Source organism: Ilyomonas limi, assembly GCF_005233845.1.
Classification (GTDB): domain Bacteria; phylum Bacteroidota; class Bacteroidia; order Chitinophagales; family Chitinophagaceae; genus Ilyomonas; species Ilyomonas limi.
On record NZ_SZQL01000014.1, the window covers coordinates 115,344 to 173,014 of the forward strand.

The following is a 57,671-nucleotide window of genomic DNA, read 5'->3' on the forward strand; positions in this document are numbered from 1 at the left end:
TCATTTTATCGGCAGCCGTATCGTTACTCAATGCTTTAAACACGCCTACTGTTTTGATATTCATGCTGTGCAAAGCCGGCACTAAAGCATGTTGCAGGTAATCATCAATCAGGTTTTCCTGCGCTGTGTCTTTAAAATGATATACTGTGATTTGGTAATAATCCCGCTGCTTAGATGATTGGGCGTGTACCGCGCTGTACAATAATGCGCATAATAGGAGTAGGAGCAACTTGCCTTTCATAATAATAGTGTTTTTTTAGAATATGACTATACCGGACAGGTGTAAACAAGCAATATTTTTTCGTTTGCAAGATAGGTATTGCAATTCAAAAATGCTTTACTTTACGGTTTGCAACCAGATGCTGCCATGAAGTCTTTACTGCTTATTTTACTATGTGTTATCATCAGCCTGCATTTTGCATATGCACAAAGCAACGCTTGGTTTAAAGGCATGTGGTATGGCGAAAGAACTTTCCTCAACTCGCGCATTGCTAAAAAAGCCTTGGTACGTATGGAGGTAGATAAAATAAAAGATAGCTCCTTTACGGGGCGGCTTATTTATATGTACCCGAGCGATACAGCTGCAAGACTGATAAGGAGAGTGGGCGGGGTGCTGCGTGGTAAGTACATAATTATCAATAAAAGTGAAGAAATATACCGGAACGACCCGCGCTCACGGAGCTTTTGGAGCGATTGTTCGCACTGTCCCGGTTCCTCCTCTTTTTACATTACAGGGGGCAATCTGGTATTACAAATCACAACTTCTGCCTGCGGCGATACCTGCAATGGTGTAACTGTTTTCTATAGAAAAATGCAGGACTACAATGCCAGTATGCAGGCAACTCTGGTTAAAGCATTTGGCACCAATAAAGCACCGGCAGCAGTCGTTTCGTATGTGGCGGCAAACACCAATACGAAGGAAAGTTTAGTAGCTGCCAGAGATTCCATAAAATATTTTCCAACACTGCTGAATGATAGCATGGGTATCCATTTCGACCCTAACAAGTACCAGCCGCTCAGTGCAATTTCTATGGATGCGGCACCTGCCACGAAGCAGGATGCTGCATTGAATAAAATGGCAAAAAAGAACGTGCCTGCACCAAAGAAAACAGTCGTAAAAGATAGTGCTGTAAACAAAAAGGGTAATACCAATGCTGTAACTGTTTCGGATGCTAAACCGCCTGCCACAAAGAAAGATACACTTGCTGCACTGCCTACGCTGGTAAAAGACACCATGCCAGCCGCTATTGCACAACGCAAAACCAATCTTATAAATACTTACGAGGTAAACTCGCCACACATAGCGGTGCAATTGTATGATGATGGGCAGATTGATGGCGATGCGGTATCGGTGTATTATAACGGCAAGATAATTATCAGCAATCAAACACTCACACACAAAGCAATTACGTTTAATATTGATGCTGCTGCCGCCAGCCGTCATCACGAGTTTATTTTGATTTCGGAAAGTGAAGGTTTTTTACCGCCCAATACTGCATTGATGCGCATTAAAGCAGGCATCCAGCAGTTTGAACTAAATGTTAGCTCCAGCAGTGCCAGCAATGCTAAAATTGCAATTAATTATGTAGGAGAATAAAGAGATAATATTATAGTTATACCCGCTTTACAAGTTTGTTTGCTACTGCATGTATCAGCTTTTCTTTGGTGGTGCGGCTTACCGGCAAGTGCTGGTTATGAATAAAGACCTTATTTTTACTAATCGCATCAATCTTGTTGAGTGCTACAATATATGATTTGTGTATGCGCATAAAAAGTGATACTGGCAATTGCTTTTCCATATTAGAGATGGTCATGTAACTCACTATTTTTCTATCTGCCAGGTGAATGGCAATGTAATTTTGCAAGGCTTCTATAAACAAAATATCGCTGTAACGTATTTTCTCAATCTGGTAATTCACTTTTAAAAAGAAGAAGTCTTTTTCACTATCAATAATAGTAGTGCGGTTGCCTTTTTCATTCAGAAAATCTCTTGCTTTTGTAACTGCTTTTACAAAACGCACAAACGAAATAGGCTTTACTAAATAATCAATCACATCCAGCTCATAGCCTTGCAGCGCATATTGCGGGTAGGCAGTGGTAAATATTACAGCCGGTGGCTCACTAAGCGATTTTAAAAAGTCAATGCCGGATAGTACCGGCATTGCTATGTCCAGCAACATAAGATCAGCTTGTTTATTATTTAATATTGGAAAAGCCTGTGCCGCATTATCACAAATAGCTGTCAGTTCCAGAAAGGGTACTTCTTTAATGTATTCTTCCAACCCTTTTTGTGCCAGCGGTTCATCGTCAACAACTATACATTTTATGTTCATGATGTTTGCAGTTTTAAATGAACAGCATAAAAATCAGGTTCATTCTCAATTTGTAAATCATACCTGTTTTCGTACAAGAGCTTCAACCTGCGTTGTACATTCTTTAATCCTATACCATCACCATCATGTGCCACGTAATTGTTGCTTTTTGTATTAATAACATGAAATAACATATACCCATTTTGCTGGTGCAGTTGCACTTGTATGGTGTTGTCTTTATCGGCGTAATTGGATACATGCTTAAAAGCATTTTCTACAAAAGCAATGAGCAGTAGAGGTGCTATAGAAAAATGCTGCACATCGGCACCTGTTTCAAATTGAATATTATAGTTTTTCTTCCTGCGCAAACGCTGCAGATCAATGTAACTTTTTAAGTATTCAATTTCTTTTTCAATAGCTATCTCTTGTTCATTGCATTCATACAATTGATAACGCAACAACTCAGAAAATTTTTGCAGTGATTCCCGCGCTTCCATGTTTTTTTTATCAATCTGAAAATAAATAGTATTAATAGAATTAAACAAGAAGTGCGGGTTGATTTGTGCTTTCAGATATTGCAGTTCTGTTTCTAATTGCTCTACCTGTATTTTTTGCAATAGCTGTTGTTGCTTATACCAGTTTTTGCTTAATGCTAATGCTAATGTGAATGATAAATAAAACAATGCAATGGAAAAATTATAGAAGGTATTATAAAAAAGAGACTGCTTTTGCAAGTCGCCCAGAACATATCCATACAGCCATGTATCATATATGTTTTGAAATATGGTATAAAACAGCAAACAACTTACAACCGATAACGCATACAATGCGTATTTGCCTCTTTTGAAATATTGTGGAAAGCAATAGTACACATTGCTGTAGCAAATAAGCATCAGCAAACCATTACGAACAACAATATTTAGACAGTATTGAAACAAGCCTGCTGTGCTTATCAGGTGGGCTGTTACTGATGCATAAAAGCTAATGGTAACACACCAGAATACCAGATGGTCCAGCTTGTATTTCCAGAAGAAGCGCATAATTAAATGTAGTAAACAAAACACTTTAACATTTGGTGTTTTATACCAAATGCAGGTTTTGCATGATGAAATGTAAAGCCCTATAAAGTTAGCAAAGAGGCTAATGCAAAACATCAAGTAGTAAGTGCAGTTCGTCAAACGGATTATGTATTGCTTGCAGCCTGTTTTTACTTTGTTATCGCAATTATTTATTCACCATAAAATAGTAAGTTATGAAATACCTATCTGTAAAAAAATCGCTTATCAAGGCTTGCCTGTTTGTTTTTATTGCCTGTACGGCATTCATGAGTTCGGCTAAAGCCGGACTGGATTATTACAAGATTTTTTTGGGCAAAAAACTTATTTATGAGCGGTATATCAATAAGCCTTTGAGCCTGGAAAGCCTGCCCATCAGTGCCGCAGATGCTAATGAAACGTTGACCATTTATTATTATCAATGCCAGGCACCTAATAAAACCGGTAGTAACAGAAGTATTGTTTTAAAAGATGATAAAGGTAATATGGTAAAACAATGGAGTTTTGCAAACGTGCAAAGCAACAGTGCCGGTATGGCAATACCTGTAAAAGAATTGTTGCAGTTACAAAAAGCAAATAAGAGCCACGCACTTGCTTTGTACTATACCGCCGAAGGACGTACCGGAGGTGAAAAGCTGGCATCTATACAGGCTGCTCCAAAAGATGTTTCCTACCTTGATAAGCAGGTTGATGAATATAATTCGCAGATGGTCTGGCACTTCTTTACATTGCTATTCAGAAATCTTGCAGTTGTTTAGTTGGGTTATAAGCTCAAATTCAAAAGCCCGGAAGTTCTTCCGGGCTTTTGAATTTGAGAAAAGCAAGTGATAGTAAAGAAGTCAGCCATACTTTCTTTATTAACCCAGTCCAATCTATTAAATAAAAACCTGCTTTAAACGTGCAGTTAATAAACCGTACTGCTGATAATTATTATTGTATTGGTTTATCGAAATTCTTAGCTATCTGTACAGTTTCGTTGTTTAAAAGTTTAAAACAGCTTTATAGTTAAATTAAGAAAAGCCATTATTTATTTAAATATAAAATTATTTCTGTCAGAAAGTTTTCATTTACATCTTCATCTCTGTGCTGCTTAAAATAGGCATCTGCTTTATCTTTATCGGCATCATCCAAAGCGGCTATTATAGCCTTTCGTTTTAAACTAACTTGCTTATAGGCCTTACCACCAGGTATTATTATATAATACTGGTTATCCTCTTTATATTCATCGTACATATTACCCGACTGGGAAATGCCATCATTGCGAAAATTAGCCTTTATAAAAGTGGTGCCCACCAGCTTATACAAGCTGTATTTATCCGTGCTTTTAATAAGTGACAGGTACACCTTTGTTGGGTCAATTACTGGTACATGCTCAAAGCTGTATGTTTTATTATAGTAAACCAATACAAACGATTGCAAATTATCAGGAGCAATGGTGAGTATGTCCACTTTATTTTGTGTTGCCAGCAAGTTACCATTGGTCTTATCAAAGTTGTAGGCAAATGAGTCGCTATTAACGGTACTGCCCTGTGCGGTTGTAACCCTGCCTTTTACCCACGTGTCGAACAAAAAGCGTTTACCCTGCGTATTTTCCAAATTATTAAAACCGTTTACTGCACCATTGCCGTTGTTATTACCCACATTTTTTAGAGCGCTTTTAGATATAAACTGGCTAAAGTTTCCAAAGGCAGAACTCATTGAAGGAGGTGCAGATAACTGTGCATTGACTGCAATACACAGTACAGCTAAAAGCAAAGCAACAGCGCATATTCTTTTAACTGCTATTATCATTACTTTTATTTATTTTTCTTTACAGGCAAATTTCTGCCGGCAAATACTTTGCAATTAACGCTTCGTAATAAGGCTTTAACTCGCTTACCACCGGCGGCTTCGGACTTTTTGAGTATAAATCATACGGATTAAACTTATTCACCCATTCAAACATTTCACGGTCGTGGTCATCCATCAAATGCTCGTAGGCATGCTCGCGGTGTTGCGAATAAAAAGAGTGATAGCGTATCATGTACAGCGCCGGCTCGGGCAGGTAGTCTTTCACAATGTGGTACAAATATTCATCGTGCCCCCAACTCATGTGCACGTTTTTTAGTCCGCAGCCATGCTCATATACGCCATATTTAGTGTTGTAGCGTTCATCGTACGTGTCGGGGTTTGCAGCAAAATATTCAGGATACACAATTTTGTCGGAGTGTGCGCAACCCACCGGAAATGTATCGCCTACCACTGCCCATTGTGGCTCGCCAAAGAGGCACAATACTTTACCCATATCATGTATGAAACCGGTGAGTATAAACCAGTCGGGATGCCCGTCTGCCCGTATGGCTTCTGCTGTTTGCAGCAGGTGCTGTAGCTGGTCAAGCTCAATATCGGGGTCACTGTCATCCACCAGTGTGTTCAAAAACTCCATTGCTTCCCACACTTTTAATTTTTTGCGGTTAAACTGCAAAAACTCTTTCTTTTTTTCCAGCACAAAATCGTATGTCTGGTATTTATGATTCAGCCGGTAAAATTCCCGCACAGTATCTCTTTCCGGATTGTCGTAGTTGCGGTACGCTTCCTTTGTTTTAGCCGGGTAGGTGTGCTCAGGATAACGTGTAAGCACATCTTCTTCCCATTGCTCAATGCTTTGTAATGGATTGATTTGCTCTTGTGTAAAAGGCATAGCAGCGCTCATAATTCATTATTTTTTGGAGTTGTAAATATACTTTTTTAAAAGTAGCAATTTTCTTAAAATTCAGTTTTCTATAGCTGTAGCTAATAGGAATGCCGTAAAATACACTTTTCTTCTGTATTCCGCATTTACCAACATTCTACTTTGTACTTTAAATAGTAAACCCTAAACGTGTAAATTGTACTCACTCTTCAATGTTTTTTTAAACAGTCTTTAATTTCTATTTAGGCATTTTTCTAAGCTATGCGGTTATCTTGCAGTCTCATCCAATATGGCAACTAAACTCTTTTTGGTAATAGTGGTAGTGGTAGGCAGCATGCTTGCTGGTTGCCAGGGACGTGTAACTACTAGCCCGGAGCAGAATGTTTTTTACAACATCACGCATCAGGCAGAGACTTTTGGCTTTACCGAAGAAACATTTAATCAACTGCAGGCTATTTTCAGCCAACATACATCACACGATTTTAAGAGTACTTTTTACTATTATAACTATGGCTGCGGGTATTATCACACCAAAAAACTAGATGAGCAAACTGCCCTGAAGTATGCCGATAGCATGTTGCTGCTGGTGCAAGACAAAGCAAATACGAAAACCGATCAGGCGGAGATAGCTATAGCCAACTTATCGGAAGGTGATATATTGTTTGCCCTGAAACGGTACAACGAAGCCTGGGATTATTATTACAATGGCAAGCTGGCTGCTGAAAAAAGCGGCGACCAATATACGCTAAGCGAGTACAGTTACAGACTGGGCATGGCAACGTACAAAAAAGAACAGTACGATGCCGCCGCGAGGTATTTTGTAGATGCCTTTGAGCAGGCAGGACACCGCAACAACAGCTTCTCCGATTTTTATCGCCGGCAGGAAGTATTGGACAATGCTGCACTAAGCTATCTGCATAGCGGCAAAGCAGATAGTGCTATATGGTACTGTAATAAAGGGCTGCGTTATATAGCAGATAATGAAGGTAAACATACAGCCGATAAAAAAGAGTTGATACAAGCTGCTTATGGCGTGCTGTATGGTACTATGGGGCGTGCTTACCTGCAATTGCACGATACTACAGGAGCAGGGGTGCTGCAACAAAGCATCGCCATTAACGGGCTGCCCGGCCGGGAGAACGGAGATGCGCTGCAATTGCAAGCATGCCTGGCGCAGTATTATTTAGATACCACTTTCTCTCTGCAATTACCCCGGGGCCATAAGATGCTGATGGCTATACAGCGAGGACTGGATACCCTGCACAGCGCAGATGTGGCTATCCGGTGGAATGAGCTGATGAGCCGTTATTATGCTTTGCAGGGCAACAAAGCGGAAGCTTATACTTATCTCACCCGTTACAATACGCTGCATGATGAGCAGATAGCTGCCAATAAGGCCCTTGCGGAAACCAATATTAATAGTCGCCTTAAAATGATGCAGGACCGCTATGAAATGAGCTTGCTGAAAGCCAATAATCAACTCAAAACTATTTACCTGCAGATTGCTATTTTACTGTGTGTGCTCACTGGCGCTATCCTTTTTTTGATAGTGCGCAACTGGAAAAAGGAGAAAGAAAATAGCCATACCCTTGCTGCACTCAACAAGCAAATACAGCAGCAAACGATGCAATTGGAAGTTACCGTAAAACAGCTTGACCAGCAGATAAAAGCAAAAGACTATATACTGCGTGTAATAGCGCACGACCTGCGCAATCCTATATCTGCCATCAGTACGCTTACACGCATAGTAAGCGAAGAGTATGAAAATGAGGAAGATAATAAAGAGTTTTTAGAAATGGCGCAATCTGCCTGCAAAGATTCGCTGGCAATGATAGACAGCATTATGCAGCTATCGCAGCAGAACCAGCCAGATACGCTTAAATGGTGCGTATTCGATATAAACAAAAGTGTATTGGATTGTGTGGAATTACTGCGCTGTAAAGCTGAAGAAAAACGGCAGGAAATTGTGCTGCATACTGCCAAAACACCGCAATATACACTTGGCGATGCCGACAAGATAAACCGTGTGGTGAATAACCTGGTGATGAATGCCATTAAGTTCAGCTTTCCAAACAGCACCATTGATGTGTATATAAAAGACAAAAAAGATAAGGTGGAAATCGAAGTGAGAGATCAGGGTATTGGCATACCAGCCGATATGCAGGCTAAAGTATTTGATGTGTTTACCGAAGCTAAACGCAAAGGCACATCCAAAGAAGCTACCTTTGGTTTGGGCTTATCTATTTGCAAACAATTGGTAGAAGCACACGATGGTAAGATATGGCTCGAAAGTAAGGAAGGTTTGGGGTCCGCTTTTTATGTGCAACTGCATAAGCATTCATTATCGCCATCGCAATCCGAGCCGGAACTTAAAGCAGAAGCAGTATAAGGATTGAAGAGATAAGGAACAAGTGACAAGTTTAGTGTCTAAAGTTGGCGTTATGATAGTGTGCCATTTTTGATGTTAGCAGTAAAACTATTTAAGAAAACACCTTACGGTGTTTTTCTTTTTTTGGGTATAAGCAGCAGATAATAATGCCATTCAAATTGAGTTGTGCGGATTAATAAGATTACGCAGCTAATTTACCTCCACTGATTAACCGAACTATCTACGTTGAAATAGTTTAATTAGGCTTGGTTGCCTCGTACCCACCAACTGGTAGAATTTTTAACCTTTTATGCGGGTACATGAGTTAAACCGCAAAGGAGCTAAGGCATAAAGTAGTACAAAGAAGGTCTTAAACTTCCGCCTTAAAGCAATTAGATTATCATCTTCTTCAATCTGATTAATCATCTAAATCCCACAAAATCCCGTTTCAGACAACCTGCCTTGCTTTTATTTCCAGATAACGGTTGATAGTATTAGCGGTGAGTTTTTGCGGTGCGGTAAGCAATGCCATAATGCCGTGCTTTTGCAGTTCTTTTACCATTTGCTTTTTTTCTAAGGCAAACTTATTAGCAATGGCTTTGTTATATACCTCCTCCAGCGTTACAGCGGGTTGTTGCTGTAGTTCAAATAATTCTGTATTCTCAAAAAATACAACCAATAAAGCATGATGTCCAGCTAACTGTTTTAAAAAGGGGAGCTGCCTTTCCAAACCATACATGCTTTCAAAATTGGTGAACAATATCAGCAAACTTCGCTGTTTGATGCGATATCGAACCGTTGTGTACAATGCTTCAAAATCAGCATCGGTAAAGCTTGTTTGCTGGCGGTACAAGGTTTCTAAGAGTAAAGAAATTTGCGTACTTTTTTTATCTGCCGGCACATATTGGTCTATATGTTTACTAAAAGTGAGCAAGCCTGCTTTGTCTTGTTTAAGCAATACAATATTGCTCAATACCAGCGTGGCATTAATGGCATAGTCCAACAATGTCATGCCTTCAAAAGGCATTTTCATTGTACGCCCTTTATCAATGAGGCAAACAATCTGCTGGCTACGCTCATCCATAAATGTGTTCATCATCAGACTGTTTTTACGTGCCGTAGCCTGCCAGTTGATATTGCGGTAATCATCGCCCGCCACATAATCTCTTATCTGTTCAAACTCCAGGCTCTGGCCTATTTTACGCAACGGTCTCGAACCGCCTTCCTGCAATTGGTTGGTTACAGCCAATAACTGATAGCGCCGCATTTGCATAAAAGAAGGATATACGGCTACTGTTTGGGGTGCACCTGTCTTAATATGCCGCACAAGCATACCCAGCGGACTGTACACTAAAAGGTTGATGATGCCAAACCCGTATTCGCCACGTTCCAGTGGTTTTAAAGTGTACTCAATTAACACTGTATTATTGCCATCAATTGTAAGTGTACGCTGCCAGTTGCGCTCCTGAAACTGCACCGGCAACTCATCAATTACTATAAGCCGCAACTTATAATTGCGGTGATTGGTAATGTGCAACGCTACTTTATTTTCATCTCCGTTGCTAAAGCGCTCGCTGCATTGCCGTGTAGCTGTTAGTGTTTTTTTACCGGCAAATGATATAATAAAATCTATAACAACCAACATTGCTAAACATAGTGCAGCGATGTATCCTATTTCTACCAGCGGTGGAAAAAAGTAGGCAACACAAAACAGCGCAATAATGCAGGCTGCAGTGATATAAAACAGCCTGCTGAAGTAAAAAGAAATGCTATAAAGTAGTTGTTTAAGCATAATTTATTAAACTACAAGAGACAAGATTCAAGAGAAATATAAGAAAGGTAGCAGCTCATTTCCTCACAGATGAATTTGGAGGTTATATTTTTATCTCGTGCCTTTAACCTTGTCTCCTGCTCCTTTACCTTGGTATTTCAATACTATGTACAATTCTTTGTATCACTTCATCTTCTTTGGTGCCTTCCATTTCTTTTTCGGGCGTGAGAATGATGCGGTGGCGAAGCACTGGTGCTGCTACGTTTATGATATCATCCGGTATTACAAAATCGCGCCCGCTCATGGCCGCAAAGGCTTTTGCTGCATTCAATATAGCTAAAGAAGCACGCGGCGAAGCGCCTAAATACACCGATTTATCTGTACGTGTGGCTACCGTTATTTTAGCAATAAATTGCAATAGTTTTTCCTCTACCACAATTTGCTTAATCAACTGCCTTAGCCTTAATATCTCCTCACCACTCAACACCGGGTTAATAGCATCCAGCACGTTGTTATTCTCCAACTGATGAAAGCGCTGCAATATCATTACCTCTTCCATCTCACTTGGATAAGGCACCGTAATCTTAAATAAAAACCTGTCCAACTGTGCTTCGGGCAGGCGATAGGTGCCTTCCTGCTCAATGGGATTTTGCGTGGCAATCACCATAAATGGCGGTGCCATGCGGTGCGTAATGCCATCCATCGTTACCTGCCGTTCTTCCATTACTTCAAACAAAGCGGCTTGTGTTTTGGCAGGTGAGCGGTTGATTTCATCTATCAACACAAAATTGCTGAAGATAGGTCCGCGCTTAAATTCAAAGGAGCTGGTGCCGGGGTTAAAAATATTTGTACCCAGCACATCGCTTGGCATCAGATCGGGTGTAAACTGTATGCGGCTAAAACCTATTTGCAGGCTGCGCGCTACCAATCTTGCAGTTAATGTTTTAGCTACACCCGGCACGCCTTCTATCAGTACATGGCCATCTGCCAGCAAAGCGGCAAGTATCAGGCGCACCATTTCGTCCTGACCTACAATAATCTTTTTTATTTCTTTTTGCAACGCGAACACTGCGGTACTCAGTTCACTCAAGTCAAGGCGCTGCTCAAATAATTGTTCTTCCATATTCATGCTTTACTATAAAAATTTTCTAACTGCTGGTGGTATTGCAACAGTTGCTGCTCACTAAGGCGGTCGCTAAGTTTGATATGTATAAGCATATCCATCAGCTTGTTTAATTCCTCTGCCGGTATTCCCGTTTTTAAAGATAACTGTTGTACAAAAGCAGTGTTTAATTCATTGGTAGGTAGTTTGTATTTATTTCTTACATAATCCAAAAAAAAGTGCGTCAGTTTTTCAGCTAAATTTTTATGATCCCCTTTTTCATAATACAGCTTTCCGATGGTTGTTACAAACTTCAGCGAATCGTTTGCAGGACGGTTATACTCCGGTATTAACCGCTGCCGGCGCTTTATTTCAGTAAGAAAATACAGTGCAAGCAATATTATCAGCATCCAAAAAGCATCATAAAAATTCTTATGACTCAATAACACCGACAGCAAACCCTTGTAGTCTTTATTATCCCTGTTTTTTTGTTTATACAGCAAAAAATATTCATCCCACACAATCCTTTTTGTATTGGCAGGAAAAAGGCTCATCAGCTTTTCGTAATACTGATGATTGTTGTTGTATAACACAAAAAAGTTGGTAAATGTAATAGGTGCCGTATGCAAAAAGATAGATCCCTTTTGTGTATTGATAGCAAGCAGGTTGGGCATTTTATCATCTCCATTATAGCCCAGCGGGTAGGTAAATAAACTATCGTATTTTGTAAAGCGATTGTTGTACGATACGCCGGGATATACAAACTGTAAAGGCACCGTATAAGTGCGGCTGTCCAGTGTTACGGCAAACGAGTCGTACATATTAATAACGCCGTAATCATTCTTTACGGTAAAGGGATTGAACACCTCTTCCTGCTGTATTTTAAAGAAAAGCCGTGCTGTTTTGTTCATTTGCAAACAACTGATAAATACCGCATTGCCTTTTTGGGCAAATGCAGTAAGCTTATCCAGTTCACTTTCTGTAGGATTGAAATAACTATTCACAATCAACAATACCTGGCCGGAAGAATCTAATGAAAGATTTTGCCACAACTCAGGCGCATAATGGTTTATTTCAATGGCAGCCTTAGGAAATTGCTGCTGCAATAAATGGTACGCTGCATACGTGCCATAAGGTATTTTATCTTTCGGGTTAAAAGTAATACGACCATCAAACTTGTGCGGCTCTTTATGCAGCAACAACAAAGTGGAAAGCGCTATCAACAATATTGCACCTGCTATGTATGGAATCCATTTCTTCATCGGTGCAGTATTTTGTTTTGAATAGTATGGAAGTCGTTTTGGATAGTATAAAAAGCTGGCTCCGACACGGTAAAGCCACCGTACCATGCATATTCATAATGCCGTGTAATGGCAAAAAAATCTTTGTAAAACATCGTGTGCGATAGCTGTTGCAGATAATCCATATTGGTATAATCTGCCTGGAAGGTGATGATGTTTTTTTCACTTAACAGCTTTAATGTTTGCAGGTATAAAATGCGCACTGCAAGGCGATAATTCTTTTCGGAGTATGCTTTTTGCAACAGCTCCTGGTAAGGTATTTTAAACAAATCAACCACTTCGCTATCCACTGCTGAACTGGCGTTGTTATTGCTGTTGCGCGAAAAAATATTTATTTTATTGACTAATAAAAAATAGATAACTGCAAATAAGAAAATGGCTATAATAATACCCCACATAAACGTGCCTATCCATGATGGTACTTCGGAAAACTGAAAAGCTTCTATAGTTGCCTTATTATTCTTCGAGAGACTGTCTTTTTGAGCTTTATCGAATTTTACTACTTCGGGTGAAGACTTAAATTTTTCTATACTTTTTACATACCAAAAATCATCTTCTTCCTTCAAATTATTGACTTCTTTATCTGCGCGTACGCGGCTTTGTATTTTGCTTTGGCTATAAGGCTGGTTTATTTCTTCTTTCCAGTTGAAAAAATTTTGAGAGGTATCGTATATGTGCGCTTCACTTTGCGATGAAGTAACAGTATCTGTAATGGTCGTGTCACTGTAGGCGGAGCTGCCTTCCTGTGCATTGCCGTGCAATATACCTGCAAGCAGTAATATTAATACCTGTACCCATCTGCTTAGCCATGCGATGTGCGTCTGATTTTTCATTCGCTTACTTTCCTTCATATCTATCTGCTGTAAGCTTCTTTTGTTTTTGTCGTAAACGAATAGGATAAATAATAAAATAGCCAATTACAAAAGCCAGCGAACAGCCTATGATCAACAGTTTTAATGCTGCCGGCATTTCAGTATGCCGTGTAATGAAGCCTTCAAAAAAAGCTGCTAAAAACAGCATGGGGAAGTTAGACATAGCAATTATCAGCCCTTCTTTTGCACCTTTTTTCAGCGCATCCATTCTTTTGATAGTGCCGGGAAACAACCAGCTTTTTGCTAATACTAACCCCGATGCAGCCGAAACGACAAACGTAGATAACTCCAGTGTACCATGAATGAGTATCGTAAGCAAACTGCTACCGGTTAAGTTGTGACTATAAAAAAGATATTCAAACGCACCTACGCCAATAGAGTTTGTCATCAATCCATATACTGTGGGAATACCGAGCAAAATGCCGCCGGCAAATTCTTTAAGCGATACATACATGTTATTGATGAAAATGTAGGCAAAGCTTAAAACTTCGTTGCCATAACCATATACCCCAAAGGGGTGTCCCTGCTGGATATTTCTTTCTGTCATATCCACATACGCATCGCCAAATACTTGCCGCACAAAGGTTTGGTCGCCGGCGGCAGAGAAAAAGCCAATGGCAACAAATAGTACAAAGAGGCAGAAGCAAATGAATAATACACGGTGATGCTTACCCATAGTAAGAGGTAACGTGTATTTAAAAAAATAGCGTGCACGGCTGCTGCTTTCGCGCTGGTTTTCGTAAATACCAAGGTACTTTTTAGAAGCTTCGGTATTGAGGTATTGGGTAATGCTGCTGTGCGGATAAAATGTTTTGCTGTAGCCCAGATCTTCTACCAGTTGAATAAAGTCTTCCGCTGTATCATCGGGATGCCTTGCGCCGTTGGCAGCTATCTCCTGCCAGCGTTCTTTATTGCGTTTTATAAATAAAGCCTCTCTCAAAACCTGCGCTTTTTAAAAACGGAAATTATTAATTACTTTACAAACAAACTATAATTGTTTGATTAATGGATAAAATAAAGATTCCAACCTCTTTTAATATAGAACTGGAGTTTGAACTGGCGGATGTCATGCGGCGTTTTTTTGGCTGGTTCATAGATTTTGCTATCCAGATTGCATACCTGATGATTGTGTCGCAACTGTTGGAAACATATTTGGCAAGCAATAGTAGTGCAGATAATAGCTTGCCCTTTATGTACAATCTTACTTCGGTTGAATTGTTGTTGTATGTGCCGGTTTTGCTGTATCACTTAATGAGCGAACTGCTGATGAATGGACAAAGTATTGGTAAAAAAATAGCGGGTACCAGAGTCATTAGCGAAAGCGGCAGCCGTCCTTCGGTATACCAGTTTTTATTGCGCTGGCTTATACGTCCATTTGATGTTTTTTTCTTTTTGCTGCCGGCATTAATTGCTATGCTGGTGAGCAAAAAAACACAACGGCTGGGCGATCTGGCAGCCGGCACACTCGTTATTAAAACCCGCGTTAGCAGCAGCATCAGCAATACTGTTTTCTTTGAGCTGGAAGAAAGCTATCAGCCACGCTACATCAATGTATTAAAGCTGAGCGACAGAGATATGAACATTATTAAAACCATCCTAGACACCAGCAGAAAGCAAAGCAACTATTCGCTTGCCGAGCGCACGAGCGATAAAATCCGCACGGCTTTAAACATTACTGAATACCAGCATCCGGTAGAGTTTTTAGAAACGATTTTAAAGGATTATAATTATTTGTCTATTCAGCGTTCCTGACGTTTCTTACAGATAATGATGTTTCCTGGCATTTAAGGCTGATGAGACTGATGGAGGACGTAAATTGATCGCTTTATTATGTTGCAGATTGAGGTCTGAAAACGCTTCTTCGTCTTTATGTACTTTCTTATCATCTCGCATAATTACACAAAAGCCTGGCAGCTGGAGCCACTTTATAAGAATGTCTGATCCATTTTTATTATCATGGTACACTACAACCCTGCCATCCAACGAAGAAAGTCAGCACCTACACTTATTGTTTTGTTAGCCTGGGCATTTAGTTCGTTATTGGCAAATACAATAGTTTGCTTTTGTGTTGAGCTTACAGGATGGTTGTCCTGTACGGCAGGAATCCATTTACGGCTTTTTTCTACAATTGCCAAAGCCCGCTGGTCTAAATCTATAAAGCCCGATTTTTTAGAGATGAAAGCATTTGTAACAGCGCCGGTTGTATCAACAGTAAAGGTTATTTCCACACCACCCTCCATTAATCCCTTTAAATAACCGGGAGGTAGGTGCCAGCTTGTTTTTCTTCTTACATACTTTTGCCAGCCTGTTGTGCTATCAGGATACATAGCCGGGCGCCATACTATGTAATTATTTATCTTGTTTCCTTCTTCGGTATATCCACCTTGTTCCGCAATGTGTATACCATCGGCAAATAAGATATAATCTTTCACCTGCCCGTTTGCATAAAATATGTATTTAGCCTTTAGCTGTCCATCTATATAAAAGCAGGAATCTGTTAGCTTTTCACTATCCCTGTAATACTTTATTACACCATCCGGTACCTGCGTTTTTTCATCTGAGTAATAGCCATCCATGTATAAATTCCCGCTGCTATTTACAAATACCTGCTTATGCCATTTATTATCATTTTTTGTTGTTTTACTCACATAAAATGCATTGATCTCTGATGTTACTTTTTTATTTGTATCAAAGTATGTATAAACAGTATCTTTTTGCGCAAAGGAAGAAAATGTATATAATAATGTGAACGGTAAAATGAATAATAGTCGCATGTGAGAGGATTGTGGCAGCAGTTGGTTTTTGAATAAAACCAGATAAATCAGAGATTAATTAAAATGTTTTGCAAATATACTATTCATAAAGATACATATTATATATTTTAATGTGTGTTTAATTAAGAAGTAACTGCTATATTCTTTTGCTAAACTTTACGTCTATTTTTCAACTTTGAAGATGCTTAATACATTATTCTATAATTCAAATGCCCACTTTAGCTCACTCCAAAATAAAAAGAACGGCTATAATAGCCGTTCTTTTTACAAGAAAGTTTTATAATGAGTATTAAAACTTAACGCTTTTGCCGCTCGCAGTCGGGCATCTGTAAGAAGTAATATTGAACGATACCCCTACCTGTGCCAGTACATACGCATCCTTTTGCTGGCTGTTGCCACGCTGGCGGCCCTTAATGCCAATCCGGGTGCCAGTTTCGTAACTTCGGTCAGACAACAAATAAGCGGGATTCACCTGCCCATCGGGGCCGATCACAGACGGCGGAACAGCAGGATCGGAGCTTGGGTAAACAAAAGGCTCCTCACCAACAAAAGTGGTGCTTACATCATCGAGGTAATCGGTGGTTGTAAAGCGGTAACCTACTTCTGCAAATATGTTGGTGCCTTCGGTGAGTGCATATTTCAAACCCACAGATAACGGAAAGCAGCCGGCTATAGTACCATATTGCTTACGGTCGGGATACAAAGAACTGCCTTGTCCCTCGGTGCCCAGTGGGCGGAGATAATATTTGTTGCCACCGAGATAAGCATACGGATCGTAAGAGAAAATACCGATGCCCAACGACACATACGGCGTAAAGTTGTAGCCATCTACACCTGGCATAAAATGGAAAAAGTTGAACTGTCCGCTTGCAGAAAACTCCCAAATATTACTGTTGAAGCTCAGGTTGCGGCGGTGCTGCGTTTCATTTTTACTATAAATATCCGAGTAGCCAAGCCGGGCATAATTGGCTGCAATTTTCAATCCTATATAATTATTAAACTGTTTGATATAGAAAGCACCGGCAGAAAATTTAGGTCGGTTTAAAGAAGCGCGCGTATTCAAATCGCCAAAATAATGACCAGCACCAATGGCCAATCCAAACTCGCCCTGGCGTACATTGCTCTCGTATAGCTGCGCTTTGGAGGCGAAGGCTGATAAACATATAATACCGGCTAATAAAATACTCTTATACATAAGCTGCAAAGTAAACAATTGTTTATTTAACGTGTGTATCGCTTTTTTCGTGTGTGCAGGCTGCATTAATTTCTTTTATCCAGCCCCCAGGTAAGCTTGGAACGGAGCGTTGATAAAAAGCTGTTTTCGTTTAAGCGAATGAGACTTACGGTAAAACGCTCCTTTTTTACGGCTAATTGAATATTTTTTTCAACAATTTCCTTACGCGCATCCAGCGTACAGATAAATTGCTCGCTGCGTCCTTCAATTTCAAAAGACACAATATTGCTGTCGGGTACAATAATAGGACGGATATTGAGGTTGTGCGGCGCTACCGGCGTGATACAAAAAGAACTGGAATCGGGAAAAACGATTGGTCCGTTGCAACTCATGCTGTAGCCGGTAGAGCCGGTAGGCGTAGATACCACCAGTCCATCAGCCCAATAAGAATTCAGAAACTCGCCATTGAGATAGGTATGCACTTTTATCATGGGCGAAGTATCCCGCTTATGAATACCAAACTCATTCAATGCAAAAGGTGCATCGCCAAAAAGCGGCAGGTCGGAATCTAAATGAATGAGTATACGTTTATCGGCTACATACGTGCCATTCACCAAAGCATCTACAGCAATGCTCAGTTCTTCTTTACCAATGCTTGCCAAAAAACCAAGCCTGCCAAAGTTGATACCGAGGATCGGTATGTTTTTATCGCCAATCAGCGTTACTGCATCGAGTATGGTACCATCGCCACCGAGGCTGATAAGGCAATCAGTTGTTTCGTCCAGTGAGGATTTATCGTTGAAAACCGTGATATTTTGAATGGCTGACATGGCATCCCAGTATTTCTCGGCCAGTGTTCCCGACACCGCTATGGACGCCTTGTATTTATGCAATTCGTTAATTAATGCCAGCAATGGAATTTGCTGCCTGTCGTCCAGGCCACGACTATAAATAGCAACCTTCATGTAGTAATTTTAATATCAGATATAAGGCTAAAGCATACAATAAAACAAATCTTTGTAAGCTTTTATGAATAGCCTCCATCTTTAAATATCAAAGATACTCTTATATTTAAAAATTTTGAAGGTGTGAAGAAAGATGATTGCTTTTTAAACCACGAAGGCTTAAAGAACATCAACCTGCCGACCGGCAGCCAGGAAGTCATCAGGTATTTGAAGGATTTTCTTTGTGCTGCTTCGTAAAATAGTTTATGTAATATTATGGTTGAAATCTATACAAAAAGTTCCGGGACTTTGCAATGCCCGGAACTTTTATACCTATTCTTTGCCTCTTTAGCACCTTCGTGGTAAATCCCTCTACAAACTAATATTCACACTCACCGTTCCATAAGTGCCTGCCATTGGGAAATAGTAATTTTCGGTAACTAAATGATTATCGTAATAGTAACCAAACGTGTAGCCATTAGCCTCATATTGTTTGTTGAAAATATTGTTGAGCTGCCCTGCAATACTCCATTCTTTAAACAAGACATTTTTAAAAGTATAAATAGCTCTTACATCTTCTGTAAAATAGCTGTGCAGGCTTTTAGCATCGCTTTGCGTGTTATCTAAATATTGCTTGCTTACATACTTGCTAAGCAAGTCAATTTCTACATTTTTTACCGGGAAAATTGCAATACTGCCATTCGCAACCACATTTGGCGCAAAAGCAATATCGGTATTATAATGTATGATCGTTTGCTGTCCTTTCCAATCGAAATTGCCATCGTAATCATCTAAATACTCCGTAAACGATTTTATTTTATTCCGGCTGAAAGTAGCGCCCCCACTAATGTTTAGCCAGCTTGCTGCTTTTAAACCTGCCTGCAACTCAATGCCTGCACGGTAACTATTAGGCACATTCGTTCTGGTATATGCACCTACATTATTGATTTGCCCGGTAAGTACCAGTTGGTTTTTATACTGCATGTAATATAACGTTGCACTCCAGTTGTAATTCTTTTTTTGGTTGGATATGCCTGCTTCAAAATCATTCAATGTTTCATGCTTTGGCTGGTCGGTTTCGCCTGCTTCAAAATCGTCGCGGTTAGGTTCCTTATTGGCTAATGCATAACTTATATACGCATTCCAGCCATGTTTTGTATAACTGATACCAGCTTTTGGGTTAATAAAGTTGAAAGTTCGCTTGATGAATAAGGATGGATTAGATTCGAAGCCCCGCATGTCATGCATTACATGGCGGTATTGCATATCGCCAAATACACTCAATGCATTGGTAAAAGTATGCAGCCATTTGGCATATACATTTACATCTGTTTTGTATGCCGGCATGTTGTAGTATTGGTAGTCCTTGGGGATACCTGCATTTGCCCAAATCACATTGCCGTAATGCTTGCCATCGTACTTTGTCCAGCTTCCGCCAAACGTAATTTCATCGGTTGGTTTTTTGTATTGTAAAGAAAAGGTTTGTCCATAAAAATAATTATCCAGCCAACGTTGCCTTACGAGATCTGTTACTGAAATCGTATCATTGCCCACAACATAATTATTCAAACCATAATCCGCATAGCTTTGTCCATATTTATACTCCTCATAATAACCTCTCCCGCGCGATAAAAAGGAAGCAACATTCAGTGATAAATAATCATTCAGCGATTGATTGAAAAATAATTGGTAATGATCCTGCTGGTAATTATCAGTTTGATTAGGATATGTATATAAATTGTAGCTTCTTTTGTTGCTGTTGAACAAATTGATAGAGTCTTCCGGCGTAAAATAATAAGTGCCAATATTGTTGTAGTAATAATTTTCCAAATCCTGTTTTGTGCCAAATAACTTAGCCTGCGGCACTCCATTCCAAGCCTGATAGGTTTTTTCTTTACCGGTAAAAATATTAAAGCGCAGCGAAGTTTTTTTATCAATATAAGCAGCAGAAAAATAGAGTGATTGCAGGTTGCTTTTTGCCCTGTCAATAAAACCATCGCTGCTAATGCGGCTCAGCCTTGCATCTATAGTAAAATGATCATTCAACAAACCACTGCCTACCCGTATCGTGTTTTTCCAGGTATTAAAAGAGCCGAAGCTGTTGTTTGCTTCAGCATAGGCACTATCATGTAATTCGTTGGTGCTTAAGTTGATAGTAGCACCAAAAGCGCCTGCGCCGTTGGTAGAAGTGCCTACGCCACGCTGCACCTGTACAGAGCCGACCGATGAAGCAAAATCGGGCAGATCTACAAAGTAACTTCCGCCGCTCTCCGCATCGTTGTACGGAATGCCATTGAGCGTTACATTAATACGCGTACCATCAGTGCCGCGTATGCGTATGCCGGTGTAGCCCACGCCATTGCCTGCATCAGCATTAACCACTACAGAGGGTGTTTGATTCAGAATAAAAGGTAAATCCTGACCGATATTATTTTTCTTTATTGCAGCTTCTGTAAGATTGGTTTTGGTAAACGGTGCTTTATCCGACGCTCTGGTAGAGCGTACTTCCAGTGGTTCTAAATGGTAAGCAACATCCTGCAAAGTAAAATTCAAGGCTATATCTTCGTTGCCAATAGTAATATTTTGTAACGCCGTTTGCTTGTTAATGTAAGTTGCTTTTACAACAGCAATCGTATTCTCCGGAATATCACTGAAAGTGAAAATACCAGTTGCATCGCTGGTAGTACTCAACTGTTTTCCATTGTTTATAAATGTGATGGTAGCACCTTGTAGCGGCGCGTTGTCACTGTTTTGCACCGTACCTTTCACGGTTACTTGCGCGTGTACAACAACAGCTAAGAAGATGGCTGCTGTTGTTCCCAAAAATTTTTTCATTCGTTTTGTTTTAAACGGTTTTAAAAATGTTTTGAGAACAGGAAATTTTTGCTAATGGAGAAGCGCAGGTATAAAAGATAAGTGCACCTTCCCTTCGCAGGCATTACCCTGTTCAGGTTCTACGGGTGTATTCTCAGCTTTTTGTGCGAGTAGCACAATCAGCACCCCGGGATAAGAAGCTTTAATTAAATGATCAAAGCATTGTTTTATATTGAAAGCTTTACTGAATTTGTCCGGCTTTCTTTTTAAAACAGTCGGCAAAGTTAAGTACGGAAAATGAAAAATTGTGTAACGTTTTATAGATTGCTACGTTATATTGCTAAAAATAAAAGAACTGTATGAAATATATTTTAGGAATAGTGTTGATGATGAGTGCGTTAATTACCAAAGCACAAAACCTGGTGTACGATGCCAATGCAGAAGTGCGCAAAGTAGATGCGTTTAAAGGCGTGAGTGCAGGTGGTGGCATTACCGTGTATTTGTCGCAAGGCACCGAGCAGGCGGTAGCCGTAAGCGCCGAAGACCCAAAGTATGTAAGTAAAATAAAAACAGAGGTAAAGAATGGCGTATTGCGGATTTATGTAGATGCCGGTATGTGGAATAACTGGAACTGGGGCAATAAAAAAATAAAAGCGTATGTAACCGTTACTCAATTGAACAGCCTTGAATTTTCAGGTGGCTCTATAGGTAAAGCAGTGGACCCGATCAATGTAAATGACCTGAACGCTGAATGCCACGGCGGCAGCATTATCACGGGTGAATTTAAAGGCAATAATCTAAACCTTGATCTGAGTGGTGGCAGCATTGCCAACCTGCAAGGTGCTTTTACCAGTGCTTCTGTAGATGCGAGCGGTGGTGCTATTTTAAACGGTTTTGATGCAACGGTAGAAACCTGCATTGCCGATGCTTCCGGCGGGTCTATTATAAATGTGAGTGTAAATAAAGAACTGAGTGCCGATGCAAGCGGTGGCAGTATTGTGAATTATAAAGGGAGCGGTATTATTAAAAGAGTAGATACCAGCGGCGGCAGTACCATCAGGAAAAAAGATTAAAATAAGTTTTGAGTATTGGCTGCACAGTTGTATATTTGCAACCCAAATCGCGAAGTAGAGCAGCGGTAGCTCGTCGGGCTCATAACCCGAAGGTCGGTGGTTCGAACCCATCCTTCGCAACAAAATAAAAAGCCTCACAGATGTGAGGCTTTTTATTTTAGATACACTGTGTATATTCTTCATTCTCCTAAATACAATAAAATTTTCATAGGCTTCCCTCCAATTTTATAAAAGTTTTTAGCTCATAGAATTAGGTGCTAAAAGTTGGACTATAAAATTTATCCCCTGAACATTGTTGCAAACAGAAATACCTTAAACTAAAGTAAAATCCATGGAGAGAAAAAGAGTTGAACATAGAAAGCAACAGAGAGGAGATTCGCACGCATTTCTTACAATGGTAACCTGCCCGGATAGTATCTGCCAGAGGCGCTCGGTAGTTTAAACTCGCCTCTCGCAATGATAAAAAGGTTAATGTTTTAAAAATCAATTATTTAGCTGCTGCAAGATAAATAAAGCAGCAGCTAATGTATAGTTTTGCTTATTCTCCATTCAAATGCTATATAGTCCCTTTTATAAGCAACTGATTTCTCATTTTGCAACTATTTTCCCAATAATAGATTTCAAGGCTAACTATGTGGTTGTATAACTGATTCATTTTCAATTAATATCAATATTGGCATTAGATTAGGAAATATACTGGCACGTTAATGATTGGCAAACAGTATTAGTACATATGAATTCAATATCGAATAACTAAATATTAGCTTATACAGTATCTGCCATTTTTAGTAAACATTATCCATTAAACAGAATAATTGTAAGAAAAGCCAATTCTATTTTTAAAATCAATATCATGAAGAAGTATTATGCAGCACTCCTGTTTGGATCTGCCATTACCCTTATTGTTTCCTGCAAAAAAGAATCAGGAAGTCCTGAGATTAATCAGCCGGAGACAGAAAAAATTGCTCCCAATAGTTTCAATTTTTCTACCTCCAAAGAAGTAGCTATTGATATAAAACTGCTTACAAACGATAACCAGCCAATATCAGGTGTATTGGTAAACGTGTATTCATCACCTGCAGGTAAAGATGATAAATCATTGCTGTCTGTATTAAGTGGCCGCGATGGTTCGGTGAAAGCTACTGTTAGCATTCCTGCTTACCTGAATACTTTGTACATAGATCCCTCTTATATCGGTTTAATACACAATGCCAAAGCTGTAATTAATGGCAGCAGCATTGTAGGTGTTATTGGCGGCAATAGTGGCTTTGGCGGCGATATTGTAACTAACGATAGCCAGGAGCCATTAACTGCAAGCAATATTACAGCAGGCAGAAGCATAACTGGCAGAGGTGCTACTTCTACCAAATATGATTATATTCCTTACGATGTAAATGGGCGCCCTACCAATCTGGTAAGTCCATCGGATATTATATCATCAACCTTGCTTTCTTACATTAATACTTCGCTGCCGGAAGCAAAGCCAGTACCCACCTACCATCCTGATTATCTAAATGCAGGTGCAGTGAATGACATCAATATTGTAAAGAAAGCAGATGTGTGGGTTACATTTGTAAGTGAAGGTGCAGGCTATTACAACACTTTAGGCTATTATACTTATCCTACCAATGATCCTCCTGCTACCCAGGCAGATATAGACTCTATTCATATCATTCTGCCGAATGCATCTCTTTCCGGCTCAGGTGGTGCTATGCGTTCAGGTGATAAGGTATATTTAGGTCGTTTTAACCCCGGCATATCAGTTGGCTTTGTATTGCTGCAGGATGCCTGGAATGCAAATAACAGGAAAATAAATACCAATGCAGTTAAATTTTTTACACATGATAATTTGAATACAACAGAAACAAATTCATCAATGACAAGACATGCCGTATTGTTGTACGATGACGTAAACAAATTATTTCTTACCGGCTTTGAGGACCAAACACGTACTGGTGATGGCAGTGATAACGACTTCAATGATCTGATTTTTTATACCACTTCCAACCCCGTAGAAGCTATCTCAACAGAAAATGTAAATTCTATTGATAAGCCGAACGACAAGGATGGAGATGGTGTAACAGATCTGAATGACAAATTCCCTACTGATCCTGCCCGTGCTTATATTCAGTACTACCCTGCGGAAAGCATTTGGGGCACTCTTTCCTTCGAAGACCTTTGGCCTTCCACCGGTGACTACGACTTGAATGATATGGTAGTAGGCTATCGCTATAAATACATCAAAAACGCACAAAACAATACGGTTGAGATGTATGGTGATTATGCTGTACGTGCTATTGGAGCTACCTTTATCAATGGCTTTGGCGTGCAGCTACCTGTTGCATCCAGCAAAGTAAAGACATTAACCGGGCAAAAACTGATAGCTAATTACATCTCCAGCAATGCCAATGGTACCGAAGCAGGACAAACCAATGCAGTAATCATTCCTTTTGATGATACCCGTGCACTGTATCCTTCCGGAGGTTTTTTAAATGTGGCTACAGGGGCGTTATACGCCAGTGCAGATACTGCACATGTATATATCGGCTTTACTTCGCCATTAACAAGCACCGAGCTATCTGCAGGTATGTACAATCCTTTCCTTATCAGTAACCAGCGTCGTGGCTATGAAGTGCACTTAGCCGGTTGCAAACCTACCGACAAAGCTGACAAAACTTTGTTTGGTACTGGTCAGGACAATTCCAGTGTATCAAATAACAGGTATTATTTAAGTGCGCAAAACTGGCCCTGGGCTTTAAGTTTTGTTGAGGATTTTGATTATCCTACCGAAACGGACAACATTTCTAAAGCTTATTTAAACTTTCTTACCTGGGCGCAAAGTGGTGGCACGCAGTATGCAGATTGGTACGCAAATATATCTGGCTACCGCAATAGCAACTACATCTACCATAAATAATAAACAGATTGATACAACATATAAAGAGCTGCTCACTACCGGGCAGCTCTTTATTATTTATTACCGTTTAAGCAAGAAAGCAGTTTTTAAGCCAATTTAGTTTCACTCTCAAAATAGAAGAACCAAATTGTTCAAGGTGGATATTGGTCTTATCCGCCTTTGTCTTAATGAAGTTAGAATAGTGTAAATAAAAAGCCCACAGTGGAAACTGCAGGCGTTGCTAACCTATGAAAAACACCAAGTTTATATCAGCATTTGTTTGATCTCTCCGTATTGGGAGTCAATTAAAAAGAGCATGTGTGAAATCGTGCTCTTACACTTAATATCATACTTGGCTGCCAACATTAATACCATTGAATAAACAACTGAAAGCCAATGACTTAATCGCCTGTATAGTCATATATTTATCCAGGTTTGGGAAAGTTGTTTCAAATAAGGATGGAATATGGCGTAGGCGAAATTGTTATCGTGGGTATGTACAATAAAGCTGTGGATAAGGAGATACAAGAGTAAGTATGCATGAATCTTTTTAGTACATGTAAGATTCGTTTGCTTTCTATCTTCAACAGCAGCGAGAAAACAGATTTCCTTGTGCCCTCAAAAAGTAGTAAAAATAAAGTCAGGTTTTATGAGGTCCATTCGCGCATTTACCCTCTGAAAACTCAAATACTGCTGCTATAAGCATGTGCCAACTCCATATATGCTGCCTGGCAATGGGTACAACAAAGATTTTGACACAATCATATTGCGGAACTGATTGTCTGTAAAAATTCAGAATCCAAATATTTATAGGAATTTTTAAAAGAATTTTTAATTGTATGTAACCTTTAAAATACTCACTCACTCTTTTGTTGAATGCTGGTGAAACTATCTGAATAAAAAGCGTTCATCAAGACTGACCTAAATAATCTTTCAATATTAAATACTTTTTTATGCGCTATCAAAAACAAACGATGGTCATACTATCATTATCGTTACTGCTTGTCATAGCACTTATACAATGTACCAAAACGTTACCTGTAGATGAAAATGATGGCGGGCGATTAGATGCAAATGATGCAAAACGATTACCTGATTACTCATTGGTTAACCAGGGAAAAGAAATTTTCCGTTTTGATGCTTTTGGTGATGAAGATTATTGGAGCGGGGAGCTGCACATTGATAAAGCCATAGCAGGTGCCGCTAACGGCGGCTTTGGTACGGGTGTTAGCCCTAATGCGGCTCTGGCTGTTGGGTTGAAAGTAGATGTAGATGCATTACCTCCTGAAGTACTTGCAGGCATACAATCAGGAACAGTTGACCTTGATGATCCGGCTACAACCATTACGCTGTTAAAGCTAAATTCAGTAGTTGGGGTAAAAGGCAACTTTAATGCTGATGGCGGATTAAAATCTATTGGTATTACCTGCGCTTCCTGCCATTCAACCGTTGATAATTCCTTTGCGCCCGGCATTGGCAAGCGGCTGGATGGATGGCCTAACAGAGACCTGAATGTAGGTGCCATTATTTCGCTTACGGATAATGCACAGCCTATTGCCAACATGCTGCATGTAGACGAGCCTACACTAAGACTTGTATTGAGCTTGTGGGGCCCCGGTAGGTTTCCCGCCATTCTTTTTATGGATGGAAAGGCATTTCGTCCGGACGGAAAAATTGCAGCCAACCTTATCCCTGCTGCTTTTGGTTTAAAAGATGTGCATCTTACAACTTATACGGGATGGGGTGATATCAGCTATTGGAATGCATTTGTAGGCAATCTGGAAATGCATGGTAAAGGAAATTTCTTTGACCCCCGGCTGAATAATCCGGAAAAGTATCCTATTGCAGTGGAAAATGGCTTCTATCATGTAACCAATCATCCTGATCTAATCACCCGCAAATTGCCTGCGCTTCGCGCTTATCAACACTCTATTGCTGCTCCTAAGCCTCCTGCCGGCAGCTTCGATCCGATAGCAGCAAATCGCGGAAAAGCAATATTTCTAACAAAGGCAAATTGTGTTACCTGCCACGCTGCTCCATTGTTTGCTGATAACAAACTTCACACGGCAGCAGAAATCGGAATTGATGATTTTGAGGCTAAACGCTCACCAACGGGTAAGTACAGGACTATGCCTTTGGGTGGCTTATTTGCCAAAGCAACAGGTGGTTACTATCATGATGGAAGATTTGCTACACTGGATGAGGTTGTTGATCATTACAATAAGCATTTCTCATTACGTCTTACATCTGCTGAGAAGCAGGATTTGGTAGAATATTTAAAATCGTTGTAGTTGTATCCTTTTGCTTATAAGGTTGAAGTGGCCTTTATTAATTGTTGCTTCAACCTCCGGTAAGCAAACAGGTTGAATACCTTCCTGTAGTAATTTCTTCAACTATTCACCATTTCATTACGTAAGTATTTCAATATGGAACCATTGTCTAATACTATTCAGTTGTTTTCTCTGCCAGGCTTGGCTCCTAAAGCATACAATAACCATGTTACAGAAACTGCTGCCGGCATTAAGGAGTACGAACCATTATTGTATAAAATAGCAAGTAGTTTTGGATTTATTGATAATGAAACAATGGACCTTGTTCAACAGGTATGTTCTTGCTTTAATGTATATTGTACTAACCCGCAGAATGGCACTTCATTAAAAATCCGTTTATCGAAGTTCATGGTGCATCAATGTATTTTTAAAATAAGTAGCCAGTTATTCAGTCAAAATGTGGATGCAGAAAAACTAAGTGCTACAGATATGCCACTTAGTTTTCGCTCTGTTTTTATATTGCACCATATTATTGGTTTTGATGAATATGAAATTGCTGAAATATTAAATACTAATCTGCTCCAGGTAAAACACAGACTAAGTAAAGCCTTATTATTCATTAATAATCAGTATTGATAGAGAAGTTGTTATTTCCATCATTAGGAGGTATGCCATATAGATTGCTTGTAAACTTCAATTTCTTTACAACTATCATAGAGGTTTATCAGAATTTCTTCGGGATGCAAAAACAAAAACAAAGCGGAACTACTTTAGCATTTAATGGCAATAAGAAGTAACAAAAGCCACTCTTACTTCAAAATAAGCACCGGCTTTTTTGCATTACGGTACAAAGCTTCTGAGATGCTTTTATGCGTAAGCGAATACAAAAAACTGTGCTTGCCCGGCAAGGCTACAATAAGCTGCGTATCATGCGTTCTGGAAAAATCTATAATGCCGTTGATAATATTCTTATCATTTGAATAATATACTTCATGGGGAAAATTTTGCAAGTATTGATGCAGCGCATTTTCTGCATTTTTAAATTCCTCATCGGGGTGCAGGTATCTTTCTTTTGGATCTACATTCAACACCAGCAATTTTTTTTCTCTCCACTGTGGTGTGGTGGTTTGATAGCGGCGCAGTTTATTAAGCGAGTTGACGGTATTAAAATCAACTGGTACCAATGCCTGCTGCACTGGCCGGTATTGATAGTGTGCCGGAACAATCAACGTGCGCACCGGACTTGTCTTAGCAATTTCAATCACATTGCCCGCAACAAAACTGTCGCTTGAATAACTGTAATTATCGCTGCCTGCTACAATCAATTCCGGCTTTTCGTCTTCTATCATTTCAAGTATAGAACGCAACAGCGGCAGTTCACTCACCGCCAGCGATACTTTTATGTCCGGTTCTACTTTAGCAATTAATTCCCGGCACATAGTCCTCAATTTTTGCATCGCTTCTTCCCGTTCTTTCACCAGGTAATCCTGGTTTACACGTACATAATCCACCGATGGTATCAGGCTGTCAAACATGGAATCGTACAACGTTTTCAGCAGTATAATGCGTTTATAATCGTACGCCTTGCCCCATTCCACCGCATAGCTAACGGCGTTGTCTGATGTGGCAGTAAAATCAACAGGAACAAGCATCGTTTTCATAATGCAATCTTTTAATCGTCCGTAATTCTTTTAGTTATTCTTTCGTTATCCGGCATTAACAAGCAAGCATTGTATTGCTGCCTTTCAAAGTTACCACAGTTATTCATTGTATGTACAAAAAAGCATTATCATACACACCCATATCCGGTGTTATCTTTGACGTAATAAAGGAAATGCTTTATTTACAGAACATGCATCTCCTTATAAAATCTCACCTATGAAAGCAGGCTTTGTAAATATTTTTGGTAAGCCCAATGCTGGTAAAAGCACCTTGCTAAATGCATTACTGGGCGAAAAGCTGGCTATTGTATCCAGCAAAGTGCAAACTACCCGGCACCGCATAAAAGGTTTTTTAAATAAAGCGGGTGAATACCAGATTATCTTTTCGGATACACCCGGTATTATTGAACCTAAGTATAAACTGCACGAAAAAATGATGCAGAGTGTAAAAAGTGCATTGGAAGATGCCGATGTTGCCTTACTGCTGGTGGATATAAAAGATAATCTGGAAGAATGTGATACCCTGTTTACTTCATTGAAGTTAAAGGTGCCTGCAATTGTAGTAATTAATAAAACAGATGCGGTACGGCCAGCTCAGGCAGAAGCTGCAAAAGCTTTTTTTGCCCAACAACCTTATTGCAAAAAAGTAGTGGCTATTGCTGCTTTGCAGCAAAGCAATCTGCAGGAATTGTTAGATGCTATTCTTGATTTACTGCCCGATGGCGATGCTTTTTATAATGAAGAAGACTTAACTGATTTGCCCACTAAATTCTTTGCAGGTGAAATGGTGCGCGAAAAAATTTATGAGTTGTTTGGCGATGAGATACCTTATCATACTACAGTGTTGGTGAATGAGTTTAAAGAAAAAGAAACCCTGATAAAAATACAGGCCGACATTATTGTGCAGCGCGAAACACAAAAAGTTATTTTAATAGGCGAAGGTGGAAAAATGATTAAGAAAATCGGTTCACTGGCACGTGCCGATATTGAATCGTTTTTGCAGCGTAAAGTATTTCTCGAGCTATTTGTAAAAGTGCGCCCCAGGTGGCGTGACAATGAATTGTTTTTGAAAGAGTATGGATACCATTGAGCTAAAAGGTCGTAAAAATATGTAAGGTATACCTGTATGCTCATTCATTCACCAGGGATAGTTCTCTAATTTACAATTCAACATTCACAATAGTGATTACCTGCAACTTATACTTACTTTTGCAATATGAGTTTCACAGTTGCCATAGTAGGAAGACCAAATGTTGGCAAGAGTACTTTCTTCAACCGTATGCTGGAGCAGCGCAAAGCGATTGTTGATGACATTAGCGGCGTTACGCGCGACCGGCAATATGGTATTGCTGACTGGAATGGAAAAACATTCAACCTTATCGATACCGGTGGCTTTGTGCCCGATACCGAAGATATTTTTGAAAAAGAAATCCGCAAGCAGGTACGTATTGCCATAGATGAGGCGGATGCATTAGTATTCATGACTGATGCTTCGGCGGGCATTACCGACCTTGATGATGCGATGGCTGACTTGCTGCGCCGCACTACCAAACCGGTTTTTTTAACCGTAAATAAGGTAGATAACAACGAGCGTATGTTGGACGCAAGCGAGTTTTACATCTTAGGTTTTGAAGATGTTTTTTTTGTAAGCAGCATGACTGGAAGTGGCACCGGCGAACTATTAGACGCGCTGGTGAAACTGATACCGGAAGCTACTCAAACAAAAGAAGATGAAGAAATTGCTGCATTGCCCAAGTTTGCTATTATTGGTCAGCCCAATGTGGGCAAGTCTTCGTTACTGAATGCCTTGGTAGGGCAGGAGCGGACTATTGTAAGTGATATTGCCGGCACTACGCGCGATACGATTCACACGCACTACAACATGTTTCAAAAAGAGTTTGTGCTGATAGATACGGCGGGGTTGCGTAAGAAAAATAAAGAGAAAGACGACCTTGAGTTTTACTCTGTTATTCGCGCTATCAAAGCAATGGATGAGGCGGATGTGTGCCTCCTGGTGCTGGATGCAGAAAAAGGTATTACGGCACAGGATGTAAATATTTTCTCATTGGCAGCACGCAAAGGCAAAGGTATTGTGGTGCTGGTAAATAAGTGGGACCTGATGGAGAAAACCACCAATACTGCCCGCGATTACGAAAAACGTTTGAAAGAAAAAATTGCTCCTTTTACTGATGTGCCGGTTATTTTTATTTCGGCAGCCGAAAAAATGCGTATTTATAAAGCAATGGAAACTGCGTTGGAAGTGTATGCCAATAAAACGCGTAAGATACCAACGAGCAAATTGAATGATGTAATGCTGAAAGCCATAGAAGCGCATCATGCACCAGTAGTGCGCGGCAACAGCATTAAAATAAAATATGTAACACAGTTGCCTACACAGGTGCCTTCTTTTGCTTTTTTTACCAATTATCCCGATGATATTAAAACACCTTACCGCAATTATTTAGAGAATCAGTTAAGACAACATTTCAACTTTAGTGGTGTGCCGATACGTATTTTCTTTAGGAAAAAGTAAAATAATTTTTGAGAAACACGTGCTACATAGCTATTTCAAACTGATAATCTAAACGTAAAAGGTGCTTTGCAAAAAGCACCTTTTACTACAATACTTAAGCACCTTTTTTACAATAAAATATTCTTAGCTCACAATAAACGGATCTACAATCGTCAATATAGCTTCCATGCTCAGCGGCTCGTCAAATGCTTCTGAAGCGTCATCCCAGCTTATATCAAATCCGTTGATGTTGGTTATTTCTATACCAAGCTGGTTCGTATTTTCTTCCCCGGCATAAGTAGCCTGTACAGCCGCGCCAATACCCGAAGTAGAATTGCCGGTAATCCATGGGCGGATGGATTCGTCCCAGTTCATCCTGATACTGCGGAGGCTTCTTACAAACGAAGCGTGCCTTGCTTCTACTGAGTGGATTTGCAGCGCAGCAGTAAGCACCTCATTGCTGGATATTAAATTGCCGGCTTGGCCTTTGTAAGCTCTTACGCCGGTATCTTCAAAAGTTTGCGAAACAGCATAAAAAGTATCTGCATTAGAGAATACATCGGAGAAGGCACCGCCTGCTGTAAAGTCGAATGTAGGTTTTGCTACCGGTGTTCCGCCCAAGGCCTTAATAGTAGCAGTTAAAAAAGCAACATGCTCATTCTCATGATCCCTGATGGTCATAAAGCCAGACATCACTCTGCTATCTGTAATCAGGCCGGACGTAGCTGTACCTACATTATAAAATTCAGCTTCGAGATATTCGAGCGTTAATGCAAAATTGAGTACATCTACTATACCGGGCATGGTGCCGCCGCCACCAGCATACGCTTTCTTAAACATACCGCCCAATGCAAGTGGTATAGCAGTGAGTGCTAATTTGCCACCTATTCTTGCAAACTGTTGCATCGCATTGCGGCGGTTATCCAGACGGTCATATACCTCCGGATCAATTTTTTCTATTTCGGTTATAATATTATTGAAATTCATATAATTAGTTTGTTTTTAAATTGGTGATGGATTGTTAACCAGGCAGTTTAGAAAAGTCCATTGGCGTCTTGATGAATGGCGCCACAATTTTTACTATCTGCAGCGGCGATTTTGCCACATCCAGCCCGTTCATATCTACCACATCGTTGGCAGCAAAAGAGGTGGGTGCGTCGAGGCTTCTGAGGAACGAAGCATGACGTGCTTCTACCGAAACTATTTTGCCGGCAGCAAGTAAATAATCGGGATTTTTAAGATACTTGCCGGCGCCATTGTATGCAGCTACGCCGGTATCTTCAAATGTTTTTGAGTACGTTACCACACTATCCCTGCTGGAAAAATCAACCATGCTAAAGTCGAATTCTATTTCGGGAATGGCCATAGTACTCAGCGCATTTTTAAAGAACTCGCGGTGTGCAATTTCGTGATCTCTGATTTGCATAAACCGCATTCTGTTGTAGTTACTGATACCACTAAAAAAGTTACTGACTACCATTGTGTAAAACGTTGCTTCCAACTGCTCCAGCAGGTAAGCATAGTTTAATACGGCAATATCACCTTCACCCATGCTAATGGCTTTGCCTGCTGCAAGGCGCTGGTCATTTGCACTTAAAAGGTTAGCACCATTGCCAAAGTTAGTTTCCTTGTTACATGCGGCTGCTACAGCAGTAAGGGCGGCTGCCCCGGTAAGTTTGGCTAAAAAGTTTCTCCTGCCGGGCAGGTAGTTGGTGGCAGGCATTTGCTCAGTCACCGGTTCGGGAATTCTGTTTTTTTGTTGCATACGTAGTGTTTCTTTAGGTAAATAAATAAGAGTGCATAAAGCTTCTTTTGGGTATTGTGGCAATACTCATGTTTAAAGATTGTTATAAGCCAGTAGTGGAATTTGGCTGATTATGTTTGTTGTAAATAGGCCGGTATTATAAGCTGCGCATCAAAGTATTGAAGTAGCCTGGCAAGCTCATGTATGTTTAAGCGAAGTATAGGATAAAGATCAATCTCCTATACCATACAAAAGGCCGCTATTCATCTATACATCAGCATAATGTCCCAGAGACATATACTTCAAAAAAGAAATGAATAGAATAGCAGAAGCGAGGAATGTAGTAAAAGAAACATTTTACTATTGGGGCAGTACCACTTCATTATTCTATTATGTATGCGTGTTAAAGCAATTAAAACAAAACCTACTCCTGAATTACGAAAAAGCAGAAAGGATGGTTTTAAATGATTGGAATTTTTTCAGCACCTGCGATCACAGCGGCAGCCGAATAAAACAAGGGCGATATGCACTCTGGTTATAATATGAAGTATATCAGCGCTGTATAAAACAGCATCAGTGCTGGGTTACAGCAACTAATTTGCTGAAGCTATTCAAATAAAAAAGACTGCATCAAAGCAGTCTTTTTCAGCATTTCATAATTATATTATCAATGCGCTATTTGCAAAATGTTTTAGTACCTGCTAAACGTATATTTCTCTATGCCTTTGCCGTTGTAATAAGTACCTACAAATGTGTTGCGGTTAAAGAAACTAATATCGTCAAAATATAAATCAATTGAGCCACCGCCATTGCTATTAGCCTGCACCTGAAAAACCTGGTGTGCATCGGTGTAGTAATTTCCATATGCATCGTAGTAACCACTGGTTTGTGTATAGCTGTTCCAACTGCCTTGCAAAAAGGAGTAACCATCATCATATTCAGCGGCGCCATTGTTATAAAAAGTAAACACGCCATCAATGCCGGGATTAAATGAATACCAACCGGAGCCATCATTTTCTGCCGCATCGGTTATTATCCACGATCCGGTGATGGGGTCGGTAGCTGGAGGTTGAGGTGCTTCTACAGTTTTAACGCACGAAGCAAAAGCAGCAGTTATCAGTAAAGCCAGTGTAAAGCGTACAATTGAGTTCATAATATCTGTTTTATCGGGTGAATGTTTTAAAGATTGCTATATAGTGTGAGATGATAAAAACACAGTGTAGTTGCAGGGCTTTTAGTTAAAAAAAATAAAAGGATTTAGCGTAAAGAAGTATATAAAAAGATAAGAATGTCGTTACCCGGATTATGTACTGGTGAAAGGGATTAGGTTATGATAATACTATTGAACCGCAGTTACATTCATTTATAATCTTATGAATACTTGAAAGGATAACCTTTGAGCATGTAAATAAATACACGTTTATTGAACCATAGCGTATAAGTAGTTATTTGCAGAGAAACACAGCGTTAATAAGATATATTCCTAATCCTATCAATCATAGGACTCTTCCCAATCACTGTTAAAAATAAAAAGCCATTGTAAAAACAACGGCCGTGCTAACCTATGAAAAACACCAATAAAATATTCCCTATGCAAAAACCAGATTAAAGGTAAACTCCTTTTTTTATGTAAAAAGGATTGCATCGGATTATAAGCTGCTTTTAAATACTTTATAATGTTCGTTTAAGGCAGCACAGTCGATCAATGATTTAAATGAAAAAATCATACTTCTTTTATCATCCAGATGTTGCATCCAAAATGCCCGGAGTTGCCCAACGGTTCCTTTAATTGCCGGAAACCCGCCCTCGTATATAAGCCAATTGCTTTGCTGAACGCCGGAAGACTTTCTAAGTAAATATGCGTATAGCCCAGCTCTTTTGCGGAAGCTATACATGTATGCATTAACTGTCCGCCAACACCTTTGCCTCTTGCAGATGGAGCTAAATAAAACTTTGCAAACTCACAATAGCCGGCGGGCAATCCTTTGGTGGGATAAATGCCGGCACAGCCTGCAACAGCGCCATCTATTTCTGCCACCCAACATACAGCATCATCCCGGTAAAATAAATGGTACAAATCATCAGTAGTTGGGTCTTCATACACTGTTCCGGCAGTGTTTACTTTAAACTCTTCAAAAGTGCGGCGGATGATATTTGCAAGTATAGCATTATCCTCTTTTCTTAGCTTTCGTATAGTACAATCTGGCATGTAGGTGTATGTTGTGTATAAGCGCAAAAATACACTGCATCCTACAGCCTCCGGTTATTTTGTTATAAGCAACAGGCAGTTATAGCGAAGTGTAAAAGATACTTAGTCTGGCTATTCAAACATTGTAAATGCAATGAACTTATTATACCATTTTCAATTAAGCAGCAAGATATAAATCCCTCTTGCAGCGTGTTGCTTGAGGCCTGCAGCTCGTGTAGGATAACTTATTTAAAAGTGGAACTTTATTTTAATTATCTCCTGTTAATCATTGGTAGTTAGCAACGCATTATTGGTGGTATCTTCCGGTGTATTTGCGGTAATAGCACTGCTGTTTGTAACTAAAACAAGGTTTTCCATAGCTTCATCCGAAATAGGCTCGTCGGGATTATTCATGTGATAATGAATGAGTTCGCGGGGTGTTAAACCTGTTTGGGGTTTATTTGGTTCATAGGTATTATCGCCAAAAGACTCACCGTTAGAAGGCCTGTTTTCCATAGGAGTGATTTATAGTAATGATAGTTAAAGTATGCTGCAAGTTGCAGGTTTTTACATTTAGTCACGTAAAAAAGAAAATGGCGGACTATTGTGTAAGTATATTCCTGTTGACTAACTTCAATTCAGCCACCATTTTTTACAATTCATTACAAAGCAACTTTGCTGCCGGTTATTTTCAAACACAACTTTATACAAGCAATACAGTAAATGGTTTTTCACCTATGGCATAAGACCTAAATCTAAACCAATGAAACCGCTTTATTACTTTTTTATTTTAGTAGCAGCGTTCACCCTGAATGCCTGCTCTAAGAAAAGCGGTGCTACTATACCCGATATGCCACGTAGTGACGTGCCGGATGCATTTACCGGCAACTGGCTGAGCGGCACTTTTGCCATGAGTGACTGGTGGAGCTACAATGGTACACAGTATGACGATAATCCTTATACACAATCAGTGGCATTTACGTTTAATAAAAGTGGTGATGCCGAATTTTACTTAGCACTTGCTTCATTTGATGGTGCTTGCCGCGCCGAAGCTTTTACGTATTACAAAGGAACGGTAACGTTTAACGAATCCGATCATTCGTTTACATTGTATCCGCAGCAAGGTAACTTTCGAGGCTTTTATTCCTGCAATCGCGACAGTAACTTCGACCGCACTGCGAACAGCAATGAACTAAACCCTTCCACATTATATTATACCATAGAAACAGATAGCAATGGTAAGGAATGGATGGTTATAAGGTTTTCAACAAACCCCAACGAAGCAGGTACTTATTTTCAAAGTACTACCTGGTAAGGATGTACAGTTTTTGATAAGGAGATAAGAAAGGAACAGCCGGCCCGAAGCCCCGTAAGGCTTTGGGTTTGTTGTTTATATGGGTAAATAATTAATCTTTTCTGTAAAACCCATGAATACTTTCCCCGCTATTGTGAGGCTTGCGATTGATTTGTATGCAATTATATTGTAGAAAGATAAAGTTATTAACTGCTGGCTTTTTATTTTAAAAAGAAGTGCTGCTGTTATTCTTTTCTTGCATAGTTATTGCCTTAAACATAGCAACTAACCATTATTTTATATGAAAAAACTCTTTGGCATACTGATGATTGCTGCAACCGTGGCGGCCTGCAACAGCAGTTCTTCTACTGAAAGCAAGGGTGAGAAGGCTGCTGATACTACCAATATATATCCAACCGATCCTGCAGCCCAAAACGAGGCAGCAACGCATAGCCAGGCTATACCGCACGATCAGGTGGATTCACTCGCCGATACTGTAGCTAACAAAGTGCCCGGCGATACTGCTGCACCACGGTAAAACATGCCTGTAGCAAAAGCATTTGCCTGTAATTTCAGGCTTTCTGTAAATTGCTCCCTGCAAGGCTTTGCCGTTTTACAAAATTGCATCATCTTTATGGTGTCATGCAGCGTATTATTATTACTATAGATGGCTATTCATCCTGTGGCAAAAGCACCCTGGCGCGTCAGCTTGCGCGGCATCTACGCTATATTTTCATAGACAGCGGCGCTATGTATCGTGCTATTACCCTATATTTTTTGCGCAGTCATATCAATATCAGCAGCAATAAACAGGTTAAAAAGGCGCTTGAAGATATTAATCTGGAGTTTTATTATAATGAAATTACAGGTGAAAATGATATTTATTTAAATGGTGAAAATGTAGCTATTCCTATACGCGAAATGCTGGTGAGCGAAGCCGTGAGCGAAGTAGCAGCTATTAAGGCAGTGCGTGCATTCGCAGTGGCACAGCAGCAGAAAATGGGAGAGCAAAAAGGCATTGTGATGGATGGAAGAGATATAGGTACTGCCGTTTTTCCCAATGCAGAATTAAAAATATTTATGACTGCCGATCCGGCAATACGTGTAGAGCGGCGGTTTAAGGAGTTGTATGCGAAAAATCCAAATATTACACTCGAAGAAGTGCGGCACAACCTTGAAATGCGCGACTATATAGATAGTAACCGCGAAGTAAGTCCGTTGCGCAAAGCTCCCGATGCAATTGTTTTAGATAATACTTATCTTACAATAGACCAGCAGTTAAAACTGGCTTTGGGCTGGGTAAAAGAAAAGCAACAACAACTACAGGCTATATAGTGCATGGATAAATGAATGTATTATTTGCAACCATTAAGGCTCGTATCTTTTTGTATTTGATGGATGTTTCCCACAACAGCATTGTAGTAATCTAAACTAAGTAATTCGTAAGGGCTGGAACTAAGGCTGTGATAGTTATTCTTCATTAAAATTCAGTATGCCTTTCAGTAATCAAAATGTAGAACATTTTAGTATGTCTGCGGCCGTGCACAAGCCCGTACGCATAGGACTTACCGGCGGTATTGGCAGTGGTAAAAGCACTGTAGCGCAAATATTTGCTGTATTAGGCATTCCTGTTTTTAATGCCGATGCAATTGCCAAGCAGCTAATGAGTAACGACGAACAACTGCGGGCACGACTGATAGAGTTGTTTGGTGAAAAGACATATGAAAATAAACTGCTGAATACAAAACATCTGGCAGAAAAAGTGTTTACCGACTCTTTTGCACTGGAGCAATTAAATGCGGTTGTGCATCCGGCAACCATTGCTGCGGCGGAGCAATGGTTTGCGGTGCAAGCTGCGCCGTATGTAATAAAAGAAGCGGCTTTGCTTTTCGAAGCCGGTACTGCTGCCGGTTTGGATGCCGTAATTGGAGTATATGCACCACAACACCTGCGCATTCACCGTGCCATCAAGCGTGATGGCACTACGCGCGAGCAGGTGCTTCACCGCATTAACCGGCAGATTGACGAGGAGATAAAAATGAAGCTATGCGATGTAGTATTTATAAATGATGAACAGCAGTTGCTGGTGCCGCAGGTGGTACATTTTCATAAGCAGCTTTTAGAAAGAATAAATGAACAAGAGACAAGACTTAAGATTCAAGCTGTTCATTCAAGTGGCAAGTGAAATAAAGCGTTGCTCTTGCATCTTAAATTTTGTTCCTTGTCTTTTGTTTTTGAATCTTACTCTTTATTTTTCCATTGCCAGTAATATTTTCTCCTGCACTGTTTTCAGCTCTTCCTTGCTCATATTTAGTTTTCCCCTGGTAAAGTTTAAATCATTGGCTGTATTAATAGGTATTAAATGTACATGTGTGTGCGGCACTTCTATGCCAATTACCGATATGCCACAACGGTTGCACCGGAACGCTTTTTCAATTGCTTTTGCTACTGGCTTGGCAAATACGAGTATCTCGGATAAATAACTATCGTCCAAATCAAAGAGATTATCCGTTTCTATCTTAGGTATTACCAGCACATGGCCTTCCACTAAAGGATACACATCCAGAAAAGCGAGAAACCGGTCGTTTTCTGCTATTTTGTAAGAAGGTATTTCGCCGGCAATAATTTTTGAAAAAATAGTCATAGCAACAATTTGAGGTAAAGATAAAAGGATAAAAAGAAATTCATGGCGTACAACAAAAAAGCGGTCTGTTAATGACCGCTTTTGATAGTAGTATACCAAGGATTTTTATTAATTCAGCACAGGATCAGTTTTCCTTTCCACTTTGCGTATGTTTTTATTCATTGTATCCAAAGCATCGTTGGCAGCATCGTCTACGTCTTCTGCTGCATCTTCCAGTTCATTTGTACTGTTATAATATTCACGCAGGTAAATAATCAGTCCTGCAGCTACAGCGCCTACAATAGTGGCAGCGATTAGTATTTTTTTCATAATAATAGGTTTTTACTTAAAGACTGCTATAAGACAATTCATGTACCAGAGTGAGAGATAGAAGGAATTAAAATAGCAACAGCGGCAATTACAACAAAAAATCCCGCAAATACAACGCTGCGGGATTTTTTGTTGTATAAAAAGAAAATTGCTTAAATAAAGATATTCTCCACCCTGAATTTCAGGAGGCCGGTAGGAGCCTGTACCTCAGCTACTTCGCCTTTTTGCTTGCCCAGCAAGCCTCTGCCAATGGGTGAGGCCGAAGATATTTTACCTTGCTTCAGGTCGGCTTCTGTTTCACCCACAATCTGGTAGGTAACCGTTTTTTTAGTAGCGATATTGGTAAAGGTTACTTTGGTTAAAATGGTCACTTTGCTCGTGTCTATTTCGCTGGAGTCCACAATACGGGCCGAGGCTATTTGCCCTTCCAGTTGGGCTATTTTAGCTTCGAGTATGCCCTGCGCCTCTTTGGCTGCATCGTATTCTGCATTTTCTTTCAGGTCTCCCTTTTCGCGCGCTTCGGCAATAGCCCTCGACGCTGCAGGACGCTGTACCGTTTTCATATGGTGCAGCTCTCCCCGCAATTTCTCAAAGCTTTCTTTGGATACATACATTACGTCGTTCATAACTCTTTTGCTTTTATACAGGTAAAAAAAATACAACGCCACACAAAGTGTGCAGCGTTGCAGATAACACCAAAAATACGTTTTTTAATGAACAAAACAATAGGGCGGCATAAAAAATCGGGGTATATTTTTTACAAAAAGACCTCTTTATTTTGATTATATAAAGAAAATTGAGATATAAGTTGCAGCTATCTGCTATTCCTGATTTTGGCAGCGTTAAATATGCTCCTACATTACGGATCTTAGCCCTGTAGCTCGAAACAAGATCGCCATTTTGCAGTCATGCGCCGCTTACCTGGTTGTATCTTGCAGTAATTATGCATCGGATTGTAGATCCAAGGATATCAAATACATATAATATATTAAAAGCAAGATGCGGTTTTTATCGGGATAAGAAGAGAATAAAAAGCATAAAAAATATGAAAATATCCTTAAAATTTGCGATTGCATATTGGCTTATAATGCGTACTGTCTTACACTTGCGTGTACAGGTGTGCAGAGCGGCATTTGTTTTACGCAAACCCCTATCTTTGCGCCCTTATAAAAAAATTTTAGTAAATCCCTAATAAGTATGCAACTGAAAGGTTTGGTGCGTTTCTTCACGATTGCTTTGATATTGATTTGCCTTTACCAGCTTTCATTTACATGGATAGTGCACAACCATGAAAATAGTATGTCTGAGCGCGCAGATGCCTGGGTGCGGGCCAATTTCCCATCGCCCGAAAAAAAATACGCCGGCGATAAAGCGCAGCAGGCTATATATGCCGACAGTTTGAATACATTTAAAAAACAGCGCCTCGCTTACCTGCTCGACAGCACCAAAGGTTCCGAAATCGGTCCGTTTGGATTGACTACGTACCAGAGTGCAAAAGATAAAGAACTGAACCTCGGTCTCGATCTACAGGGTGGTATTAGCGTAACGATGGAAGTAGGTTTGGACGGATTAATTCGTTCGTTAGCTAATTACAGTAAAGATCCGCAGTTCAATAAAGCGTTGGATAATGCAGTAGCAATCAAAGCAAATAGTGGTGATAATCTTATTAACCTGTTCAACCAGGAATACCAGAAAATTGCCGGCAGCAATGGCAAACTGGCTCCGCTTTTTGTAACGCGCAGCAACGGCAAAATAAAAGCTACCAGCTCTAACGACGAAGTACTGTCTTACCTTCAGGATCAGGCTAATAAAGCTTTCCATAATACCGAACAGATTCTCCGTACGAGAATTGACCGCTTTGGGGTAGCTTCTCCCAACATCAATCCCGATCCGGCAAAGGGCAGAATCAATATTGAACTGGCAGGCATTACCGATCCTGAGCGTGTGCGGCATTACCTGCAATCAACTGCCAACCTGCAGTTTTTTGAAGTATATAATATTGCAGAGCTGGCAGAGCCTTTACAATCGGCCGACCAGGCAATGAGTGATTATTTGAATGGTAAAAACAAGCTGGATACGTTATCTACTTTAAAAAGCGATACTACTGCTATTGGTACGGCATTATCGGCCGATACAGTAAAACATACAACAGATACTGCTACAGCAGCTATTGCCGCCAACAAGCCGGTGGATAGTACTACCATTAAGAAAAATGCAAATCCTATTTTATCTATTCTGCAGCCGGTACAGCCGCAGCAAGACCGTGATGGCAGAATGCAGTATCCGGCTTTCATTGGTTACATCCGGGCACAGGATACGGCTACATTGGGAAATTATTTAAGGCAGGATTTTATCAAAAACAGGTTTCCGAGCAATGTGGAATTTATGTACGGTAAAGTGGACAGAACCAATACTGCTGCTAATGCCAACATACTGCAACTGTATGCTGTAAAAACACTTGATAATGGCTTAGCCAAACTGGAGGGCGAGCATGTAATAGAAGCCAGCCAGGGCTATGACGAAAGGAACCGCCCTTCCATTAACATGAAAATGGATGCGGTAGGCACCCGCTTATGGGGGCAAATGACGAAAGCTAATGTAGGGAAACCCATTGCTATTGTACTGGATAATGTGGTGTACAGTGCACCTTTTGTTCAAAATGAGATACCTTATGGCAGCTCGCAAATCACTGGTAGCTTTACTACCAACGAAGCGCAGGACTTAGCCAGTATTCTGCAATCGGGCAAACTGCCTGCGCCTGCCAAAATTGTACAGGAGCAGATTGTAGGACCTACACTGGGTAAAGAAGCGGTGAATGGTGGTGCATTGGCGTTCATCATTTCGTTCGCGGTCATTTTTGTACTGATGCTCATTTATTATAACACAGCCGGATGGGTTGCAAACATTGCCTTGATATTAAACCTGTTATTCACCATCGGTATATTAGCGGCATTTGGCTTTACTATAACGGCAGCCGGTATTGCGGCGTTGGTGCTTACGGTAGGTATGGCAGTAGATACCAACGTAATTATTTTCGAGAGGATAAAAGAAGAATTATCGCGCGGCAAAGGCTACCAGACTGCCGTGAATGATGGTTACAGGCGCTCGTATGCACCAGTACTCGATGCGCACGTTACCAGCTTCCTCACTGCCGCCATCCTGTTTATATTTGGTTTAGGCCCGGTGCTTGGCTTTGCTACTACGCAAATGGTAGGTATTGTGTTGTCTTTGTTCTGCGGTATTTTAGTATCGCGCGTGGTAACAGATATTTATACCAACCGCAATCGCCATTTCCAATACTTTACGAAATTTTCTCAAAAAATATTTCAGCATGCCGCTTTCAAATTTATCGAATACCGCAAGGTTGCCTATGGTATCTCGGTAATAGTAGTGATATTAGGTATCGCTTCCTTCCGCCACGGCTTCGACGAAGGTGTGGAATTTGCCGGCGGTCGTAGCTATACTGTGCGTTTTGAAAACAAACCGAATGTGGACAAAATGCGCGATGACCTGAAAGTTGTATTTGGCGAATATCCCATTATCAAAACTGTTGACCGTGAGGACCAGTTGAATATTACTACTTCGTACAAAATACATGAAACAGGTAATAATGTGGATTCTGCTGTAGAGCAAACTTTATATAAAGGGCTTGTGCCATTTTTGCCGCAAGGCACTACTTACAGCGAATTTGCAAGCCGCTACAAACAAAGCTCGCAAACAGTGTTGCCTACTATTTCGGACGATTTAAAGCAGGGGGCTACCAAAGCGACTGTCATCGCCATCATTATGATTTGTCTGTATATTTTTATACGTTTTCGCGATTGGCGTTACTCTATCGGTACTATCGTTTCCTTGCTGCACGATGTGTTTGTAACACTCGCTGTCTTCTCCTTTGCACGTAGTATTGTGCCGTTCCCACTGGAGATCGACCAGCACTTTATTGCGGCTATCCTTACGGTGATTGGGTTCTCTATGAACGATACGGTAATTGTGTACGACCGCATACGCGAAGATTCTAAGCTGATGCGCGGCGAAAGTAAAGAAGCAATAATCAACCGCGCTATCAACCAAACGCTTAGCCGTACCATTATGACATCCCTTACGGTATTCCTCACCTTGCTTATCCTGTTTATTTTTGGTGGAGAAGTAACCCGTGGTTTTGCCTTTGCAATGTTGATTGGTGTAATCACCGGTACGTATTCTTCTATATTTGTTGCGGCACCAATCCTTGTAGATTTTGCCCGTAACAAACCTTTAGGACCATCTACGGCACCAGAAATAAAGGTGAAAAAGACAGTAGCATAATCTTTAATTTAAAAGTTTATATAAAAGGCGGCCAGTAATGGCTGCCTTTTTGTTTTTTGGTTAAATACTTTGGATGTGAACAGATAAATAATAAAAGCTACTCGTCATTCCACAATCTATCCTGACGAAAAAGCACCTGTGAGTCGCTGATAATCATACTTTCGAGTGGGCGCAATTGCAGAAGGGGAGGCTGATTACCTTTTATATTGAAAAGCATCTGATTGGTGCATTCGTATTATCCATTCTTACGATACGCCGAATTCAATCTTTTCTCTATCCGTACTTTACCATGGCAAGTGCATACCATCAACCTGCTTTTATTTTACTTAAAATCTTCTTGAACACAACGGCTTTAACATCAGCTTAATGCGTGTAAAGAAAGATAGTTCACAACTTTGCACCTGCATTTACATCCATGCTTACAAGGTTACGTACATATCTTTCTAATCTTATCATTGCAGTGGTTGCACTGCAGGTGCTCAACCTTGGCTTGTATGCACAGAATTTCGAAACCGCTCTTACTGTGAACGGAAAAGAGATCAACATCATCAACTCTGTAACGGAATATGTGGCAGAAATAGTGATGCAAAAAAAAAATGCTTTTCCCGAAAGGAAAGAATCATCCAACCAAAACAATCAAAACAGCCATGAGTTGCTGTTTAAATTTCAACCTTTTAAAGTGCCGGTCAATGACTTGCAAGACCGGCAATATGTAGCAGCGCCAACTACTCCCAACTACAATATATTTTTCCTGGCAATTTATACCAATTGCGATAAAGATATCGTATCACCGCCACCTAAAGCATAAGTTTTCCTTTAAATAAAACCTGATTGTTTCTTGTTGCCATATTATGCAATACTTGCTTTAGCTGTGTTGTAAAATGTGTGTATTCAGCAGGTTTTATTTCCGTCCTTTCTATAGAGTTAATCTTTCTTTTTACTAAACAACTTTACAAGTGATTATTTATTTCACACAGCAGCGTGTTGTACGCAGGCTGTTGATGCTGGTCGTCAGTCTGGCGGCTGCCGCTGCTTTGCATGCGCAATCTGATACCATAATCTATTCCTTAAACAACATTGACAGGCGTTTTTTAGACAGCAATCTCAACCTGCTGGCTGCTCATTACAATGTGGATGCGGGCAGGGCATTAATACAACAAGCTAAGCTGTGGCAAAACCCTATTATCAGTACCGACCAAAACATTTATGCAGGCAACCGTTTTTTTGAGCATGGTAAAGACATGTATGGCAATCCTACCGGTGAGTATTATGTTCAGTTGCAACAACTGATACAAACCGCCGGCAAACGCGGCAAGCAAATAGCACTGGCAACAACCAATACAAAACTGAGCGAATTACAATTGCAGGATGTATTGCGCAATCTGCGGTACCAGTTGCACCAGGATTACTACACAATTGCACAGTTGCTTGCAACTAAAGAGTTATTAACAGCGCAGCTTGCAAGGCTTAATAACTTGGAGAACGCTATGCAGGCGCAACTGCAGGCAGGCAATATTGCACAAAAAGATTACCTGCGCATACAGGCACTCGTGATTGCCTTGCAGCAGGATATAACAGAAAATAATAAAAACATCGTAGCAGCAGAGCAGGATATGAAAATGCTGTTGCAGGCAAATGATAATGTGTTTATTAAACCTGCTGATGTTTTGCAAAACAATGTTACACTTCCGCCGGATGTAAATGTATTGATAGACACTGCAAAAGCAGTAAATGCGCGTTATTTGTTGCAGCTTTCGCAACAAACGTATGCAGCACAAAACCTCAATTATCAAAAGGCGTTACGTGTACCGGATGTAACAGTTGCACCCGAGTTCGACCGCAACTCCAATTATGTGCCCGATTATGTGGGTTTAGGCATTTCGTTGCCATTGCCACTTTGGAACCGTAATCAGGGCAACATTAAGTCTGCTGAGTTTGGTATTAAACAACAGCAAACCGAAGTGCTTGCTGCAGCTACACAATTGCGCAGCAATATTACCAGTGCATACCAGCGGTTACTACTTACCTATCAGCAAAACAATGTTACGCAAAAAACATTTTACAGTAATTATCAAAAGCTATTTGCCAACATGTTGCAAAGCTACCAGCAGCGGCAGATAAGCTTATTGGAATTGCTGGATTTTATAGACTCTTATCAACAGGCGCAAATGCGCTTGCTACAACAACAATTTAACCTGCAGTTGGCAAAAGAAGAACTGAACTACGAAGTAGGGACCGATGTAATAAAATAAAAAATAACGTTTTAAAGAATTGAAATATATGAAAACGATACAACTTTTTGCAGCTTTTATGGGAATAGTGCTGCTGGCATCGTGCTATGCAAAAAAGCAGGATAAAACAATTACCAAAGAAAAAGATTCCTATACACTGAGCGATACGATGGCACACATGATAAAAATAGACGCTGTGCAGTTGTGCGATGTAAACGAAGAACTGGAGTTGAGCGGCGAAGTAAGCTACGATGAAAATAAAGTAGTGAAAATATACCCGCGCAGTAGTGGACAAGTGCTGCAATCGCCTTTTTCGCTGGGTGATAAAGTAGAAGCAGGACAAGTGCTGGCGGTGATAAAAAGTGCTGATGTTGCGGGTAATTATGCCGATGTAAGCAGTGCCGAAGCTGATATAGCAATTGCCAAAAGGCAAATGGAAAATGGGGAAGCTTTGTACAAAAATGGCATTGCCAGTGAACGGGAATATGAGGTAGCAAAAGAAGATTATCGAAAGGCACTGGCAGAGCGGCAAAAAATTAATGCACAAATACAAATCAACGGCGGCAGTGGCGCTACTGCCAGCGGCACTTATACATTAACGGCGCCAACAAGCGGCTACATTGTAGAGAAAAAGGTAAACGGTGGCGATTTTATCCGTCCGGATATGGGTGATAATTTGTTTACCATCTCCGATCTGAAAGATGTATGGGTATGGGCGAATGTGTATGAAGCCGATATAGCGAAAGTAAGAGAAGGAACGGATGTGCAGGTAAAAACATTGGCATATCCCGATAAAATTTATCCCGGCAAAATAGATAAGATAAGCCAGGTACTCGACCCCAACAATAAAGCATTAAAAGTACGCATCAGGCTGGATAATGCTGATATGATGCTAAAGCCGCAAATGTTTGCCACCGTAGTTGTTACCAATCCGCTCAATGAGCAGGCACTATGCGTTTCTACCAAAGCACTGATACAACAAAACGGTAAAACCTATGTAGTGGTGTACAACAACGATCATGACATGAAGATTGCTGAAGTGAATGTACTGAAAACGGTAGGTGATAAAACCTATCTAAATAGTGGCTTAGCACCTGGGCAAAAAGTAATCACCCAAAACGAAATATTCATATTTCAACAATTAGCTGGTGATTAAATAATGCCCCAGCCCTGAAGAGAGAATAGGGAAAAAAAAGTGATAAGCTGATTAATTATTAAACTAAAATGCAAACACGTGTTTTTTGAACCACAGCGGTACTGAAGTAAGGCACAGCGGAACGCGGAGATTTGCTTTATCAGTATAATCGGAAGAGATATCAGAAAACATCATTATTCAAACATTCTCCTATTCAGATAATTCGTGCAATTCCTGTTATTCGAGCTCATTAGTGCTTTAAAAATTAATCCATGAACAAGTTTATTAAAAATATCATTCACTTCTCACTACGCCACCGCTACCTCGTATTTTTCCTGACGCTGGTAATTGCAGTAGTAGGGTTTGTGTGTTATAAGAATACACCTATAGAAACCTTTCCCGACGTAACCAATACCCAAATTATTATCATTACGCAGTGGCCCGGCAGAAGTGCTGAAGAAGTGGAAAAATTTGTAACTATTCCGTTGGAAGTATCGCTCAATTCGGTACAGAAAAAAATAAATTTAAGAACTACTTCCTCTTACGGTTTAAGTTATGTGCGTCTCATTTTTGATGATGATGTGGATGATGCGTTTGCCCGCCAGCAAGTATTAAGTCGGCTGCAAAATGTAGATTTACCGGAGGAGGTAAAGCCTGAAGTAGAACCGCCTTATGGGCCAACAGGCGAGATTTATCGCTATACTCTAAAAAGTGCTACCCGCAACATCCGCGACCTGACCGAAATACAGGATTGGGTGCTCGACCGGCAGTTTAAAAGTATTCCTGGTGTAGCCGATGTAAACAGTTTTGGCGGCGAGGAAAAAGTGTATGAAATAAGTGTCAATCCCAACTATTTAGCCCAATATGGATTAACTGCTTTGGACGTATATAATGCGGTAGCCAAAAGCAATGTAAACGTAGGTGGCGATGTAATAGAACAAAACGGGCAAGCTTATGTAGTGCGCGGCATCGGGCTGCTCAATAATATCTCCGAAATTGAAAATATCATCATCACCAAAATAAATGGCGTACCTGTTCTGGTGCGCAATGTAGCTGCCGTGCAGGAGGCCGGAAAGCCGCGGCTGGGGCAGGTTTCAAGAGATACTATTCCTGATGTGGTAGAAGGTATTGTGGTAATGAAAAAAGGAGAAAACCCTTCTAAAGTGCTCGATCTTATTCATGATAAAGTAAAAGACCTGAATGAAAATGTATTGCCCAAAGATGTGCAGATTCTGCCTTTTTACGACCGTACCAATCTCATGGATTTTGCTACAGAAACAGTTATTCACAACCTTATAGAAGGTATTGTATTAGTAACGTGTATTGTGCTCATTTTTATGGCAGATTGGCGCACTACAGTTACGGTGAGTATCATTATTCCTTTAGCATTATTATTTGCCTTTATTTGTATGCGCATCCAGGGTATGAGTGCCAACCTGCTTTCAATGGGCGCAGTAGATTTTGGTATCATCATAGACGGTGCAGTGGTGATGGTAGAAGGCTTGTTTGTAGCGCTCGACCATCGTGCTAAGGAAGTAGGCATGGAGCGGTTTAATAAACTTGCCAAACTCGGCTTGTTCAAGCAGGTAGGCAGCGAAATGGGTAAAGCTATTTTCTTTTCCAAACTCATCATTATCACTTGCCTGATACCCATTTTTGCTTTCCAGAAAGTAGAAGGTAAAATGTTTTCGCCACTTGCTTACACCTTAAGTTTTGCTTTACTTGGCGCACTCATTTTTACACTTACATTAGTGCCTGCATTATCCAGTATTTTACTTAAGAAAAATGTAAGAGAAAAACACAATGTAGTTGTATCTTTTTTTGAGAATGGCATTAAAAACCTTTTTGAAAAAATGTATAAAGTGCCAAGGCTAAGTATTTTGATTGCATTGATTTTTATGGCACTTACTTTCTTCTCTGTAAAGTTTCTCGGTACCGAATTTTTGCCTGAATTAAATGAAGGTGCTTTGTGGGTAGAAAGCGAATTGCCTATGAGTGTAAGCCTGCCCGAAGCAGTAACGATGTCTGCCAAAATGGTAAGTATCCTCCGCGAGTTTCCCGAAGTAAAACAAACCTTATCGCAGGTTGGTCGCACCAATGATGGCACTGATCCCAAAGGTTTTTTTGATGTACAGATACAAGTGGATTTAAAGCCAAAAGAACAATGGCGCAAAGGATTTACCGAAGATGCTTTGATTGATAGTATGAACACGCAACTCACCAAAATTCCGGGTGTGGTGTACAATTATTCGCAGCCCATTCGCGACAACGTGGAGGAAGCTGTTGCAGGCTTGAATGCTGCTTTGGCTGTGAAGATTTATGGGCAGGATTTTACAACCTTAGACTCACTTGCTAATGAGGTAAAAGCGCAGTTAGCTACCGTAAGAGGCATAGAGGATTTAGGTGTGCTGCGCAATCTGGGACAACCCGAATTTCGCATTGAACTGGATAATCAAAAGATGGCTTTGTATGGCGTAAATACCGCCGATGCAAATGCTGTAATTGAAATGGCACTTGGTGGCAAAGCCGCTACCCAGTTGTACCAGGACGAGCGGAAATTTGATGTGCGCATCCGCTATGCCAAAGACTTCCGCGATACGCAGGATAAAATTGATAACCTGATGATCCCTACGCAGGATGGCACTAAAATTCCATTAAAAGAAATTTCCAATATCAGAACACTTACCGGACCAGCTTTTATTTATCGCGATAATAACAGCCGTTATATTGGGGTAAAATTTTCGGTGCGCGAGCGTGATTTAGGCAGCACCATTGCCGAAGCACAACAAAAGGTAAACGCACACGTGCAATTACCGCATGGTTACTTTACTACCTGGAATGGGGAGTTTGAAAACCAGCAACGCGCTTCTAAAACACTCAGTCACGTTGTACCCATTTGCCTGCTTGGTATATTCCTTATTTTATTTATCATGTTTGGCAATGTAAAAGACGCTGTGCTGGTGATTCTCAATGTACCTTTTGCATTAATTGGCGGCATTTTGGCGCTGCATATTACAGGCATGAATTTCAGCATATCAGCAGGTATTGGTTTCATTGCCTTGTTTGGTGTATGTATTCAAAACGGCGTAATACTGATCAGCGTATTTCGTAAGAATTTGGAAGCCAAAATGCACTTGTATGAGGCACTTAAAGAAGGCGTAACATCGCGTGTGCGTCCCGTAATTATGACGGCATTAATGGCGGCTATTGGCTTACTACCTGCTGCACTCAGCACTGGTATTGGCAGCGAAACGCAAAAGCCATTAGCTATTGTAGTGATTGGCGGATTGGTAACTTCTACCATTCTCACCTTGCTTATTCTCCCGCTCATTTATGCGCAGGTGTATAACCTGATGCACAAGAGAGCCAATCGTAAGCTTCTACGAAAAGTAGGTGTTATTAGTCAGGGATAATCTGGCGAATAATAGAATATGGCTAATAATAGCACACGGATGGACACAGACTAAAGCACGGATTTATTTCTGGATAGTGATGGAACTGAGGAGGAAAGCTGATTAAACTGATTCATCTACATAATGAATCCTTTCCTATCCGTGCCGCAGCCGAGTTATCTGCGCTATCAAATTCGTGTAATTCGTATTTGAATAATTCGTGTGTAAAACAATCTGTGCATAATGTCTGCATTATCCATGTCCTATTTCCTCATCATTCTTCTCTTTTTCTTTTTTATTCAGTAGTTCCTTATACAATTGCTCTTTTTGGTCCCACTGAAATTTTTTATAAAAAATAGCAACGAACACAACGATGGCGAGAATAGCAATAGTCAACACATTCGGGTTTAATTCGGAGTTGGCTACCATATCTGCCTGCTGGTACCACTGCCGTGTTACCACCGATGCCACAATACCAATAGCAAGCAGCAAACCTGCCGGCAAGCCAACGAGCAACTGCCGGAATAACTTTTTTTCACGGTCGCGGTTCTGCTGCCAGTACTCTACAAAACGTTGTTCCTGAGGTGTAAGCATAAAGCAATAATAATTATGCAAATATCCGCTAAGCAATTGTATATATGATAAATATGCACAAAATTTGAGGCAGTTATAACAGGCATTATCTTTACCCGGAGAATAAAAAAATAAACCGTGCATAAATACGACTACTATATTCAGGACTACTTGCTAAATGAGGGCGGATTTTCGGCAGAACATATTGGTGAGTTTAAGGCAATAAAGCAGAGTGACAATACGATGCCGGCGGTCAGTTTTATATATGATAAACATGCCGGCACATCGCAAGGCTTGGTAGCTTTTGTTGCCGATAAAGAGCATAAAAGCAAGGTGGTTATCGGGTTTGATTTAGAGGCTTACTTTGATGAAGCAAGGCAGTTTATGAATACCGGCAAACCCTGGATAATACCCGGCATTGGCCAATTGCAGATGAACATGAACCGGGAGTATGAGCTGGTGCCGGAGCAGGAAGAACAGGCTGCCGCACTGGAAAGAAAACGTGCCATACAAAGTAGCCACCCTGCCAACGAGTATGGTTTAGAACGAACAGATGTACCTAATGACAACCGGGCAGGTGTTATTTTGCTTACACTGCTGCTGATTGCAGCATTGGGTTTTGGAGCTTATTATTTGTATTCCAATCAGCAGGAAGCAGAGCCGGGTACTGCTGTTGCCGATACGGCAACTACGAAAGCAGATACGATGGTGACTGTGCCACCTTCCTCCAATATGAACAATACGGTTACAACTACTACACCGCCAGCTACTCAGCAGCCGATAGATACTGCCGCTGTACCAGCAACGAATAGTAGCGGAACAATGAATGTGCAATTTGTGATTACAAGAACAACGAATACAGCTTATGCGTATAAAAGGTATAATCAATTAAAATCTTATGGAATTGCGGTAATTATGGATAGTGTACAGCGCGATACGAGTATGTTGTACAAATTGTATCTTACCAAAACATTAGCGCCCACCGATACGGCAAGAGTAAAGGATTCGTTGACTGTATATTTTGGTAAGCCGGTGAGGATCGGGGAGGTGAAGTAAGGAGTAATAATTGTAACTGGGCATAATCTTTTTCTATTACTTATTCGCTTTCTACTGACTTGATAAATCTTTATAGCTAATCACTTACAGATTGTTATTAAAGAGAAGATAATAAGGTTGTTTTACTTCTCTTTACCTGTATGTTAAAGATTATAAGGTCTTTTATGTATAACTGCTGATTGCTTTTAATACAAGCAGGAAAGGAAAATCTGAAATGAATCAATCCTTTTACCCTGTGCCCTCCGTGCATAAACTCCTGCTACTTTTTGGCTCAAAAAAGCACTCGGTTAAAAGCTGAACGGGGATATTACAGTTCAAGTGTGCAACGCAACTACAGTTCAATAGGAGCGCCGCTGTTCGGTCCTGCAAAAAATAAAAAGCCCCGAAATTTCGGGGCTTTTGTATAAAGGAAACAGATGAATATTAATAATCCATACCGCCCATGCCGCCTGGCATACCGCCCGGAGCAGCAGCCGTTTTAGGCTCTGGCTTGTCGGCAACAACTGCTTCGGTAGTGAGCAACATACCGGCAATAGAAGCTGCGTTTTCCAAAGCAATACGCGTTACTTTAGTTGGGTCAATTACACCGGCTGCAAACAGGTTTTCATATTCTTCACTGTAAGCATTAAAGCCGTAATCGCCCTGACCTTCTTTTACTTTCTGTACGATAATGCTGCCTTCCATACCACTGTTGGCAACAATCTGGCGAAGTGGTTCTTCGATAGCGCGCTTAACGATAGCAATACCCGTAGTTTCATCTTCGTTGCCACCTTTTAATGTTTCGAGAGCCGAAGTAGCACGGATGTAAGCAACGCCGCCGCCTGGTACAATACCTTCTTCTACAGCAGCACGTGTAGCATGCAGTGCATCATCTACACGGTCTTTCTTTTCTTTCATTTCTACTTCGGTAGCAGCACCAATATATAATACAGCTACACCGCCGGCTAACTTAGCCAAACGTTCCTGTAGTTTTTCTTTGTCGTAGTCAGAAGTGGTAGTACCAATCTGAGATTTGATTTGATTAACGCGGGCTGCAATTTCATTTTCATCGCCTTTGCCGCCAACGATAGTCGTATTGTCTTTGTTGATGGTTACAGAATCTGCTTTACCTAAATAAGCTTCGGTAGCATTTTCCAGTTTATAACCCTGGTCTTCGCTGATAACAATACCACCAGTTAAAGTAGCAATATCCTGCAGCATTTCTTTACGACGGTCACCAAAGCCTGGTGCTTTTACAGCAGCTACTTTAAGCGTACCACGCAATTTGTTTACTACTAAAGTTGCTAATGCTTCCCCTTCTAAATCTTCTGCAATAATCAATAACGGACGACCGCTTTGTGCAGATTTTTCGAGGATAGGAAGGATATCTTTCATAGAAGAAATCTTCTTATCATAGATCAGGATAGATGGATTCTGCAGTTCAGCTTCCATTTTTTCGCTGTTGGTAACGAAGTATGGAGAGATATAACCACGGTCGAACTGCATACCTTCTACTACATCTACCGAAGTATCGGTGCCTTTTGCTTCTTCCACAGTAATAACGCCTTCCTTACCTACTTTACCAAATGCTTCTGCAATCAGTTTACCAATGGTTTCGTCGTTATTAGCAGAAATAGCAGCCACTTGCTCAATTTTCTGGCTGTCGCTGCCTACTGTTTGAGACTGTGCTTTAAGGCTGGCAACAACTGCTGCAACTGCTTTGTCGATGCCACGTTTCAAATCCATTGGATTAGCGCCGGCAGCTACATTTTTCAAACCTTCGCTAATAATAGACTGTGCCAACACGGTAGCAGTAGTAGTACCATCACCGGCAATATCAGCAGTTTTGCTGGCTACTTCTTTTACCATTTGTGCACCCATGTTTTCAATGGGGTCTTCCAATTCTATTTCTTTGGCTACGGTTACACCGTCTTTAGTGATAGCAGGTGCACCAAACTTCTTTTCAATTACTACGTTGCGACCTTTAGGTCCAAGGGTTACTTTTACGGCATTGGCAAGGGTGTCAACACCTTTTTTCATTTTATTTCTTGCTTCAATATCGAAGAAGAGTTGTTTAGACATATTTTATGCCCCTAACCCCTGAAGGGGAATTTTTATACTGCAGAGGCGTGCAGTTTTTATTTTTAGGTAAATAAGGTTTGTTAAACTAATATAGCTCCCTTTGGGCTGGGCTACACTATAGCGAGGATATCGCTTTCTCTCATAATTAAATAGTCATTGCCATCAATCTGTATTTCGGTGCCTGCATATTTGCCGTACAATACAGTATCGCCTTCTTTTACAGTTACTGGTTCATCTTTCTTGCCGGGGCCGGCAGCTACCACGGTACCGCGTTGTGGTTTTTCTTTGGCGGTATCGGGAATGATTAAGCCCGAAGACGTTTTTTCTTCTGCCGGAGCAGGTTTCACTATTACCCTGTCGTGCAGCGGAGTTACATTCAGTTTGTCAGCCATAATTATTAGGTTTTAAAATTTACGTTTTAAAATGATGTTTTCCTGTCCACAATTTTTTTGCCATCGCATAGTATAAAGTCAAAATTGCATAAAGCATGGCAGTAGAAAGGTGTGCAAAGAAAATGGTTTGTAAGGCTGTGACAAAATTTCATTTTGGAGGAAATGTAACAGTGGCGGGGAATGTGGGCGTTTTTGAGAGTGGTTTTTAAAGATAAGTTTGAATTTGGAAGCCATTATTCTGGAATTACCGTCATTTTTAGCTTGCCTTGCTATGGCCTACGCTGCGGCTTTCCCGATGAACCGGAAAAGCCGCAGCGTAGGCCGGCTATAATTAAATTTTCTTGTTGGCAGCAATTCCGGAATGACAGACTAAGATGCATCTTTGCTCATTAACAATTAATAACAGTATTCAACAAGGTCATTCTCTTAAAAACAAAATTCCTTTTTACATAATAAATAACGCTGCTCTGCCAAGCAGCTTTTAAAACACCCAACCGAAAGGTGTATCTTCGCGCCGCAAAAAGTTCTTTACAAAAACATGATTAGCAGAAGAAATATACGTGTGAAAGTGATGCAGATGCTGTATGCATTGGAAACGATGGAAGATACGACAGGAAAAACAGACCCGGTGAAAAGCCTGCGGCAAAAGCTGGACGAAAGCAGTGAATTATTTACTTACCTCGTACACTTCATCACCCAGGTGGCGCGCTATGCCGAAACAGATGCCCGCCTGCGTGCTTCCAAAAATTTAGTAACCGAAGAAGACCGTAATGTAAATACGAAAATTGCCGGCAACCAGTTGCTCTGGAAAATACTGGAAAATCCCGGTTTCGGCAGTGCCGTTAGCCATTTTAATGTTGCCCGTGTGGACGATGAGGGTATGGTGAGAAAGGTGTATCTGGAGTTAGTTCAATCAGATATTTACAAGACTTATATACAAAAACTCTCGCGCGAAAAGGGGGAAGAGAAGAGTATATTGCAATATATTTTTACCGATTTGATGTTGCCCGATGAAGCATTTACATCGTTTATAGAAGAGCAGTTTACCAACTGGCAGGATGATGCCGAGATGATGCAACAATTGGTATTGAATTATTTAAATAAACCCACCGGTTTTGAAGTAGCTACTTTTGTAACCACCGATAAATGGCAGTTTGCGCGCGAATTGCTTACCAGCGTGCTGAATAAAAAAGAATACGTGGTTGGATTAATAAAACCACGCCTCAAAAACTGGGATGCCGACCGTATTGCTGTACTGGATATGATTCTTTTACAAATGGGTGTGTGCGAATTGTTGTATTTCGAAACCATTCCGCCTAAAGTAACGATTAATGAATATATAGATATTGCCAAGGAATACAGCACACAGCAAAGCGGACATTTCATCAATGGCATATTAGATGCGATTCATAAAGATTTGCTCCGCGAAAATAAAATTCATAAAATAGCTTTTAAACAAAACACTAACGGATAAGGGAGTAATTTGCGCCCGCAAATACAGTGGTATGAAAAGTTTTTTATTAATTATAATTGGCGGTGCATTGCTGGCATCCACAGCCTGCAACAATGGCAACGCCAACAGTGCAACAGCTGCCGGCAGCAATGCCCAGCAGGATACGGCTAATTTTACCACCGCCGTATGGACCGATTCGCTGCAAAACTTTGGTACGGTAGAAAAAGGCAAACAGGTGAAGATTGTGTTTCATGTAAAAAATACCGGCGACAAACCGCTGTTTATTACATCTGCCAATCCAAGCTGTGGCTGCACCGTAGCCGATTACACCAAAAGTGCTATACCCAGCGGCGAAACCGGCGAAGTAACAGCTAACTTTGACAGCAATCATGGTGCGGCCGGAAAAATTCACAAGAGCATTGCCGTGGTAAGCAATACCAATCCTGCGCGTACCACGCTTGTTTTTGAAGGGCAGGTAGAAGCAGCAAAACAATAACCATTTAAATCAAAGACAAATGATATACAACACCGTTTTATTGTCAGCCAGTGCCAGCGGCCAACCATCCAGCGGCGGCTCTTTTCAGTTAATCATGATGGGTGCCATCATCCTCGTATTCTGGCTTTTTATGATACGCCCGCAGGCAAAAAAGGCTAAAGAGCAAAAGAAATTTATTGAAAATATGGGCAAAGGCGACCGTATTGTAACGATTGCCGGTATTCATGGCACCATTAATAAAGTAAATGAAGACGGTACCATACAGTTGGAGGTAAGCCCCGGCAGCTATATGAAGATAGAAAAATCAGCCATCAGCCAGGAGTGGACGGCTGCTCTTAATAAAGCAAACGCTGCTGCAACGGCTGTAGAAAAGAAATAAGTATTATAGCAAAAGAATTTATTAACCGGAAGTGTTCCCTTCCGGTTTCTTTTTATCTATGGGTTGTTATGCCCACCTGCCGGCAATATTCCAAAACAGGGCAGATTGAGCAATGTGGTGCTCTGCCGGTGCAAATATGTTTGCCAAAAGGCATGAGTAAACGGTTTATATCTATCCACTTCTTTTTATCTACCTTTTCTTCCAGCGCCAGCATGGTTTGCTCGGGCTGGCTTGTTTGCACAAAGCCCCAGCGGTTTACCACCCGATGCACATGAATATCTACGCTGATGGCAGCCTGCTGTGTAGCAACACCCAAAGCCAGATTAGCACATTTAGGACCAACTCCTTTTATAGCCGTTAATACATCAAAGTCGGCAGGCAACTCGCCGTTATATTCTTCTATTGCTTTATGAGCAATGCTTAATATTGTTCCTGCTTTTTGGTGCGGA

General features: G+C 40.6%; 51 protein-coding genes, 1 tRNA gene and 1 riboswitch (2 of these 53 cut by a window edge). Of the genes, 25 read left to right on the plus strand and 27 right to left on the minus strand.

The genetic code is table 11. From position 1 onward, the window contains the following. Window positions 1-241, minus strand: the 5' portion of a protein-coding gene (locus tag FC093_RS16700) for an NIPSNAP family protein (protein WP_137262945.1). The gene continues 539 nt to the left of window position 1, outside the view; 241 of the gene's 780 nt are visible here — the first part of the coding sequence; its start codon is at window positions 239-241; the stop codon falls past the left edge of the window. A gap of 126 nt (window positions 242-367) precedes the next feature. Here FC093_RS16700 and FC093_RS16705 point away from each other — a divergent pair, with 126 nt between their 5' ends. After that, on the plus strand, window positions 368-1,597 hold the full coding sequence (locus FC093_RS16705) for a hypothetical protein (protein ID WP_137262946.1): 1,230 nt from the start codon (window positions 368-370) through the stop codon (window positions 1,595-1,597). 16 nt (window positions 1,598-1,613) lie between these two features. Here FC093_RS16705 and FC093_RS16710 read toward each other — a convergent pair whose 3' ends face one another. After that, window positions 1,614-2,333, minus strand: a complete 720-nt coding sequence (locus tag FC093_RS16710) for a LytR/AlgR family response regulator transcription factor (RefSeq protein WP_137262947.1) — start codon at window positions 2,331-2,333, stop codon at window positions 1,614-1,616. Continuing rightward, window positions 2,330-3,352, minus strand: a complete 1,023-nt coding sequence (locus FC093_RS16715) for a sensor histidine kinase (protein ID WP_170971126.1) — start codon at window positions 3,350-3,352, stop codon at window positions 2,330-2,332. The genes FC093_RS16710 and FC093_RS16715 overlap by 4 nt, the downstream gene beginning before the upstream one ends. 212 nt (window positions 3,353-3,564) lie before the next feature. On the opposite strand from FC093_RS16715, the gene FC093_RS16720 reads away from it, so the two are divergent. Beyond that, window positions 3,565-4,125, plus strand: coding sequence for a hypothetical protein (locus tag FC093_RS16720; protein WP_137262949.1), 561 nt, complete (start codon window positions 3,565-3,567; stop codon window positions 4,123-4,125). A 265-nt stretch (window positions 4,126-4,390) separates the two neighbouring features. On the opposite strand, the gene FC093_RS16725 is transcribed toward FC093_RS16720, so the two are convergent. Continuing rightward, window positions 4,391-5,158: a hypothetical protein gene (locus tag FC093_RS16725; protein ID WP_137262950.1), complete on the minus strand. Its 768-nt coding sequence runs from the start codon at window positions 5,156-5,158 to the stop codon at window positions 4,391-4,393. A gap of 19 nt (window positions 5,159-5,177) precedes the next feature. Further along, on the minus strand, window positions 5,178-6,059 hold the full coding sequence (locus tag FC093_RS16730) for an inositol oxygenase family protein (protein WP_137262951.1): 882 nt from the start codon (window positions 6,057-6,059) through the stop codon (window positions 5,178-5,180). Window positions 6,060-6,327: 268 nt separating this feature from the next. Here FC093_RS16730 and FC093_RS16735 point away from each other — a divergent pair, with 268 nt between their 5' ends. Next, a complete protein-coding gene (locus tag FC093_RS16735) occupies window positions 6,328-8,427 on the plus strand; it encodes a sensor histidine kinase (RefSeq protein ID WP_137262952.1) in 2,100 nt (699 codons plus the stop codon). 427 nt (window positions 8,428-8,854) lie between these two features. Here FC093_RS16735 and FC093_RS16740 read toward each other — a convergent pair whose 3' ends face one another. The 5 genes from FC093_RS16740 to FC093_RS16760 form a co-directional block, all read right to left on the minus strand. Further along, a complete protein-coding gene (locus tag FC093_RS16740) occupies window positions 8,855-10,198 on the minus strand; it encodes a DUF58 domain-containing protein (protein ID WP_137262953.1) in 1,344 nt (447 codons plus the stop codon). Between the two features lie 124 nt (window positions 10,199-10,322). Next, the gene (locus FC093_RS16745) at window positions 10,323-11,300 is read right to left on the minus strand and encodes an AAA family ATPase (RefSeq protein ID WP_137262954.1); all 978 of its coding nucleotides are present in this window, start codon (window positions 11,298-11,300) and stop codon (window positions 10,323-10,325) included. Window positions 11,301-11,302: 2 nt separating this feature from the next. Further along, complete coding sequence (locus FC093_RS16750; RefSeq protein WP_170971127.1) at window positions 11,303-12,541, minus strand: DUF4350 domain-containing protein; 1,239 nt, start codon at window positions 12,539-12,541, stop codon at window positions 11,303-11,305. Continuing rightward, entirely contained in the window at window positions 12,538-13,413 is an 876-nt protein-coding gene (locus FC093_RS16755) for a DUF4129 domain-containing protein (protein ID WP_137262956.1), read from the minus strand. Before FC093_RS16755 ends, FC093_RS16750 begins: the two co-directional genes overlap by 4 nt. A gap of 4 nt (window positions 13,414-13,417) precedes the next feature. Beyond that, window positions 13,418-14,392, minus strand: a complete 975-nt coding sequence (locus FC093_RS16760; protein WP_137262957.1) for a stage II sporulation protein M — start codon at window positions 14,390-14,392, stop codon at window positions 13,418-13,420. A 65-nt stretch (window positions 14,393-14,457) separates the two neighbouring features. Between FC093_RS16760 and FC093_RS16765 the strand changes: the two genes are divergently transcribed. Beyond that, a complete protein-coding gene (locus FC093_RS16765; protein WP_137262958.1) occupies window positions 14,458-15,204 on the plus strand; it encodes an RDD family protein in 747 nt (248 codons plus the stop codon). 212 nt (window positions 15,205-15,416) lie between these two features. Here FC093_RS16765 and FC093_RS16770 read toward each other — a convergent pair whose 3' ends face one another. From FC093_RS16770 to FC093_RS16785, 4 genes are all read right to left on the minus strand, one after another. Beyond that, entirely contained in the window at window positions 15,417-16,226 is an 810-nt protein-coding gene (locus FC093_RS16770; RefSeq protein WP_137262959.1) for an energy transducer TonB, read from the minus strand. Window positions 16,227-16,515: 289 nt separating this feature from the next. Further along, complete coding sequence (locus tag FC093_RS16775) at window positions 16,516-17,421, minus strand: DUF6089 family protein (RefSeq protein WP_137262960.1); 906 nt, start codon at window positions 17,419-17,421, stop codon at window positions 16,516-16,518. Between the two features lie 65 nt (window positions 17,422-17,486). After that, the gene (locus FC093_RS16780; RefSeq protein WP_137262961.1) at window positions 17,487-18,365 is read right to left on the minus strand and encodes an NAD kinase; all 879 of its coding nucleotides are present in this window, start codon (window positions 18,363-18,365) and stop codon (window positions 17,487-17,489) included. A 351-nt stretch (window positions 18,366-18,716) separates the two neighbouring features. Continuing rightward, entirely contained in the window at window positions 18,717-21,179 is a 2,463-nt protein-coding gene (locus FC093_RS16785; RefSeq protein ID WP_137262962.1) for a TonB-dependent receptor, read from the minus strand. Between the two features lie 72 nt (window positions 21,180-21,251). Continuing rightward, a riboswitch (TPP riboswitch) is annotated at window positions 21,252-21,358 on the minus strand. Between the two features lie 159 nt (window positions 21,359-21,517). On the opposite strand from FC093_RS16785, the gene FC093_RS16790 reads away from it, so the two are divergent. The 5 genes from FC093_RS16790 to FC093_RS16810 all read left to right on the plus strand — a co-directional run bounded on the left by FC093_RS16790 (window position 21,518) and on the right by FC093_RS16810 (window position 28,033). Further along, window positions 21,518-22,231 carry a head GIN domain-containing protein gene (locus FC093_RS16790; RefSeq protein WP_137262963.1) on the plus strand — a complete coding sequence of 238 codons (714 nt, stop codon included), beginning with the start codon at window positions 21,518-21,520 and terminating at the stop codon, window positions 22,229-22,231. Window positions 22,232-22,279: 48 nt separating this feature from the next. Beyond that, window positions 22,280-22,351, plus strand: a tRNA-Met gene (locus tag FC093_RS16795). A 733-nt stretch (window positions 22,352-23,084) separates the two neighbouring features. Continuing rightward, on the plus strand, window positions 23,085-25,148 hold the full coding sequence (locus tag FC093_RS16800) for an LruC domain-containing protein (RefSeq protein WP_137262964.1): 2,064 nt from the start codon (window positions 23,085-23,087) through the stop codon (window positions 25,146-25,148). 932 nt (window positions 25,149-26,080) lie between these two features. Further along, window positions 26,081-27,418, plus strand: coding sequence for a hypothetical protein (locus tag FC093_RS16805; protein ID WP_206106600.1), 1,338 nt, complete (start codon window positions 26,081-26,083; stop codon window positions 27,416-27,418). Between the two features lie 135 nt (window positions 27,419-27,553). Continuing rightward, window positions 27,554-28,033: a hypothetical protein gene (locus tag FC093_RS16810; RefSeq protein WP_137262965.1), complete on the plus strand. Its 480-nt coding sequence runs from the start codon at window positions 27,554-27,556 to the stop codon at window positions 28,031-28,033. 173 nt (window positions 28,034-28,206) lie between these two features. Here FC093_RS16810 and FC093_RS16815 read toward each other — a convergent pair whose 3' ends face one another. Next, the gene (locus FC093_RS16815; protein ID WP_137262966.1) at window positions 28,207-29,058 is read right to left on the minus strand and encodes a universal stress protein; all 852 of its coding nucleotides are present in this window, start codon (window positions 29,056-29,058) and stop codon (window positions 28,207-28,209) included. A gap of 217 nt (window positions 29,059-29,275) precedes the next feature. On the opposite strand from FC093_RS16815, the gene era reads away from it, so the two are divergent. Beyond that, window positions 29,276-30,148 (plus strand): GTPase Era, encoded by an 873-nt coding sequence (gene era, locus FC093_RS16820; protein ID WP_137262967.1) that lies wholly within the window; start codon window positions 29,276-29,278, stop codon window positions 30,146-30,148. 126 nt (window positions 30,149-30,274) lie between these two features. After that, window positions 30,275-31,591 (plus strand): ribosome biogenesis GTPase Der, encoded by a 1,317-nt coding sequence (gene der, locus FC093_RS16825; RefSeq protein WP_137262968.1) that lies wholly within the window; start codon window positions 30,275-30,277, stop codon window positions 31,589-31,591. Window positions 31,592-31,714: 123 nt separating this feature from the next. On the opposite strand, the gene FC093_RS16830 is transcribed toward der, so the two are convergent. Both FC093_RS16830 and FC093_RS16835 read right to left on the minus strand, forming a co-directional pair. Continuing rightward, complete coding sequence (locus FC093_RS16830; protein WP_137262969.1) at window positions 31,715-32,557, minus strand: ferritin-like domain-containing protein; 843 nt, start codon at window positions 32,555-32,557, stop codon at window positions 31,715-31,717. A 34-nt stretch (window positions 32,558-32,591) separates the two neighbouring features. Next, window positions 32,592-33,335, minus strand: a complete 744-nt coding sequence (locus tag FC093_RS16835) for a ferritin-like domain-containing protein (RefSeq protein WP_137262970.1) — start codon at window positions 33,333-33,335, stop codon at window positions 32,592-32,594. 292 nt (window positions 33,336-33,627) lie between these two features. Between FC093_RS16835 and FC093_RS16840 the strand changes: the two genes are divergently transcribed. Continuing rightward, window positions 33,628-33,855, plus strand: coding sequence for a hypothetical protein (locus FC093_RS16840; RefSeq protein WP_137262971.1), 228 nt, complete (start codon window positions 33,628-33,630; stop codon window positions 33,853-33,855). Window positions 33,856-34,005: 150 nt separating this feature from the next. On the opposite strand, the gene FC093_RS16845 is transcribed toward FC093_RS16840, so the two are convergent. From FC093_RS16845 to FC093_RS16855, 3 genes are all read right to left on the minus strand, one after another. Then, window positions 34,006-34,467 carry a hypothetical protein gene (locus FC093_RS16845; protein WP_137262972.1) on the minus strand — a complete coding sequence of 154 codons (462 nt, stop codon included), beginning with the start codon at window positions 34,465-34,467 and terminating at the stop codon, window positions 34,006-34,008. 570 nt (window positions 34,468-35,037) lie between these two features. Continuing rightward, window positions 35,038-35,523 carry a GNAT family N-acetyltransferase gene (locus FC093_RS16850; RefSeq protein ID WP_137262973.1) on the minus strand — a complete coding sequence of 162 codons (486 nt, stop codon included), beginning with the start codon at window positions 35,521-35,523 and terminating at the stop codon, window positions 35,038-35,040. A 261-nt stretch (window positions 35,524-35,784) separates the two neighbouring features. Continuing rightward, on the minus strand, window positions 35,785-36,018 hold the full coding sequence (locus FC093_RS16855; protein ID WP_137262974.1) for a hypothetical protein: 234 nt from the start codon (window positions 36,016-36,018) through the stop codon (window positions 35,785-35,787). Window positions 36,019-36,265: 247 nt separating this feature from the next. Here FC093_RS16855 and FC093_RS16860 point away from each other — a divergent pair, with 247 nt between their 5' ends. The 4 genes from FC093_RS16860 to coaE all read left to right on the plus strand — a co-directional run bounded on the left by FC093_RS16860 (window position 36,266) and on the right by coaE (window position 38,981). Beyond that, on the plus strand, window positions 36,266-36,817 hold the full coding sequence (locus FC093_RS16860; RefSeq protein ID WP_137262975.1) for a hypothetical protein: 552 nt from the start codon (window positions 36,266-36,268) through the stop codon (window positions 36,815-36,817). Window positions 36,818-37,097: 280 nt separating this feature from the next. Beyond that, the gene (locus FC093_RS16865; protein WP_137262976.1) at window positions 37,098-37,334 is read left to right on the plus strand and encodes a hypothetical protein; all 237 of its coding nucleotides are present in this window, start codon (window positions 37,098-37,100) and stop codon (window positions 37,332-37,334) included. Between the two features lie 104 nt (window positions 37,335-37,438). Further along, on the plus strand, window positions 37,439-38,131 hold the full coding sequence (gene cmk / locus FC093_RS16870; protein WP_137262977.1) for a (d)CMP kinase: 693 nt from the start codon (window positions 37,439-37,441) through the stop codon (window positions 38,129-38,131). Window positions 38,132-38,288: 157 nt separating this feature from the next. After that, complete coding sequence (gene coaE / locus FC093_RS16875) at window positions 38,289-38,981, plus strand: dephospho-CoA kinase (RefSeq protein WP_240743339.1); 693 nt, start codon at window positions 38,289-38,291, stop codon at window positions 38,979-38,981. Window positions 38,982-39,044: 63 nt separating this feature from the next. On the opposite strand, the gene FC093_RS16880 is transcribed toward coaE, so the two are convergent. From FC093_RS16880 to greA, 3 genes are all read right to left on the minus strand, one after another. Further along, window positions 39,045-39,440 carry an HIT family protein gene (locus FC093_RS16880; RefSeq protein ID WP_137262978.1) on the minus strand — a complete coding sequence of 132 codons (396 nt, stop codon included), beginning with the start codon at window positions 39,438-39,440 and terminating at the stop codon, window positions 39,045-39,047. Window positions 39,441-39,548: 108 nt separating this feature from the next. After that, window positions 39,549-39,749 carry a hypothetical protein gene (locus FC093_RS16885; RefSeq protein ID WP_137262979.1) on the minus strand — a complete coding sequence of 67 codons (201 nt, stop codon included), beginning with the start codon at window positions 39,747-39,749 and terminating at the stop codon, window positions 39,549-39,551. Window positions 39,750-39,901: 152 nt separating this feature from the next. Then, on the minus strand, window positions 39,902-40,375 hold the full coding sequence (gene greA, locus FC093_RS16890; RefSeq protein WP_137262980.1) for a transcription elongation factor GreA: 474 nt from the start codon (window positions 40,373-40,375) through the stop codon (window positions 39,902-39,904). A 571-nt stretch (window positions 40,376-40,946) separates the two neighbouring features. Between greA and secDF the strand changes: the two genes are divergently transcribed. The 5 genes from secDF to FC093_RS16915 all read left to right on the plus strand — a co-directional run bounded on the left by secDF (window position 40,947) and on the right by FC093_RS16915 (window position 50,833). Continuing rightward, window positions 40,947-44,054: a protein translocase subunit SecDF gene (gene secDF / locus FC093_RS16895; protein WP_137262981.1), complete on the plus strand. Its 3,108-nt coding sequence runs from the start codon at window positions 40,947-40,949 to the stop codon at window positions 44,052-44,054. A gap of 415 nt (window positions 44,055-44,469) precedes the next feature. Next, the gene (locus FC093_RS16900; protein ID WP_137262982.1) at window positions 44,470-44,862 is read left to right on the plus strand and encodes a hypothetical protein; all 393 of its coding nucleotides are present in this window, start codon (window positions 44,470-44,472) and stop codon (window positions 44,860-44,862) included. A gap of 148 nt (window positions 44,863-45,010) precedes the next feature. Beyond that, window positions 45,011-46,306 (plus strand): TolC family protein, encoded by a 1,296-nt coding sequence (locus FC093_RS16905; RefSeq protein WP_137262983.1) that lies wholly within the window; start codon window positions 45,011-45,013, stop codon window positions 46,304-46,306. 28 nt (window positions 46,307-46,334) lie between these two features. Next, window positions 46,335-47,441, plus strand: a complete 1,107-nt coding sequence (locus FC093_RS16910; RefSeq protein ID WP_137262984.1) for an efflux RND transporter periplasmic adaptor subunit — start codon at window positions 46,335-46,337, stop codon at window positions 47,439-47,441. A gap of 251 nt (window positions 47,442-47,692) precedes the next feature. Next, window positions 47,693-50,833 carry an efflux RND transporter permease subunit gene (locus FC093_RS16915; protein ID WP_137262985.1) on the plus strand — a complete coding sequence of 1,047 codons (3,141 nt, stop codon included), beginning with the start codon at window positions 47,693-47,695 and terminating at the stop codon, window positions 50,831-50,833. A gap of 231 nt (window positions 50,834-51,064) precedes the next feature. Here FC093_RS16915 and FC093_RS16920 read toward each other — a convergent pair whose 3' ends face one another. Continuing rightward, window positions 51,065-51,406, minus strand: coding sequence for a hypothetical protein (locus tag FC093_RS16920; RefSeq protein ID WP_137262986.1), 342 nt, complete (start codon window positions 51,404-51,406; stop codon window positions 51,065-51,067). A gap of 117 nt (window positions 51,407-51,523) precedes the next feature. Here FC093_RS16920 and FC093_RS16925 point away from each other — a divergent pair, with 117 nt between their 5' ends. Continuing rightward, on the plus strand, window positions 51,524-52,441 hold the full coding sequence (locus FC093_RS16925; RefSeq protein WP_137262987.1) for a hypothetical protein: 918 nt from the start codon (window positions 51,524-51,526) through the stop codon (window positions 52,439-52,441). Between the two features lie 423 nt (window positions 52,442-52,864). On the opposite strand, the gene groL is transcribed toward FC093_RS16925, so the two are convergent. Both groL and FC093_RS16935 read right to left on the minus strand, forming a co-directional pair. Next, window positions 52,865-54,502 (minus strand): chaperonin GroEL, encoded by a 1,638-nt coding sequence (gene groL, locus FC093_RS16930; RefSeq protein WP_137262988.1) that lies wholly within the window; start codon window positions 54,500-54,502, stop codon window positions 52,865-52,867. Window positions 54,503-54,612: 110 nt separating this feature from the next. Beyond that, on the minus strand, window positions 54,613-54,894 hold the full coding sequence (locus FC093_RS16935; protein ID WP_170971128.1) for a co-chaperone GroES: 282 nt from the start codon (window positions 54,892-54,894) through the stop codon (window positions 54,613-54,615). A gap of 538 nt (window positions 54,895-55,432) precedes the next feature. Here FC093_RS16935 and nusB point away from each other — a divergent pair. The 3 genes from nusB to yajC are packed head-to-tail and all read left to right on the plus strand — an operon-like array spanning window position 55,433 to window position 57,222. After that, window positions 55,433-56,368, plus strand: coding sequence for a transcription antitermination factor NusB (gene nusB, locus FC093_RS16940; RefSeq protein WP_137262990.1), 936 nt, complete (start codon window positions 55,433-55,435; stop codon window positions 56,366-56,368). A gap of 31 nt (window positions 56,369-56,399) precedes the next feature. Next, a complete protein-coding gene (locus FC093_RS16945) occupies window positions 56,400-56,843 on the plus strand; it encodes a DUF1573 domain-containing protein (protein ID WP_137262991.1) in 444 nt (147 codons plus the stop codon). A 19-nt stretch (window positions 56,844-56,862) separates the two neighbouring features. Continuing rightward, a complete protein-coding gene (gene yajC, locus FC093_RS16950; protein ID WP_137262992.1) occupies window positions 56,863-57,222 on the plus strand; it encodes a preprotein translocase subunit YajC in 360 nt (119 codons plus the stop codon). A gap of 52 nt (window positions 57,223-57,274) precedes the next feature. Here yajC and FC093_RS16955 read toward each other — a convergent pair whose 3' ends face one another. Beyond that, a protein-coding gene (locus FC093_RS16955; protein ID WP_137262993.1) for an endonuclease III domain-containing protein crosses the window boundary here: on the minus strand, window positions 57,275-57,671 show its 3' portion. 266 nt of this gene lie beyond the right edge of the window; only the last 397 of its 663 coding nucleotides appear in the window; its start codon lies beyond the right edge, outside the window; it ends in the stop codon at window positions 57,275-57,277.

Coding starts and splice junctions, on each gene's coding strand:
- FC093_RS16840 (WP_137262971.1), top strand. CDS start 33,628: ATGAATAGAATAGCAGAAGCGAGGAATGTAGTAAAAGAAACATTTTAC.
- FC093_RS16785 (WP_137262962.1), bottom strand. CDS start 21,179: ATGAAAAAATTTTTGGGAACAACAGCAGCCATCTTCTTAGCTGTTGTT.
- groL (WP_137262988.1), bottom strand. CDS start 54,502: ATGTCTAAACAACTCTTCTTCGATATTGAAGCAAGAAATAAAATGAAA.
- FC093_RS16725 (WP_137262950.1), bottom strand. CDS start 5,158: ATGATAATAGCAGTTAAAAGAATATGCGCTGTTGCTTTGCTTTTAGCT.
- FC093_RS16710 (WP_137262947.1), bottom strand. CDS start 2,333: ATGAACATAAAATGTATAGTTGTTGACGATGAACCGCTGGCACAAAAA.
- FC093_RS16830 (WP_137262969.1), bottom strand. CDS start 32,557: ATGAATTTCAATAATATTATAACCGAAATAGAAAAAATTGATCCGGAG.
- FC093_RS16945 (WP_137262991.1), top strand. CDS start 56,400: ATGAAAAGTTTTTTATTAATTATAATTGGCGGTGCATTGCTGGCATCC.
- FC093_RS16705 (WP_137262946.1), top strand. CDS start 368: ATGAAGTCTTTACTGCTTATTTTACTATGTGTTATCATCAGCCTGCAT.
- FC093_RS16740 (WP_137262953.1), bottom strand. CDS start 10,198: ATGCTTAAACAACTACTTTATAGCATTTCTTTTTACTTCAGCAGGCTG.
- FC093_RS16910 (WP_137262984.1), top strand. CDS start 46,335: ATGAAAACGATACAACTTTTTGCAGCTTTTATGGGAATAGTGCTGCTG.
- FC093_RS16745 (WP_137262954.1), bottom strand. CDS start 11,300: ATGGAAGAACAATTATTTGAGCAGCGCCTTGACTTGAGTGAACTGAGT.
- nusB (WP_137262990.1), top strand. CDS start 55,433: ATGATTAGCAGAAGAAATATACGTGTGAAAGTGATGCAGATGCTGTAT.
- FC093_RS16805 (WP_206106600.1), top strand. CDS start 26,081: ATGCGCTATCAAAAACAAACGATGGTCATACTATCATTATCGTTACTG.
- FC093_RS16780 (WP_137262961.1), bottom strand. CDS start 18,365: ATGAAGGTTGCTATTTATAGTCGTGGCCTGGACGACAGGCAGCAAATT.
- FC093_RS16885 (WP_137262979.1), bottom strand. CDS start 39,749: ATGAAAAAAATACTAATCGCTGCCACTATTGTAGGCGCTGTAGCTGCA.
- FC093_RS16920 (WP_137262986.1), bottom strand. CDS start 51,406: ATGCTTACACCTCAGGAACAACGTTTTGTAGAGTACTGGCAGCAGAAC.
- era (WP_137262967.1), top strand. CDS start 29,276: ATGAAAGCAGGCTTTGTAAATATTTTTGGTAAGCCCAATGCTGGTAAA.
- FC093_RS16855 (WP_137262974.1), bottom strand. CDS start 36,018: ATGGAAAACAGGCCTTCTAACGGTGAGTCTTTTGGCGATAATACCTAT.
- FC093_RS16835 (WP_137262970.1), bottom strand. CDS start 33,335: ATGCAACAAAAAAACAGAATTCCCGAACCGGTGACTGAGCAAATGCCT.
- FC093_RS16880 (WP_137262978.1), bottom strand. CDS start 39,440: ATGACTATTTTTTCAAAAATTATTGCCGGCGAAATACCTTCTTACAAA.
- FC093_RS16800 (WP_137262964.1), top strand. CDS start 23,085: ATGAAGAAGTATTATGCAGCACTCCTGTTTGGATCTGCCATTACCCTT.
- FC093_RS16750 (WP_170971127.1), bottom strand. CDS start 12,541: ATGAAGAAATGGATTCCATACATAGCAGGTGCAATATTGTTGATAGCG.
- FC093_RS16850 (WP_137262973.1), bottom strand. CDS start 35,523: ATGCCAGATTGTACTATACGAAAGCTAAGAAAAGAGGATAATGCTATA.
- FC093_RS16715 (WP_170971126.1), bottom strand. CDS start 3,352: ATGCGCTTCTTCTGGAAATACAAGCTGGACCATCTGGTATTCTGGTGT.
- cmk (WP_137262977.1), top strand. CDS start 37,439: ATGCAGCGTATTATTATTACTATAGATGGCTATTCATCCTGTGGCAAA.
- FC093_RS16865 (WP_137262976.1), top strand. CDS start 37,098: ATGAAAAAACTCTTTGGCATACTGATGATTGCTGCAACCGTGGCGGCC.
- der (WP_137262968.1), top strand. CDS start 30,275: ATGAGTTTCACAGTTGCCATAGTAGGAAGACCAAATGTTGGCAAGAGT.
- FC093_RS16765 (WP_137262958.1), top strand. CDS start 14,458: ATGGATAAAATAAAGATTCCAACCTCTTTTAATATAGAACTGGAGTTT.
- yajC (WP_137262992.1), top strand. CDS start 56,863: ATGATATACAACACCGTTTTATTGTCAGCCAGTGCCAGCGGCCAACCA.
- FC093_RS16815 (WP_137262966.1), bottom strand. CDS start 29,058: ATGAAAACGATGCTTGTTCCTGTTGATTTTACTGCCACATCAGACAAC.
- FC093_RS16775 (WP_137262960.1), bottom strand. CDS start 17,421: ATGTATAAGAGTATTTTATTAGCCGGTATTATATGTTTATCAGCCTTC.
- FC093_RS16720 (WP_137262949.1), top strand. CDS start 3,565: ATGAAATACCTATCTGTAAAAAAATCGCTTATCAAGGCTTGCCTGTTT.
- FC093_RS16845 (WP_137262972.1), bottom strand. CDS start 34,467: ATGAACTCAATTGTACGCTTTACACTGGCTTTACTGATAACTGCTGCT.
- greA (WP_137262980.1), bottom strand. CDS start 40,375: ATGAACGACGTAATGTATGTATCCAAAGAAAGCTTTGAGAAATTGCGG.
- FC093_RS16755 (WP_137262956.1), bottom strand. CDS start 13,413: ATGAAAAATCAGACGCACATCGCATGGCTAAGCAGATGGGTACAGGTA.
- secDF (WP_137262981.1), top strand. CDS start 40,947: ATGCAACTGAAAGGTTTGGTGCGTTTCTTCACGATTGCTTTGATATTG.
- FC093_RS16915 (WP_137262985.1), top strand. CDS start 47,693: ATGAACAAGTTTATTAAAAATATCATTCACTTCTCACTACGCCACCGC.
- FC093_RS16810 (WP_137262965.1), top strand. CDS start 27,554: ATGGAACCATTGTCTAATACTATTCAGTTGTTTTCTCTGCCAGGCTTG.
- FC093_RS16770 (WP_137262959.1), bottom strand. CDS start 16,226: ATGCGACTATTATTCATTTTACCGTTCACATTATTATATACATTTTCT.
- FC093_RS16860 (WP_137262975.1), top strand. CDS start 36,266: ATGAAACCGCTTTATTACTTTTTTATTTTAGTAGCAGCGTTCACCCTG.
- FC093_RS16735 (WP_137262952.1), top strand. CDS start 6,328: ATGGCAACTAAACTCTTTTTGGTAATAGTGGTAGTGGTAGGCAGCATG.
- coaE (WP_240743339.1), top strand. CDS start 38,289: ATGCCTTTCAGTAATCAAAATGTAGAACATTTTAGTATGTCTGCGGCC.
- FC093_RS16730 (WP_137262951.1), bottom strand. CDS start 6,059: ATGAGCGCTGCTATGCCTTTTACACAAGAGCAAATCAATCCATTACAA.
- FC093_RS16935 (WP_170971128.1), bottom strand. CDS start 54,894: ATGGCTGACAAACTGAATGTAACTCCGCTGCACGACAGGGTAATAGTG.
- FC093_RS16900 (WP_137262982.1), top strand. CDS start 44,470: ATGCTTACAAGGTTACGTACATATCTTTCTAATCTTATCATTGCAGTG.
- FC093_RS16790 (WP_137262963.1), top strand. CDS start 21,518: ATGAAATATATTTTAGGAATAGTGTTGATGATGAGTGCGTTAATTACC.